This is a genomic window from Microcoleus sp. PH2017_12_PCY_D_A, from assembly GCF_020738565.1.
In the GTDB taxonomy this organism is placed as follows: Bacteria; Cyanobacteriota; Cyanobacteriia; order Cyanobacteriales; family Microcoleaceae; genus Microcoleus.
Genome location: NZ_JAEQCI010000030.1, coordinates 1 through 49889, shown reverse-complemented (window position 1 = coordinate 49889; position 49889 = coordinate 1). Strand labels below are relative to the sequence as shown.

Here is a 49889-nt window from a genome sequence, read left to right as displayed (position 1 = left end):
GCATCATTACAATGCTAATTTACAACTCTAAATGCCTACTTTTCTTTGACGTGAGTTTTATTCTCTCGATCCTTTCCTTCAGGGCACTACCTGAATTTGTGGCTTCCCAATATCGGTGAGATGTTCTTTTGTACTCTCCGCGTTCGTTTGGCTGCGGCAATTCACCTTCTGCATCTGTTTGGGGAATTGACTGTTGTGCGTCGAATTCTGAACTTTGTGTCATGGATTTTAACTCTCTTTTCTTAATAAAAATCAAATCTAATTTGACCGCCAGCCAGCAACCTAACATCCTGTTCAGTCGATCGCCCGCAAACAATGTTAGTAGTGAGGACTTCAGTCCGCATCCATCCGAGGACTTAAGTCCTCACTACAAACCAATCTTTATCAGAAATTACACTCTTATGGCACGTTGTTGCGCTGGGGCGCTACTATATAATATATAAGAGCGCCCAAGCGCAACAACATACCTGGACGGTAAGGTGGTTGGGGGCACACCATACAACCCAAACTCTTACAGCATTTCTCCAGTCAAACTAAAAGCGCGAATATCAGTAATTTTAACACGCACAATCTTACCAGCCAATTGTGCAATATCCCCCTTAAAAAATGTGAGACGATTGCCGCGAGTGCGCCCCATCACCTGAGTTGGATCTTTGAGATTTTGGACTTCCACCAAAACCTCCTCCGTGCGCCCGAAATAGCGCTGCGAGCGATCCATAGCCGTTGTAGTCACGACATGATTGATGCGTTGCAGGCGATCGGCTTTCACCTCCTCACTCAACTGATTTTCCCACAAAGCAGCAGGCGTACCAGGGCGAGGCGAATAAGCAGCAGTGTTTACCAAATCAAAACCAACATCTTCGATCAACTTCAGAGTCTTCTCAAACTGCGCCTCCGTCTCCCCAGGAAACCCGACAATCGCATCAGCCGTAATCGAAGCATCCGGCATATAACGGCGAATCATATCCACAATTCGCAGGTATTTCTCCTGAGTGTAACCACGAGACATCGCCTTCAGAATCTCATTATCCCCAGACTGAAAAGGCACGTGAAAATGTTCGCAAACCTGCGGCAAATCCGCACAAGCCTTAATCAATCGTTCATTAAAATAGCGAGGGTGGCTAGTAGCAAAACGCAGGCGATCGACTCCCGGAACATCCTGCACAAAATAAAGCAAATCAGTCAAAGTATGCAGGTTGCTACCATCCGGTTTCGTCCCCGGCAAATCGCGCCCGTAAGCATCAATATTCTGCCCCAACAAAGTCACCTCCTTGTAACCTTGCCGGCCCAAATCCTCCATTTCAGCCCGAATTGCCTCCGGCATTCGCGACTGTTCAACCCCGCGAACATTCGGCACAACACAATAAGTGCAGCGTTCATTGCAACCATAAATTACATTCACCCAAGCAGTCACCTTGCTATCGCGGCGAGGCTTAGTAATATCCTCCATAATCTCCACAGCTTCAGTCGCCACAACTTGATTACCCTGAAAAACTTCTTCCAGCAAATCTTCAAGTCGGTTAGCGTGTTGCGGGCCCATTACTAAATCCAATTCCGGCACTCTCCGCAGCAGCGCCTCACCTTCCTGCTGCGCCACACATCCAGCTACAACTAAAGTTAAACCAGGTTCTTTGCGCTTGCGATGAGCCTGCCTTCCCAAATTAGAATAAACTCTTTGTTCAGCATTATCGCGAATCGTGCAAGTATTGTAGAGAATCAAACTAGCGTCGTTCGGGTCTTCGGAGAACTCAAAGCCCATATTTTCGAGAATGCCGGCCATCCGTTCCGAGTCGGCTTTATTCATCTGGCATCCGAAAGTGGTAATGTGATAGCGGCGGGGTTTAACGGTCATGGCGAATTGCAGGGAAATAAAAAATCTAGGTTTTCAACCTTAACAAGTTATTATAACACTTCTGCGTTAAATAAGATACGTCTGGGAATTGGGAACTTTAGGAATTGTAGGGTGCGCAATGCGCACCTTATTGGTAGCGGTAAGGTGCCCATTTCGCACCCTACAAATAGTATTAAGGTGCCCATTTCGCACCCTACAAATAGTAATAAATTTTAGATTTCCGACTTCTTCAAAAATTCGGGAATATGAGACGCTTGAAAACTATTATCTAAAAAATATAAAATAGTTTTAGCAATAGCTTGTGCCGCCAGATAAGGAACTCCATTTCCCACGGTTTTAAACATATTAGTTAATGTCATATTTGCGGGCAGGGCAAACTCTTTTGGCAAAGACTGAACTGCCAGGGTTTCTGCAACAGAAAGCCTGCGAACTTTGTAAGGGTGTAAGTGAACTTCATTATTGCCGTAACAAGCAGTTGGGGAATAACGCCAGCGGTGCAAACGCTTGTAAGATTTTTTAGAATCATCTCCCTCATCGACAGCAGCAAACCTTTTAATCCCCGCTCTCGGCTGAAAATAATGTTCGGAATTGGGATGGTTTACAACATCATTTTTTTGGAACCAAAACTGTACTGTTAACTCTTTGGAAATGCCATCGGGGCAAGGCAACCAACTATCGCAGGCAAACGCATCAGTCTCAGGCCAAGGATTAGAAAAAACTTCCGATTTGGGATATAATATCTGACTCGACCAAGGAAATAAACCTTGAGGCAACATTTGGCTGTTTTTATCTAAACAAATGCCCCTATCTTTGACAAGATGTTTGTGGAAACCGATTAAGATAATTCTATCTCTATCCTGCGGTACTCCATATTCGATCGCATTTATTAAACGTTCCACAAAAACATATCCCGCATCAGCCAACTTAAGCTTGAGTTCGTCGTAAAAAGCTTTATGTTTTTTAGTTCTCCACAAACCTTTGACATTTTCAAACAAAAAGAAATCCGGCTGCTGCTGACAAATCAATTCTATGTAGGAAGCTGAAAGTTTGCCTTTATCTCCTTCCCCACCTCGGTTTTTGCCACCTATTGAAAAGTCGGGACAAGGTGGCCCGGCAATAAATCCAATAATATCGTGATGCTGGCGGGCATCTTGCATCAATTCCCGCAGGCGAGAAGCTGGTTTTCCTTCTACAAGCCGAGTTACATCTGCTGCTTCTCCTTCGCAGTGTCCGTATTCTGGTAGCGGTAAATTCAGACACTGGCGAGAATAACGGTATGCTTGCATGAAAGGTGAGAAAATTTCATTGACATAGACTACATGAAACCCATTTAATTCAAAACCGAGGTCAAGGAATCCCGAACCGGAAAAAAATGAGAATATACAGGGAATTGGGCATTGGGAATTGGGCATTGGGAATCGGGAATGGGGAATTGATAATTGGCCGGGGCGGGTTGATGAGATTATTGGTCTTAGACACAGATTGTTTGTAAAACCAGTTCCTACAAGCATCACAAAAATCACACAATATTTTTACAACCATTGGCCGCCTCGGAAACGCCAGTAGGGAAATAAAATTCGCATCAGCGTTTGCGATGCTAGATAAATAGCCAGCCACACTAAACTGTAATGCAAGGCAAAAGCTCCTAAATCAAAATCTTCTCGCGGTATTCCGGGCAAACCGATAGTTTTGATTAAAAATAACACAAAAAGTGCTTCCCAAATGCCGGCGATCAATTGAAATGCGCCGGGCCAATCTCGATCCCAGCGAAATTGCTGGATGTAGATATATAAGACATCCCAGCCGATGCCAAAAATGGCTGCATAGCCTAAAATTAAGAAAAAAATTGCGCCCGATGTGGAGGTGATTAAACCTAAAAAAAATGGCAGGGTTACTAAAACGCCGATGGTTGCAAATAGCAGTAACCGAGTTTGCCAGCGGCCGAATAAGGTGGGGGTCATTCGATTTTAGATTTGGGATTTTGGATTTTAGATTGGGGATTTGAGATTGAATGCGAAGCGCCTTCGATTTGGGATTAAAATTGGGGATTTTAAATTGAAGGAGATGTTATAAGAGTTTGAGGACTAAAGTCCTCACTACGAACTAATTTTATCGCTCTTTCCTTCTTCCTTCTTCCTTCTTACTTCTTCCTTCTTCCTTCTTCTTCAATTTAGCCGGGAGATTTATTTAAAATCCACTTTAACCACTGCACGAACGATCGCCAAACGCTCAATTTCCCAACACCCGGAGCTCCGTTAGCTGCCAGACTTTCAACGGAACGCAGGGCGGCGTATTGCAAGCCCAAAAAGCTGTCTACGGGCGCGTAAGGGCCGCCCAAAGTAATCGCGCCCGCTGCGTACACCCGCCCTTCTGGGTTGTTGGGGGAGGCGTTGCGTAATTCGGGGACTTCAAAATCGTTGTTAACGCTCAAACGCCCCAAATTGTTGAGGGGAAGATTGTATTGAACTACCAAATCCTCTAGCAGGGGACTGGTTTTTACCTTAGCGTCCAAACCCGTCGCGTCAATAATAAAATCAGCTTCTAACTTAATTTGCCCCTTGAGATCCTTCTCCCGAATGTAAGTCACGGTGCGGTTTTGACTGTCGCGCTCGACTCGCTCGACTTCGCCGAAGGTAATTTGATACCATCCTTGACTTAAACCTTCTTTGACAATGCGCCGCCAGTCGCTGCGATTGGCTGTGGTAGTGCCGCCCCAGTCTCCGAGAAACTGCGGGCGAAATTCGGGTTTGGCTTTTTCCAAAAGTACGCGGAGTTCGCCGCCCCAACAGGCTTTGGGCCAGTTGAAAGGTTGAAATTCATAGTGATTTTCGACTTGTCGCACGGCGAGGTTAAATTTGTTACCTTGAGGTTTGGCCGATCGCATCAAATGCAATACTTGAATGTTGGCATTTCGCTGTCGCGCTTCATAAATCCGCTGCACCACCCGCGAAGCGACTATTCCCCGCCCTCGAATTAACACGCTGCCGCCCCGGGCTTCCAACTTTTCGTAAACGCCGTCGTGGCTTTCGTAAGCGTTGACAACCGACTCAAAATCCTGGGTTTTTTCGCGGTATTCTTGCAAGTCGGGCAAAAATTGAATCGCGGGATAGCCGGTGGCTAAGTGTACGTATTTGGCGATTAAAAAAGCACGATCGCGCTCGTTGGCATTCGATCGAGAATAAGCGATCGCGTACCTGCCGTCATCTGTTTTCCGAATCGCCCGCACTCTCCCGTAGCGAAACATCTGATTCCACCCGATACGCGCAGTTTCCCTATCAATCGAATCAAACACATTTCCGGCGCGCGGCGTATAAGTTTCGGCAAAAGTCGGTTCCGCAAACACCTGCCACATCAACTTCAGCGACACCATCAACCGCCCTTTCCGCAATTCCTGCCAAGCTTCCCGCACAGCATAGGGAGGCCAGCCCCAAATGTTGTCTGGACACGAGTCAGAATTCGATCGCAGCCGTTCCCGGAGCGGAATTTGAGAATTCAGGCACAACCGACGGTAACGGGCGTAAGGTTGCTCTTCCATGGCCAAAACTGCAATTCGATCGACCTTCACACCGCAAATTCTCAGCAAATCCACCCAAATCAAGCTGCCCAAACCGCCACCAACAGCAGCCCAATCAATTTCTTCAACCGGGAGTCCCATAGATTGGATCGATCGCATTGTGACTTGATTTGCCTGCAAAAATGCGATCGGCGGAAATTCTCCTTTACTAGGTGTTTGAGGCAGCGGCGACACCGTTTGCGGCCCCAACGCGGGGTCTGGCCTATTGGTCTGCGGGTTAAAGAAAATGTGAGAATTGACAGACTGGGTTTCTGTGGAATTAACAGTAAATGAAATGGCTATCTTGTAGGGCCCGATTTGCAGCATATCGCCATTTGCCAGCACGCACCGGGTTTGGCGGGTGCCGTTGACAAAAGTACCGTTGCGGCTGCCAGTGTCAGTAACTGCGATACTGTCGCCAACGGTTGCAATCACAGCGTGAAACCGAGACACTTGACTGCTTTTGAGGGGAATTCGAGAAACTCGCTCACCGTTGATGGTGGCGGGCATAGCTTCAAAAATACGTCCCAAAGCGATGGGCAATTCGAGTATCGGGGAGCGACAATCCCCCGTAGCTGTATCTTTCCAGGTAAGTCGCAGGTGCAAGGGTTGAGGATTCATTATTATTTTTTTAACATTAGCAGTCGGCTTTGAGCTTTCTGCGAAAAAAGATTTTTGAATTTGAGAGATGTGATTTGATCTCGGGGCTTATCTCAAAAACTTTAATAGTTTTAGGTGCATGGGGGCTATAAACCCAGAATATCTGTAGATTTCTCGTTATTTCGCCCCTGATATTTGAGATTTTCGATTGAATGCAGTCCCAAAAGTGTCAGGAAGTGAAAATTAGGTGTCGTTGCCAGCAAGATCCTAGCATTGGCGATCGCGCGATCGAACAAAAGAGCGATCGGCCCATTTTGGCTTTTTCTCTCCCCTCACTCCGAGAGCACCACACTCGCCGCCGCCGCCAAAGAAGTACCGCACCACGGACACCCCGCACTCAACTGCGCGTAAGGCGAAACGCGGCTGCACTTGGGACACTGCAAACCGTAGGTGGAAGGCTGCGTCGGCGGGGAAGAAATTTGAACCGGAGGCGCCCCAAGCAAAACTGTCAGCGGCGCGGCTAAGTGCACCTCAGTTACATTCACCTCGATTTCCACTTGGCCTAAATGGATGCGGCTGTCGGATTTCAATATTGCTTCGCCCGAGGCGACAATTTTTCCGTCTACCAGGGGCGGATTGCTGGCGCGCAAATTCCGCACTGCATACTCCTGCAATTCTTGATTAAAAAATATTTCGACGTGCAACCCCGATACGCTGGAATCCGAAAATACTATATCGCACTGCGCTGGGTCGCGTCCGAGTCTTACGCTTGGCGGGTTTTTGCTTGGCTGTCCGTTTTGAATCGTCTGAGTTTGACGCACCCCAGCCTCTGTCCATGTTAAATTGAGCTGGTTTGTCATGATTCTATTGTTTCCTGAAAAATATAAAAATCTTACTTATTTATATCAAGACTTCGGACAGTTTCCGGGCCCACGCGCTTGGGCCAAGAAACCCGGTTTCTAAGAGTTTTGGGTTTGGTAACGAGAAATCTACAAAGAAACCGGGTTTCTGGGAGTTTTGGGTTTGGTAACGAGAAATCTACAAAGAAATGGGGTTTCTGAGGTCAAAAAGTGCGATCGCCAACTATATTAGGAATGAGAATTAAATAACTTACAATTTTTATTGTTCTTGTGGGATGGGCGGGAGAGCCCGTCCCACAAATATGTGTAAATTATTTAATTCACGATCCTTAGTTAACCAAATATTTCGTCTCACAAACAAAAAAGCCCCGATTTCGGGGCTTTTTGCGATCGGATTGGCTTTTATTGAGAGACAGACTGGTGTTTGCTTGCCTTGTCTAGCCCGCAAACTTGTTGACCCTCAAGACAGCTTCATAACTTCTTAAGAATCGCACAGTGACGATATTTCAGTCACTGTGTTGAAATTGTCACAGACTCAATTAAGCTTCGCTTTTGCGGCTTTTCCGGCCGCCTTCGCGACCAATTTGAGCCATGTGTTCCCGATTTCTGCTGACAGCTTCGCCACCTTTTTGACCAGCTTCTCTGGCTTCTTCCGAAGTAAATTCGTGGGCAGTTCCTTTCGCGTGTGCAGCTTTTCCGCCTTTGCTAGCAATTGCACGCTGTTTTTCTGCGTCCATAGATGCGAATCCGCGTTTGCTTTTCTCAGCCATGACTGTCTCCTTGTTTGTTTGCTGATTTTTTCGATCGATCCCGCCTCCACCTCCCACCGTAGTTGGGACTCCCAGCCAGCGGTGAGAGGTCAGACGGTAAATTATGAAACGTCATCTGACGAATGTAAACTTTGAGTTTAAGTCGCAGGATGACTGTTTCATCATTTACAAATGTGAACTAAACATAGTTCACACCCGGGGTACTGTTGTTCGAGCCGCCAATGTTTAAGCTGATTACTGTCTTTCAATCATTCTAGAAATCCCCCAACTTTTATACCTCTTTCTCAGGTATAGTCATTCTTTAGTTCGCTGGAAGGATGGAACCGAAAGCTGATTGGCGATACACTCAGAGCATTTTTCGACTGGGCGGCGACACTTCTAAAATTCAAAGTCCAAAGAGGGATGCTTTTTTGTCTTTTGACTTTTTATTTTTTTGATGCCTTCCGGGCGGGTCAGTTATCCCGATGTTAGTTGGTCTGCCGATCGAGTTGTTTCTGGCAAGCGATATCTCGGGGCGCAGTGCAGGACGTACTCGATCGCCTTTATCAAGTTTACCCTATGACCGATCGATACATAAATCGGTTTTATCCCTGTTTGCGTCCTTAAAGCTGCGCCTACCGTCGATCCCTCGTGCAGCAAGGGCTGCCAACTGCCCCTCTCGAATCCTACTTCTGAATGTTCTCCGATAAATCTAGTTTTGGCAACTCCGATCGTCGCAATTCCTGTCAAAACTCCCAAATGGCAGGCCAGGCCGAACCTGCGGGGGTGAGCTAGTCCTTGACCGTCGCACAATATCAAGTCTGGTCTCAAACTGATATTTTGTAAAGCGTCGAGGACTGCCGGCACTTCTCGAAAAGACAGGAAACCGGGAACGTAAGGAAAAGCTGTAGGACTGCGAACCACAGACTGCTGCTGTAATTGCAAGTCTGGAAAGCTCAAAACTGTTACAGCGGCCCGCGATAGGCTTTCTGCGCTGTCGTAGCCGACATCTACGCCTGCGACGTACCGAACTGTGTCCAGTTGATTTTCGGTAATTACCTCTGACCGGAGAACATCTTGAATGACGATCGCCTCTTCAATTGTCTGCGGCCAAGGGTGTCGCTGCAACATTAGATACCTTTATTCAACCGTTCTCATCTAACCTTAGCTTATTTTTTGCCATTTTAAAATTCTAATTTTTAACATTTGTCGCTATAAATTCAAAACTTGCCCAAGGAGTCTTTTTTTTATACTCTGGAGGGTAGGGTAAGTCCCAGCGTGACAGTTAACCGAAGAAGGAAGAAGGAAGAAGGAAGAGGGAAGAGGGAAGAGGGAAGAGGGAAGAGGGAAGAGGGAAGAAGGAAGAAGGACGAAAAGCAGTTCAGTAATTAAAAACGTTCTAACCGCCACGGCGGTTGTTATACAAATAGAGTGTGTACCTCAATGCGATTTAAATGGTATCTTGCACTGGTGCTTGCACCAACCGGCAAAGGTTTCACCTGCGCCCACCTGCAATTTTTCTCTAATAATTCACAAAAAATACCTGTTTTATCCTGATTTTTTAGCTTTCTGAAAAGCTTTTGAGCTGGGCTCGCCATCCTATAGCTTGTAGAAAGAGCGATCGATCTTTGTTCTTCAATTCCCTATCTAAAAATATGCCATTTGTCTAGATATTGAAACAATTATTCATCTATCATCTGGGTCTGGTACAAGTGGGCTCGTTCATGGGCGATCGCCAATCTAACCGGAATTGTATACCTTTTGCAGTTCAGACCCTCTGCCAACCTCAAAATTATATGACTTGTATGAACATAAATCACTGACTTTATGAAATCTTGCACCATTAACATGAATTTATTATCTTAGATAAGACTCGATCAAAACTAACATCCCGCAACACAAATCAACGCGGAATTAACATAGGAGAACCATGCAAAGTGTTCGGTACAACCTAACTCCCTACATCCTTGGTGGCATCGTCTTCATCATTGCCACCTTAATTTTAAAACCTTTTGCCATAGTCGGCGCCGGGGAACGCGGCGTAATTATGCGATTTGGCAAAGTAGATAACGCAATTTTAGATGAAGGCATCCACCCAATTTTTCCGATCGTCACTTCTGTTAAAACCCGCTCGCGTCCGAGTCCAAAAAACAGACATCAAAGCAGATGCAGCATCCAAAGACTAGCAAAAAATTAGTACAGACTTGGCAATTAACTGGAACATATATCCAGCCACAACCAACCAATTTTTCCAGCAAGTAGGAGACGAAGAACAAATTGTCAATAGCATTCTCACTCCGGCAATTTCCGAAGTTATCAAAGCAGCAACTTCTCAAAAAACAGCAGAAGAAATTATTACTCAACGCACAGAACTTAAAACAGAAATTGACAAATTTCTCAAAAATCGCTGAGCGCCTTACGGAGTGATAGTTAGAGATGTATCCTTGGTGAACTTTGGCTTTTCTCCTGAATTGAGTAAAGCGATAGAAGCCAAAAAGATAGCAGAACAAGAAGCCAAACAAGCAGAATTTACAGTTAAAAAAGCAAGCCCGGATGCTCCGGCGCAAATTAACCGGGATCTCATAGCAAGCTGAAGCTCAACGGTTGCAGCGACAAACTTTAACTCCCGAAATTTTACAGCAGCAATCGATCGAAAAATGGAACGGTCAGTTTCCGACAGTAATGGGGAGCAACGGGGCTCTACCCCTGATTAATATTACACCCGGTCAATCTGAGACTCCTGGTAAATAAGCTGCTGCACATCCTGATTGACGGAGTGCGGGGAGAGGGGGAGAGGGGGAGAGGGGGAGAGGAAATGAGGGTTTTTTACTGTGACAGTGAAGATGCGCTTTGTGTAAATACCGACACAGCAAGCGCAGAAAATACAACTAACAACTAACGTGAAATCCCGCTTAGTTAAAGGCAAAGATGCAATCTACGTTCGCTAGTCCTGAAAAACGTTAAAGTAAGAAGCAACTAGGAAATTGCAAAGGTTTGCTTGAAAGTTTGGCTGATGGGAAATCGGGATAACCAGTCAATTTATAATTTAGATGAAGTGGGGGACGCAGCCGATCGCGATACGGGCTCAGAAGCACTGTGGCTGCGCGATCGAGCTTTGGCTGCTACTACCACCGGGATTGTCATTGTTGACGCCAATGCGCCCGACAGTCCCATAATTTATTGCAATCGGGCCTTTGAAAGGATCACAGGCTACTGCGCCGGTGAAATCTTGGGGCGCAACTGCCGATTTTTGCAAGGCCCGGATACCGATCGAACTACAGTAGCTAAGATCCGCGAAGCCTTGCGCGAAGGCATAGCATTGCAGGTGACAATCAAAAATTATCGCAAAGACGGCACTCCTTTTTGGAACAAATTGTCCCTATCTCCCCTGCGAGACGACAGCGGTAATTTGACTCACTTCGTCGGAACTCAGTCCGACTTATCCGAGCGCATCGAAGTCCAGGAAGCTTTGCAGCAAGCAAACGACCAACTGCAAACGATTTTGGAAGCAGTTCCGGGCATAGTATCTTGGATTAGCTCGGATTTGCGCTATTTGGGCGTCAACCACCACTTAGCTAAACTGCACGGTTTGTCGCCGTCGGCCTTTGTCGGCCAGGATATTGGTTTTCTGGGCGCTAGCTTGGATTTTTACTCTTTTGTGGTGGATTTTTTTGCCGGCGACGCTACGGAAGCGGTTAAAGAACTCAGCGCTAAGGTGAAAACTGAGGGCACAGAGTCGGCGGGACATTATTTGATTGTGGCTCAAAAGTACGATCGGGGCAATGCAGCTTGTCTGGTAGGGATTGATATTACCGAGCGCAAGCGGGCAGAAGAAGCTTTGGTGCTGACTCGCAAGGCGGTGGAAAGTTCGAGCGACGCGATCGGCATCAGCGATGTTTCGGGCACTCACATCTATCAAAATCCAGCGTTTTCTCAGCTATTTGAATGGGACACCGCAGAGGAATTTAAACTCGCTGGAGGTATACCGGCAATTTTTGCTGACCCCGCAGTCGCCAGGGAAGTTCTCGATACGATAGCCCGCGGTTATTCTTGGTCTGGTGAAATTACCAACCGCACAAAAAGCGGCAAAATTTTGCAAGTGCTGCTGCGGGCCGATGCTATTAAAGACCCTACAGGGAAAATTGTCGGTCTGATTTACATGAATACCGACATTACCGATCGCAAGCGCACGGAACAAGAACTGCGGGAAAGCGAAAAGCGTTTTCGATCGCTGATTGAAAATGCCAGAGACATTATTGTAATTCTCGACGAGAAAGGCTTTTGCCGCTATGTCTCTCCTTCCGCCGAGCGGATTTTGGGCTACCCGACGGCGGAAGTCCTCGGCCGGTCTGTGTTTGAGTTGATTCACCCCGATGAATTGCCGATGGTGGATCAAGTGTTCAAAGGTGTCATCGAAATGCCGAGAGTAGGGCTGGGATTGGCAGAATACCGAGTGCGGCACAAGGACGGTTTCTGGTGCGTGTTGGAAGCGGTGGCGACGAATTTGCTCTTGGAACCTTCGGTGCGGGGAATTGTCGTCAACTGTCACGATGTGACTGAGCGCAAGGTGGCTGAAGACCAATTGTTGCACGATGCTTTGCACGACGCGCTGACGGAGTTGCCGAACCGCGCTTTGTTGACTGACAGGTTGGGCCAAGCTTTTGCTCGCGTCCAACGGCATCCCAACTATCAATTTGCGGTGCTGTTTCTCGATTTGGACAGGTTTAAGGTGATTAATGACAGTCAGGGACACCGCACGGGCGATCGGCTGTTGGTGGCCGTGGCTCGCCGTCTCTTGACTTGTTTGCGCCCCGGAGATACGGCGGCTCGTCTCGGGGGAGATGAGTTTGTGATTTTGCTGGAGGAAATTCAAGGTGTGGATGAAGCGATCGCCCAAGCAAAGGGAATTCTGAAGGCGATCGAACGACCGCTGTATTTAGAAGGTCATAAAGTTTTAATTACTGCTAGCATCGGCATTGCTATGAGTACCGACAAATATCAGTGGCCTGGAGATATTTTGCGCGATGCTGATATTGCCATGTACCGGGCAAAAGCTCTCGGTAAAGCTCGCTACGAAGTGTTTACGAGTGCAATGCACACTCGGGCTGTGGCTTTGATGCACTTGGAACACGATTTGCGGCAGTCGATTGATGAACTGAATTTGACATATTCGATTGTGGATTTCCCAGGTGGGGAGGCGGGGGAAAACTCGCCGTTGTGCGAAATAGACTGGAAGTTGGAGCGTGCGAAATCACAATTTGCTCCTCCTAAATTGGAATGTCCTTTTACTGTTTATTATCAGCCGATCGTTTGTTTGAAAAGCGGCTCGGTTATCGGATTTGAGGCGCTGGTGCGCTGGCTGCACCCGGAACGCGGTTTGGTTTCCCCGATGGAATTTATTGCGATGGCGGAGGAAACTGGGTTAATTATGCCTTTGGGTTTGTGGGTTTTGAACGAAAGCTGCCGCCAAATTATTCAGTGGCAGAGTTTGAATTTGCCTGTGGGAAATTCCCGGCTGACAGTAGCAGTGAATCTTTCGGGGAGGCAGTTTTCCGAGCCGGAGTCGATCGACCAAATCAAGCAAGTTTTGCAGGAAACTGGTGTAGATGCTCGCTGTTTGAAGTTGGAGATTACTGAGACTGTGGTGATGGAAGATGGGGAAGCTGCAACGGCGATGCTTTCGCAGTTGAGGGAGTTGGGAATCGCGCTGTGCATTGATGATTTCGGTACTGGTTATTCGTCTCTGAGTTATTTGCACAAATTCCCGATTAATATTTTGAAGGTCGATCGCTCTTTTGTCAGTCGCATCGGCGCCGCGGGCGAGAATTTGGAAATCGTGCGGGCGATCGTCATGCTAGCGCGCAGTTTGGGGATGGAGGTAGTCGCAGAAGGTGTCGAAACCGCCGTGCAATTGGCTCAACTGCGGGCGATCGGCTGCGAGTACGGTCAAGGGTACTTTTTCTCTAAACCACTCGACAGCGAGGCTGCTACGACCTTGTTGAGGCGATCGCCCCAATGGTAATCCGATCTACAATAGTAACTATATAAAAGTAAGCTCATACCAAAACCTATGTCTCAATCGATCGCCCCAATTTTAGAAGAAAAGCAAACAGATACTTCCCCAACTTTAACCTTTGAAGAATACCGAGTTTATCAAGGAGATATAGATGTACAATATGAACTGTACAAAGGCAAATTAATCCCGATGCCAGCAGCCACAGTTTTACACATCAAGATTTCCGAATATTTAGTTTACAAATTGCAGCATTACATAGCCGATCGCAATTTCGACTTAGTAGTGAAAACTAGCTTAGGAGTGAGAACAGATGAAAATAAATCCCGGATTCCCGATGTAGTCGTCTGCACTCAAAGTCTTTTAGAACAAGCTGCTGCTAGGCCCGGTGCAGGCATCCTCGATTTTGATGAAAAGCCGTTATTAGTGATAGAAGTAGTCAGCCAAGATCGGCGGGCAGATTATGTGATCAAACGGGGAGAGTACGAACAAGCTAACGTACCAGAATATTGCATTGTTGACCCTAAACTTGGCAAGCAAAAAATTAGGCTTTTTGCATTGACTGAAGGTGAAGATGGTTACACTTACACAGATTTCTTGCCGGGTGAGGAAATTATATCTGTAGTATTTCCAGATTTCGTTTTATCGGTGGATGAAATACTGAATCCACCATTGGTAGACGAGTTAGTGAAGGCAGAACGAGCTCAGTTGCAGGAATCACAGCAACAAGCCGTAATCGAACGTCAACGGGCTGAGGAGCAGCGTCAACTCGCTGAGCAGCAGAGTCAACGCGCTGAGCAGCAGAGTCAACGCGCTGAGCAGCAGAGTCAACTCGCTGAAAGATTAGCAGCGAGGTTGCGGGAATTGGGAGTAGATCCTGATACTGTCGTTTAAATTTAAAATAATCAGAAATACTCGCTGAGGTCACAAAGATATGTCTGAACCTATTGTGCCAGTTAATGAAGAAAATCAAGTTGATGATTCACCCACATTAACTTTTGAAGAGTACCGAGTTTATCAAGGTGAACCTGATGTACAATATGAACTGTATAAAGGCAAACTCTTAGCAAAACATAGGTTTGAATCAATTCCGCCAGTTTTAACAGAACAGCCAGTTGATAATTCACCCACATTAACTTTTGAAGAATACCGAGTTTATCAAGGAGAATCTGATGTAAAATATGAACTGTACAAAGGCAAATTAATACCAATGCCAACAGCAACAGTTCTACACATCAAAATTTGCGAATATTTAGTTTACAAAATCCAGCGTTACCTAGCCACGCACAATCTCGACTTAGTAGTAAAAACTGGTCTAGGAGTCAGAACCAATGAAAATAAGTCTCGAATTCCTGATGTAGTTGTCTGCACTCAAAGTCTTTTGGAACAAGCTGCTGCTAGGCCCGGTGCAGGCATCCTCGATTTTGATGAAAAGCCGCTGTTAGTGATAGAAGTGGTGAGCGAAAATCGCCCTGAATATTACATAATTAAACGAGCGGAGTACAACTTAGCTGATGTGCCGGAATATTGGATAGCCGATCCGAAGCAGAATAAGGGAAAGCTGCGGGTTTTAGCATTTCCAGAAGACGACGATATTTACGAACAGAATGATTATTTGCCGGGGCAACAAATCGAATCTGTACTATTTCCAGATTTGGTTTTGTTGGTGGACGAAATACTGAATCCGCCATTGGTTGAGGAGTTAGTGAAAGCAGAACAAGCTCGATTGCAGCAACTCGAACAGGAAGCTGTAATCGAACGTCAACGCGCTGAAAGATTGGCGGCTAAGTTGCGGGAGTTGGGAGTAGATTCTGATACTGTTTAAGGAATTGAAATAGTGGCACTCGCCTCGATTATGCCTCAATCATCCAGCAGCAAGTCGCGCAGGAAATAAAAGCGATCGCGCCCTAAATTCTCGCCTTTAATTCGCCCTGCATAACCTGTCAGTGGAGAAGAAAGTTCTACTAAAATTTCGTGCAACTCTTCGCGGGACAACCTCTTGGGTGGGTTAGACATTGAATAGGCACCGCTAAGAGCATCGACACTTGCTTGTTCAGAACCTGTAGTTTCTAAATACTTTTTAAGAATAGAAAGAACGTGCGATCGCACTTTAATTTCTTGTTCAACTTGCTCAATATATTTAGCAACTTCATCATCAGATTGTCCCGGTTTTAAGTATTCTTTCAGTTTAAATAAGTCCACCGAGTTAGGATAGTTGCTTTGAAGTTTAACCAATTTTTCAAGCGTCTCAGGGTTCATAATAGCCATACCGTGTAATTGAGCTGCATCCTTAAGTTGAGAAGTAGGTTCGCCCGGGCCAATAATCAACTTAGTTACTCTTCTGAGTAATGCTGGATCTCTCAGGCGTAGGGTTCCTAAATTCAGCAATTGAACTGCTGTATCGTTAGGGATTTTTTTACCCGCTTTGCACTCACCAACCAGAGGATAAGGTTTTGAGCAGAATAAATCTAAGCCGCCAGCACCACCTCTGTGAGCATAATCTATGGTAAATCCCAAAAACTCAAGGCTATCGCGCACTACAATTTCAAAGTCTGTTCCTGCTTGATAGTTGCTTCTGTCTGTATCTAGTTCTTTGGTGCGATTTCCCAAAGCTGCTATGGTATTTATCCAAGATAAATCCGGTTTGATTGGTTTTACAGGCTTATCGCTACTCCAACCTAGAAATATTTTGATTTCTGCGTCTAGTTGTTTGGCTTTTGGGTTGGTGGTGGATAAATGCACTAATGCACTTTGCAACTCTTCCAATTCTGGATAATCGGGAGGCTCTAGTTTTTCCAGCTTTTGACGGCGTTTGGCAAAGATAGACTCGCTCAACACTGGCGTTGAATCAGTAACATTTAGGGATTTTGGCAAAGAGACAAAATTGCCGCTGGGATGCACTGGCATTTCCAGCGGCTGAGGTAGCAAATAAACCCGCAGGTAAGCTACAAAAATAAAAGGACGCTGCTGGATAATTTGCTGTAATGCCTCTGTTTTCCAAATGGTTAACCGCGACAAAGCCTCTAATGATTCCGGCTCATTCACCATTTGGCACAATTCGCACCTAGCCCAAGCTTTGATCGAAACTCGATCTGAATTTAACTGAGCAAGTGCCTTTTGAGCAGCGGGTAAAAAATGCGATCGATAATGTCGATCGCCAGATAGCAAATCAACCGACAAATTGGCTGGATACAAAGCAAATGTCCGCCCCGGATTCAGAAAAATCCGAGGCATAGCTGCAATCATTCGTCCTTGGATTAAAGCCTCAATATCTGGATTTGGTAAAGCCAGAGCAGTTTGAAGCAAAATAGATTTGCTCATGCTTAATTAAATAGGTCGTTGAGATCGGCATCATCAGTATCTTCAATGCTGGGAGGGTTAAAAATGTCTTCTAAAAGTAGGCTTTCATCATCATCGTCAACCGCAGGCATTTCACCAGACGGATCGCTCAAAATTTCCCGCAGTAAAAGATTGTCAAAAGCGAGCTGCTTCTGAGATATGAAATCAAAAATCTGGTCTTCTGTTAAATGGTAATCCCGGCATTTTTTACAAACAGCACGCAAAGCCATCAGCGGTTTTATTTGCTCTTCAATCAAATACACGACCTCACCGCCTTTTTCTACTGATACGAGTTCCTCTAGTAGCTTGTAGGCTTTAGAAGTTTTCTTGATATTTTCTATTTTGGATTGGGAACGCACTAAACAACCGCGCGTCAAATCAAAGGTTTGATAATCAATTAAGCGCTTTAATGCAGCAACTAATTCAGATTGAGAAGATTGGATAATTGCAACACCAATCTTGATAGCTCTTCCGTTTTCGGTACCAATTATCTTGAATCCAATCCAACCCGCATTTTTTGCCTTTGGCTTAATCTCTGCGGTAATATCATCAATTGTTACCTTGTCCACCGTCTGACCTTTCAAGGTTTCAAAGCCAAAGTAAATAGCCTTAGCAATTGTGGAATTATCCTCCATATCCTCTCGGATGTCTGCCTCAAGTTCTTTGGTTCAAGCCAACTCAAACCGCTCAACAGGATCTTCTGGAAGTTCAGGCATTGGAGGCATAAAAACTTTAAAATTCTCCGCACACCATGTCAAAGCTTCGCGTACAGTTGGCTTACCTCTGCCATATTCTCTCAGTTGACTTTCCTCAAATGGGTAGACCGGATGAGGAGGATTTAAGTTTCTGACCTGATAAAAATCTTGCAACCATAATTTGACTAAATCAACTAAAGAATCGCCATTCAAGTATTTTAAATCGATTGGTTTTCGCTGCGTGTATGTTGAAACTCGCTCAAGTATACTGGTAGGCATCAAGTTAACTGTTATCCACGTATCTGGTGCCATTACTGTGATAATAACCAAACCTTGACCGAGATCGGAGTGTTCGAGAGTATCGTACAAACGCTTAACTAGATCAGCAATTACCTGCGGTGTTGTCAAGCCATCATCTCTACAGCTTGTATTTACATCTATTTCATCAAAACAAATGATTACAGGACGGTAGTAACTCACCAAATTTAAAATTTTCTGGACATTGTTAAGAGATTCTACTTCTCTATCCTGATTAGTCTTGCCGGAATTAGTCGGCAATCCTAGTTCCTCAGCTTTAGATTTATCTAACTCTTCACCAGACAACCATTTGATAGCAAAAGGTGTTTCAGTTTCTGATAATGTCCACAAAACAGCTCGAAGAATATAAGGGTCTACATTTGATCTTATCCTAAGGAATTGCTTAGTTAGGGCTTTCATGTAATTTTTATTTTTAGTAGCCCAACTAGCACATACTTGATCAAATTGATCGAGTAGTTTTTGAGGAGAAAGATTTGGTGTAGCAGGATTAATAGCTTTGAAACATTCGTTAGCCATTGCTGCTGCTATTTCCTGGCATTGCATGACACCTTGGCTACTTATTCGACTTAAACTGTTAACTAAAGTTTGCTGAAATTGGTATTTGATAAAGTTCAAGTCTGTGTAATTATTAACACTCGCATAAACGAATAAAGCATTACCATTGCTTTCTAGCCTCTGGCGAGTACGATTCAAAATGTGGCTTTTACCCACTCCCATTGAAGCAGTTAATACCAGTGAACTCACCTTTTCTTGACTAGATTGACTTGTCTTTACTTTTTCAACTGCCTGAAAAATTGCATCGGAAGCATGAGCATTTAGAGTAGGAAGATCGGGGAATCCTTTCCCCCAAACATCTTGCTCTTTGACAATGCCAGCTTTGCTAAATGGATTGTGATTTTGAATTGCAGCATTCAGGGCTTCTATCGGGGAAACTGGTATATTGTTCATGGTTATCGGGTGTGAGGTAACGAACTACAAAAAGATTGAGAACAATTTTATGGATTTAAGCGCTTGGCGTAGTAACGCAATGTACCACCAGGAATGATGATTGAGTCTTCACGTTTATCTGGGGTGATGTCTGGGATTTCCCCTGCCATTAGCTGAAAAATATCATTAGCCTGCATTTCCAACAGCCACTCGTTAAACTCCGATCGCCCTACCCTTTCCCCGATCGCCCGCCGCATCCGATAAATCGGCACTAAATCGTCTAAGTTATAATCCCGGTTCAAGCTGTCGTACACATCGATCGCCACAGCCTTAAAATCGTCATAGGAGGCGATCGCCCCTCCATCCTTCTTCCCCGTCTCCACAGCAACAGCCGCCGCACCATCCTGATGCCGAATCCACTTCAGCAGAGCATTTCCCAGCCGAGTACCGATTTGAGAACCATCAAACTCAAACAGAGAATCCCGACTTTTCAAGCCCTGCGCTAAAACCTCTTTCCCCTTCGCGCTCAACTCCACCCGCGTCACCCGATTTACCAGCGAATACTCGATCGCCCCAGATTCCTGCAACTCGCCGAGCACACCCTGATATTTCACACTCGTCTCATTAGTACGCACAATCCGCTTAGTCAAATCCCCCTTTTTAACCGGAATCTGACCGCCGCCCAAATCCCACAAATTCAGCAATACCCGAACTTTCGCCTTCGCATCCCAAACCGCTTGCTCTTCGGGTGTCAAAGTCTCAGACACCGCAATTTCATTTTGCTCAGACATATGTATACCTTTAAATCCCTATTGTTAGTATCAAATTTTACCAGAAATCTTGGTAAAAAAATCTCAACTTGTCAGCAAAATAGGGCGCGAGGCAGAGTATAACTGATACGAATTTTATTGATAAATAATTAGTCTTGACTAAGATTTCATTATTTGATACAATAACTGGTTGGACGAGCGATCGCACTTCAAAATATCTACAGTCAATAAGAGCCATCGAACATTTCAATAAGAGCGATCGGCATCAGAAACCAGAACAGAACTGATAAACTGTTCTACACTTAAATTGTGTGTGAAAAATTAATCAAACTCTTGTGGGACGTTGCTCCGAGCATCGCCCCAAAAATTAAATGTAAATCCCCCCGACTCTTATCTCCCATCTAAAAATGCCTGAACCTCCCCGAACATAAGGCGGTTCGCATCAAAAGTAATTAACTTAACAGCTTCCTCAGCAGAAACCCAAGCATGATTTTGAACTTCCTCCACTTGCAAAACCACATCCATCGAACTAACAAAGCCTAAAAAATAAGTCACAGCTTTGTCAATTTGCTCGCCATCCTTCACAAAAGAGTAATGTTCCGTAAAACTCGGTTCATCCAGCATTTCAAAATCCGATATCCCAGTTTCCTCCGCAAATTCTCGCCTAGCCGTTTCCGCTGGAGATTCCCCCGGATTCGCGTGACCTTTAGGAAACGCCCAATGTCCTGCTTGATGTTGAATCAACAAAAACAAACGGTCGGCTTCTTTTCCAAAGATTGGGACAATTCCAAAACATTCATCTTTCATTTCTATTCTGTTCCCTATTAACTATCAGGTTCTTTATAAGGTTCGTAGTGAGGACTTCATTCCTGTGATGAAAGATGCGGACTAAAGTCCTCACTACAAACCTATTTAATTGTTCGTAGTGAGGACTTCATTCCTGTGATGAAAGATGCGGACTAAAGTCCTCACTACGAACCTATTTGATTGTGTTTGTTAGCGCCGAGTTGATATTACAACCAAAAACTACAATTCCCACCCCAAACGAGTCGGCTGCTGATAAACCCGCTTCAAAGTATTAACATCCCTCGCAGAAATAGCCGGAGGATTCCGCACCTGAGAAAAATAAAGCACATCAGTTTCCAGCAAACTGTGGCCCCAAATTCCCAAAGCGTGCCCCAACTCGTGCCGCGCCGTCGCCGGAACATACTTACCCACTTGATTCGGATTCAAATAAACCACAAACCGATGAGATAAAACAGTTTTCTCCCCGTCCAGACGATTGTACAACTCATAGGTGGCTTCCCCAGAGCGCGATCGCAAAAGCCCTTGACGCAAAGGCGGAGCCTGACGTAAAATTCTAATATCAGCCACCTCCGAACTATCCACCACTTCCAAAGGCAAATAAACCGCCCATTCCCTCACAACACCCAAGACGGCTGCTATCCATTCTTCAGACTTATTCCCATCAACGGGACGCTCCACATACACCTGAATGGGAAATTTCGACCATAGCAAATGACCGACATTTGGCTGTTTAATGCGATCGAAATAATCACCGCTATTAGTTGAATCTTGCCAATTCGCGAGCATTGGCGGCAAAGGGTGAACCTGTGGAGATGGCCAACTATTCGGGAGAGGAGAAAGAGAAAGACTCGCAGCCCGAGTATTAACCTGAGTCAAAATTATCAGGCTAAAACAACATAAAGCCAATCTCAAATCAGCCAGTAATCTATGTTTTCTCGTAACTTTCCACAACCGCATTTTTGCAACCGCATATAAACGCAAATAAACGCAGATGAACTTCATATTATCTGCGTCTGTCGGCGTTCATCTGCGGTTAAAAATCCGAATCTTATAACTTAGGAGTCAACCAACCAGCGCTCAAAATAATAGTCAAACCCATAAACACAATAGACAAGCCCCAAGTAATCCGGTTGAGAGTTGTTTCCGCACTCTTAGCGCTCGTAAATAATTGAGCTTGTCCGCCAATCCCTCCAATGCCATCGCCTTTAGGACTGTGCAGCAACACAAAAACTACAAGTCCTAAAGCAGACAAAGACCAGATAACTTGTAACACAGAAACAATATTCATAATTTGGGGTAATTGGTAATTAGTAATTGGCAATTCATTATCATATCAAATTTAGTCGATCGCACACAACCTCGCTTAGGGACACGGGACTGCCTCCGCTACGCTTCGCCCAGAGGTGTCGGCTTGACACGCTTTCGGTGCAGTCCGGCAGGGGTTTCAACCCCTGCCTCAAAGCTAAAGTCCTCTGAAGAGGACTGAGATAAGTTCTTCAGTCCTCTTCAGAGGACTTTAGCTATTAGCCAGGGACTTAAGTCCCTGGCGGTCTTTCGGGTTAACTCCATCCACCTCTGGGGACAGCGCCGTATCCCTACCTGTAACCCAGACTTGCTACAGCCGCACCCGCACCGGAGTGCGATTGGCGCGAACTTCAAATTCAGCCGATCGAATCATAGACTTTCCAGTCATCTCCGGGGGCTGAGGCAACCTCAACAGCTCCAGAACCGTCGGCGCCACATCAGCCAAACAACCGTCCGCCCTCAGAGCAACATTCCCTCCGTGACCCGGAATCTTCAGACCTTCGCCTTCTACTAAAATAAACGGCACCGGGTTAGTAGTGTGAGCCGTCCAAGGATTCCCATCCTCGTCAAACATCAACTCAGCATTGCCGTGGTCAGCAATAATAATTGCCGTTCCCCCAGCTTTGGAAATCCCGGTCAACAGTCGCCCCAAACATTTATCCACAGTTTGAATCGCAATTACCGTCGCATCCATCATCCCCGTATGACCGACCATATCCGGGTTAGCGTAGTTAAGCACCACAAAGGAATAAATCCGCTTGGACAAAGCCTCCAGCGCCACATCCGTCACCTCAGCGGCCGACATCTCCGGCGCCTCATCGTAAGTCGCCACCATCGGGCTCTGCACCAACTCGCGGTCTTCCCCCTCAAAAGGCTCTTCCAGACCCCCATTAAAAAAATAAGTCACGTGAGCGTACTTTTCTGTTTCCGCCGTCCGCAACTGCCGCAAACCGTGCTTAGAAATCACCTCGCCCAGAATATTGTTCAAATTCTGCGGTTCAAAAGCTACCAGTACCGACGACAGTTTGGGGTCGTACTGAGTAAAACTCGCAAAGGTCAGCGGCTCAATTAACTGCCGTTCAAAGCCCTTAAAATCTGGCGCTACAAAGACCTGAGTCAACTCTCTAGCCCTGTCGGGGCGAAAATTGAAAAAAATCATCCCATCCCCGGATGCTACCGCGCCTGGGGCAATGCGAGTCGGAACTGCAAACTCGTCGGTTACTCCGACCGCATAGGAGGCCTGCAACACATCAACTGCCGATCGACCGTCAGGCGCGCCCTCAACCGTCATCACCTCGTAAGCGCGGTGCACGCGATCCCAGCGTTTGTCCCTGTCCATGGCGTAATAGCGGCCGCTGACGGTAGCAATCCGACCCACTCCTACCTGTTTGATATAATCTTCTATCTTGCCTAAAGCTTCCACACCCTCTTTCGGAGTAGTATCGCGGCCGTCTGTAATCGCGTGGATGCAAACTTCAGTAATTCCCTGTGCCTTTGCTAGCTTTAGCAAGCCCAAAATGTGACTCAGGTGCGAGTGTACCCCACCTTCGGAACAAAGACCGGTCAGGTGCAACTTGCCGCCCCGGCGGCGCACTTCGGAGCAAAGCTGAACCAGCGCCCGGTTGTCTAGCAAAGATCCGTCTTCGACAGCATCAGAGATTCGCACTAACTCTTGAGGAACCACGCGGCCCGCGCCCAGATTCAAGTGACCGACTTCTGAGTTGCCCATTTGGCCGTCGGGAAGCCCTACCGCCCGACCTGATGTGTTAATCAGAGTTCTGGGATAAGCTGCCCAGAGACTGTCCATCACGGGTGTTTTCGCGGCGGCGATCGCATTTCCGTCTTTTTCTTCACGATAACCCCAGCCGTCTAGAATAATCAGCACTACAGGAGATACAGACGTTTGTGCCATGCGAATACCTTATTTAGAATAATTAATTTCTCGATCGTCATAATTGCCGATTTTGCGGAACATCTTGCGCTCATCTTTTTACAGATTTTTTACGGTCCGGCCCAACAACGCGAACAATAATTCCCTCAGCCACAGCATTTTGGGAACTAATTTCCACCCGATCGGCAAATTGTCTAATTGATTGCCTTGAACTGTGAATCCACCGTTGGAGACTGTTACTCGATCGCGCCAACAGCGGCCGTGCTTTTGCGGCCGGATTTTCCCGGATTGTTCAACGGTCTACTGCTCTGGAAACACTCAAAACAATACCACACTTGGCGGCGTTTTGCAAGTGCCTCAAGAAATAAATTAAACAGCCTTGACCGGGCTGCGAATAACTTTACAGTATGCGAATAAAAATTGGTTTCTGATTCGGCTCACTCTCAGCGAACATAAAATTCTACAACATCTTTTTTGATTTTGACATCGTAATTGCCAAAGAAATCGTGACCGAGCAGACCAATTTCCATTTGTTTGGCGATCGCCACTTCGACATTTTGGATCGCAGCACCCCCAACCCGAATCGATCGCACTACACCGATGGGGAACTCGACAATGCTACCGTCAGCGATCCCCGCTCTCGCGGTGCCCACGCGCCTCACTCCCAGCGCAGCAGCCATCCGCTGAGTAATTAAAGTGCCGCTCGCCCCGGTATCGACAATCATTTCAAAAGTCTTGTTACCGTTAAATACCACATCAATCACAGGTGTGCCACCCGCGCGGCGCTTGATTTTAGCTTGAAATACCTTTTGATTCCCACCAGAGGCTGGTTGATTGGCTGGCGGTTGGACACCAGGATTTGAGGTGCCCCTGCGAAACTGAGAATACACATTGCCACTTGTGGCTTCCGAGGCTGCTGTTAAAGTGCGATCGAGCTGCTGGGAACTCGCAGCGGGCATCAATGCCATCACCTTTGTTTCTGGCTGATGCGAACGAGCATTCACATTGCCGCTTCCCACCGATCCCAGACCTACCAAAACAGCCACAGAAACAATGCCCGATCGCCAAATCCGCTTGAGAATCACTTTTGCCACCATAACCATGCCCTAATTGATTCAATATGTCGAAGAACCACCGCCATTGATATCCTAACCCGATCCCGAAAACCCAGGGCCCGCTTCAACATCAAATCGTCCGGAAAACTTGGCAATTTAAAAGCGATCGCATACCATCAAACCAGGTAAACTGAAAAGCGGCAAATGGCAGCAACTGCAATTGCCATTTGGATCACTTAAAAGTCAGGCGTTTGGGGACGATCGGCAATGCGTAAACTTTTATATTTTGCAACTATAGGAATGCTGGCTTTCTCGATCGGGGGATGTGGCGGCGACGGGGGTGGCGACACAGCCAGTCCCACTCCTACTCCTAGTCTCAGTCCGGGTGCAACACCAGGATCACCAGCAGCCAACGCTCCCGGAACTCCTGGTGCGGCAAGTCCCACACCAGGAGCTCAGACATTCCCCTCCCCAGTAGTAGCGGCCCAGCCCCCCGGCTTGATCCGATCGACAAACCCTGACGATCGCGCCAGACAAGCTCAAGCAGACATTGATGGCAAAAAGACAGCCCCGAGGGCAATTCCACAGACCCCTGTCCCCGGTCAAGCAAATGACCCATTCTCAGTCCTTCCCCCTCAACCACTCAAAACAGACGGTGGCGGGACAGCGGGCAACGAACTCCCCAACCTCCCAGTCAGACAAGTTCCAAATCTGCCCAAGCTACCGGACGAGAAAAACCCGCCTCAGTGGACGCCAGCACCGGGAGCGAACAGGGCACGGGGCGGCGGGACAGTTGCGGAACTTCCTAAACCTCAAAGCCCCGCACAGGTGTCAAGTCTTCCCAACCTGCCGCTAACCCCCATACCCCAATGGCTGCCACCAATTTCAGCGCGTCCCCAAGCAGCCCCCGGACGCCCCGGAGCCAGACCGGCAGGCTCCCCAAACGTCGCAGGAAATCCGGCATCAATACCGGGAGTACCCTCTATACCGGGCATCCCAACAGGCTCGACCGGCGGCACCGGAACCAGACCAGGACGCCCCGGAACCAGACCAGCAGGTTCCCCAAACGTCGCAGGAAATCCGGCATCAATACCGGGAGTGCCATCAATACCGGGCTTCCCAACAGGCACCACCGGCGGCACCGGAACCAGACCAGGACGCCCCGGAACCAGACCAGCAGGTTCCCCAGACATAGCAGGAGCTCCGGCATCATCAATACCGGGAGTTCCCTCTATACCGGGCTTCCCAAGAGGCACGACGGCAAGCCCCCAAGGGACGCGACGACCAGGAGCGACACCGGGACGACCAGGAGCGACACCGGGACGCCCGCCAGCGATCGCCGCTCGCCCGCCGGGCCCGCCGCGCCCTCCCAGCATTCCCAACATCGCCACCAGAGAACTGCCGGGGCTGCCCAAGCTGCCCGAATTAACACCGCCGCCCTCGTGGCAAGACCCGAACCCGCCACCACCGCCCGCACCACCACCGCCACCGCCTTCGACAGACAATGCCAAAGGAGTTGAAGTTAGTGGCGTAGTCAGAGTTGGTAATGACATACTGGTAATTGTGAAAGCACCTAACGAGCCAACAAGTCGATATATCAAAGTAGGACAGCGGATTGCCAGCGGGCAGGTGCTAATCAAACGGGTTGATTTCAAATCAGGAGCCGATCCGATTGTGGTTCTAGAAGAAAACGGTGTAGAGGTTTCTAAAATTGTGGGAGAAAAATCTCCCCGAGTTGCTCAGAACCCAATTTAATGCAAAATTTAGCTCAATCCTTAGAAAGAAAATTGAGAACCGTCATGCTTCGCTCAATTAAACAACTCGGAATACTCATGTTGGTTGGCACGGGGGTAGGATACCTCTCACTGCTAGCCAACACTAAATCGTCATTGGCGGCGCCAGCAGCAGAACAAAAGCGCCCTCCGGTTTGCGAAGGCTCTCCCCCCAACGGTAGAGTCAGGTGCAACTACGAGAATGGCGACAATTATGAAGGAACTTTCGTCAACGGCAGACCTCAGGGACAAGGAATATACGTATACTCCAAGGGCGATCGCTATGAAGGACTGTTTCGTAACGGCGTACCCAACGGTCAAGGCACATTCCTGTTCGCCAACGATGACCGCATGGTGGGAGAGTTCCGCAACGGTCTGATCGTTAGGGGAGAAGCTATTTTTGCCACTGGCGATCGCTACAGGGGAACATTTGAAATTGTTCAAGCAATAGGCGGCGGGGCTGCTAGCAGCCAGCCGCACGGTCAAGGGCAATTTATCTTTGCTAGCGGCGATCGCTACGCCGGACAGTTTTTCGCAGGAAACCCGTTTGGTAGGGGAGTCTTCACCCGTGCGGACGGCACTCGCTGCGACGGTCAGTTTTTCAACGAACAGCTAGACGGTAAAGGTAGTTGCAGCTTCCCCAACGGCGTTCGCTACGAAGGCGAATTTCGCAAGGGACTGCCTCACGGTAGAGGCGTAATTACAGATGCTAAAGGCAGACGCTTTTCTGGAGAGTTTCGCGCAGGCAAGCGCGTTCAACCGTGAATCTCGCTTCTAAAATTTGCGATCGGACATTAGTGGAGGCCTTTTGACATGACGACAAATGCTGCTTCTAGTTCAGGGCACGCCAGTCAAATTCCTTTTGACTTTGCCCCGCAGCGGACTCAAGATGCTGACTTGTTACGACAGCTAGATTTTGTGCCCGGTTTGAAGGAAATCTTGACTTTGCGCCAAGTTCATGCCTTGGAACACGCTACGGTTTGGGTACTGGGCCAATCGGTTGGTACGCCGGCTGCAAGAGCGGATAATCAGTTATTGGGCGGAATGTCCACTGACCAAGGATTTTATCTGTACGGCCGCGTTAACATTGCACAGTTGCGTCATGCAGTGCAATTAGCTTTGCAGCGGATTGCCAGCGGAGAGTGGGATTTAGCCGTACATCCCCGCTGCGGTACCAACTTGTCGGTGGCAATGCTGCTGACTGCTGGACTGGCTGTCGGCATCAATTTAGCCCTGCCGAAGGGGCCCATCCTGCAACTTTTGGGTTTGGGTGCGGCGGCGGCGACAGCAGCTCAGTTAGCTCCCGATGTGGGGGCTCTGGCTCAGCGCTACGTAACAACTGCTATTCCGTTTAATTTGAGTATTGTTGATATTTCTGTCAGTCACGACTTCTGGGGACGGGAAGCTCATTTTGTGCGCGTGCGTTGGGTCCAATAGCTGCTGCCGGAATGTCCGAGTGGGAGATTGGGAGAGGGGAGGAGTGGGAGATTGGGAGATGAGAGAAATCTTATTTCTTCCTTCTTTCTTCCTTCCTTCTTTTTTAATTGTTCCTTCTTACTTCTTCTTTCTTTATTCGTTTAATTAGTGCTTTTAAGTCAGGACAATCCCACTTCATCCAACAAAATAATGTGCAAACTAGCGATCGACAAAACCTGGATAGCAAGCCTGCTGGCTGTTACCTTAGCCGTAGCAGGCAATAGTTTTTGGCTTTTCACCCAGAATGCAAGTTTGGCTGTCTCCATAGCCCAAACTAACGAACCAGAAAGAGTTCCCGACGGCAAGATGGTTCCCGTCAACGGCAAAGCCAATGTTAGATTAACGAATAAAACGAACGATCGACTATTTTATCAAGTAGTGGGACAAACTAACCGCCGCAGCTTAGCCGAAAATACCACAGTCGCGCTGCAAGCATTGACACTACCTGCATCAATTTTATTTAGGCGACAAGATGGCGCATTATTGAAAGTGAATCTGAAACCTGTTGGCGAAGGAACAGTAGAAGTAAGATTAGACGAGACAAATGATTTAGGTTTGGATAGAAAATCTTTAAGCATTCGCAAGGACGGCACGCTTTTTCTCAGATAGGACGGCCGTTGAAACCGCTTCTATAAAAACGAAGTCCGCCGGACGCCAACTCAAGAAGATCGCGTAATTTTAACCGCTCATTCTTCAACCCACGCACCATCTGGGTTTTGTTTGTATAGACGCGGTTTCAACCGCCCCGTCTTCTTATCAATCGCGTATCGATCTAAAAACCGCTCATTCTTCAACCCACGTCGCTGAGTGTATGTTTGACTTTCTGGCGGTTTCAACCGCCCGGTCTTCCGATCGATCGCGCATTGATATAAAATCAATTTGGCGATCGCCCCGGCAACTCGAAATCACCTTCAATACACCATCCGAGTCCCTATGTCAATCAAAAAAATTCTTTCCATAGCGCTGTTAATTTTCATCCCCATTTCCATCGCCGCCGAATATTTGCACTGGGGTTCTCTGGTAGTTTTCATCACCTCCGCCCTAGGCATTATACCTCTGGCTATTTGGTTGAGCACAGCAACAGAAGAAGTGGCGATCGTCACAGGGCCCTCCATCGGCGGCTTATTAAATGCAGTCTTCGGGAATGCTACGGAATTAATTATTGCCATAGTTGCCCTAAGAGCCGGCTTAATTGACATTGTGAAAGCCAGCATCACCGGCACAATTATCAGCAACTTGCTCTTAGTTATGGGATTGTCGATGCTGCTAGGGGGAATCCGCTACAAAGAACAAGAATTTAAGCCAGTTATCGCGCGGGTGAACGGTTCTACCATGACTCTAGCAGTGATTGCGATTCTGCTGCCGACGATGGTAATTTACACCTCGAATGGAGTGGAACCCGCAGCGATTCAGAATCTTTCGTTGATAACTGCGATCGTCCTCATTGCAGTTTACGCGCTAACCCTGCTATTTTCCTTAAAAACTCACAGCTACCTTTACGAAGTCGGCATACTAGAGTTAGAAGATGCTGAAAATACCGATGAATCTACTGCACACAAACCGAATTTGTGGCTGTGGCTGGGAGTGCTAGTCGCCTCAACAGTTGCCGTTGCTTTTGAATCAGAAATTTTCGTGGGGGTTGTCGAAGAAACTACCAAAGGATTGGGATTGACACCGCTGTTTACAGGTGTAATTTTGTTGCCGATTGTGGGCGGCGCGGCGGAATACGTAACGGCGGTGGGAGTGGCGATGAAAAATAATATGGATTTGTCAGTTTCCGTGGCGATGGGTTCGAGTTTGCTAGTTGCTTTGCTGGTAGCGCCGGTGTTGGTGATTATTGGATTAGTGATTCATCAGCCGATGGATTTAAACTTCAACCCGTTTGAAGTGGTTGCAGTTGCGATCGCAGTGACAATCGCTAATCTAATTAGTCTCGACGGGCGATCGAATTGGCTGGAAGGAGTGCTACTTTTAGCAACATATATTGTGTTAGCTGCGGCATTTTACTTTCACCCTGTTACTTGAACTAGGTTGGTAGTGAGGACTTTAGTCCTAATAAAATAGGTTGGTCAGGACTTTAGTCTTTGCTGCTAATTGGTCAAAGAAAGGACTGAAGTCCTCACTACGAACCTTTGGAATAAAGGACTGAAGTCCTCACTACAAACCTTTGGAATAAAGGACTGAAGTCCTCACTACGAACCTGTAGGGTGCGTCAGTTCGGAGTTCCTGAATAATCAATGAAAACAGGCTCTACTGACGCACCCTACTTTAACTAGCTGTTTCCTCGGCGGTTGGTATAACAAAAATTAGGCAGGAATTAGTACGGACAGCGACACTCTTGAACAGTAACACACTCTATTCTGCAACTTTTTCCTTTGCGTCTCCTCTCGCGACAATCAGCAGCATCCTGACATTGTGAGGTGACTTTGTTCTCACAAACTTGCTGGCGGGGAAAAGTACCTAAATTTTGTACAGAAACTTGAGCGGTAAGCGCACCCTGTTCTATAACTTGGTTATTTTCTTTGATTTCATAGGCAAATTTATTTTCGCCCTCTAAAACCGAAAAAGTTCTTGTTTTGTGACTGTTTGCTAATTTAAATCCAAAACTCTCGGAAAACTCACCTTTGTCATAACTTCTATCCGTGTAAGGATAGGGGTTAGTTTCCATGCCATCGGTCACATTTTTAATCAGCACTCTTCTGTTAGGGGCGGGGGGAGTCTTGCTGGAAACAAATCGAGCGCTTTGCGAATCAGGGGAGATGCCACTTCCGGGACACTGACCTACATATTCAACGCGCTTGAATTGAATCATGTTAATATTAAAACTGTTTTCGTTCTTTACCCGAAATTGTGCTTCGCTAGTCTGCTGGGCGCTGACTGTGAAAGCTGCTAGTGTGACTAAAATTGCACCAATCAAAAAAGCTAGGAATTTGATTGGTCGCTGGCCCGTAAAATATCTGGCGCGTTTCATCTCTTTATACCTCCAATATGAAAAAAGTGCATTTTATTTGAATGTAAGTTTAACTAGAAAGCTTAACTGTTGTCAAGATCGATAAAATAGGTTTGTAGTGAGGACTTTAGTCCTTCCTGGTTAGTCTCTCCACCAATGAATGAAGTATTCATGGTGCAGGTTTGTAGTTGCTAGATGATTAATTAATTAAATCACCATAGCTGACGCACCCTACTTTAAAATGTTACTCGATCGCGCCATTTGTCTATAGCCTTGTTTCCTACTCCTGGCAATCTTTCGACATCCTCCCAAGACTCAAAAGGCTGCTTTTCCCGCGCTGCAATAATTTTCTCGGCTAACTTCTGGCCAACCCCTGGCAAAGTTTCTAGTTCTTCTTGAGTCGCGCTATTCAAATTAATTAAGTTTTTACCACCACTTTGCGGTTGAGGATTCGCAGGTTTTGATGTTGCTTGGACTGATTTACACTCTTTTTGCTTAGCGTCAATTTTCTGTTTGATTCGGGCGGGAATTCCTAAGATTGCACCTTTGTAAAGCCGATCGAACTCCCGCTCAAAATGGGCCCCAACCGTCGGGCTGTCGATCGCCAATAATGTCTCATCATTCCCGTGATTTGCAGCCTCACTCCAGTTGTGAGAGCCTGTAAGCACGGTGTTTCCGTCGATAACGCCGAATTTGTGATGCAGGCGATCGCCCGTGGGTAACTGCGGCACTCCCACCGCAGTCAGCGGCTTTTTCCACGGGCGATTGTCCGCTTCTAAGCCGCCGCAATCCTGCATGAAAGTCGCCCCCATCATGTCTAAACCTTCGCTGTAAGGGCGATAAATGAAATTTGAGTCAATCAAAGCTCGCACCGCCACACCGCGCCTAGATTCAAGTTCTAGAGTATTTGACAACCGCTGAGCGGAAAATACAAATAGTGCCAAATTAACAGATTTTTTCGCCTTTGCTAAAGTGCGATTTATCAAACTGTTAACGCTTTGTTCCCAAGGTAAAGTCGCACTTGTTGGTGAAAATTGCACCGCAACTGTCGCATTACCAACTCTCACTTTTTGCACTTGACGAAACGGCTTTTTGATGCCAAACTTGCTATCCGGTTTGCCTCCGGGCCCGTCGCCCCACATAATGTTAAATTCTTGAGTAAATAGTTGAGCTAATTGAGGGCTGGCAATTTGCTGCAAATTGTTGGCATTGCCGCGACTTGCTGCTGTCTTGAAATCGCCGTGGATATCGCTTGTCGTAAAATTAGCCGAAGTTACGATGACTGTTTTGCCGTCAATTACCACAAATTTGTGATGCATCAAACCGCTGCCTTTGCTTCGGTCAGCGGTATCGTCAATTACAGGAATCCCGGCATCCTTGACAATTACCAAAGCATCGTTTTGCTTGATTTCTTCCGGGCTTAATTTGCCGTCTTTATTGGTATCGGCGAGTTGCAGAAATTCGCTGTAGCGATCGCGCTCTCGTTCCGGTAACTTTGCCAACTCTTGGGCTGTATAATCGCTCCAAGGGCGATTGTACATATGTTCGACAATTAATCTGACTTTAATTCCAGTGCGCGCGCGATCGGCCATTTTTCGCGCAATACCGGGCAAGCGAAACTCCTGAACCGCTACATCTACCGTCGATTCAGCACTGGCTACTGCCTCGGCGATTAACTTTTCTAAATCATCTCCAGCCCTAGTTTGTGCGCGGTAGGGTTCTGTATAACTCGAAGTGAGCGACTGATTGAAGTATACTTGCAAAAAGGGGTCTTGAGGCAGCGGAGCGAGAGTGGGAGGTAAATTCTGCACGTCCTGCTTTGCTTGTCCGCAAGCCGCCAGGGCGATCGCCAGCATTCCAACACAACACAAACCTGATAAATTAGAATAAAGTACATTCACAAAATTTAAAATTTTATTGAGGTCATCGGTCTATTCAGAGTGGAAAGATATTGGATCTAGGAAAGTTAAAACTATTAAATTTATGACAGGGAATAGATTTTGCGTCTTGTAGAACTGCCTCGATGCCGGAAGCATCACTGGTAGGGTAGCAGCATTCAGGGGCGTGGGTCAAACCCGATACTGATGCTTTATGGCTAAAAGAAAAACAATTTTTGATTGTGGTCACAGGGGATATGGTAAAGCGTGCCATCGGTGCACGCAAGAGTTGATAGCGCAACAGCAATCAGTTGAACTGCTGGCCGAAAAACAAATCAAAAAACAAGAGAGGGAAGCATCATTTGCTAGAGATATCATCGATCTTAGAGGTCTACCCGACCATGTAGTTACTAAAGCTCGCGCTATTATAGCAGCTTTGGGGGAAAATAAGAATTACAGAGATTTCGGCGGCAAACGCCTGCGTCACAACCGCTGGATTGTGAGTATTCCTGTAACCCGCAACTACAGAATGCTTTGTGAAGATTGCGGCACTTTCTTAATTCCTCAAAAAGTCTTGTCCCACGAAGACTACAATGTCTGTAAACCAGGGAGTCATTAGTCATAGGGCATAGGGCATAGGGCATAGGGCATAGGGCATAGGGCATAGGGCATAGGGCATAGGGCATTAAGTGAATCTACCTTAAACGTAAAATACGAATTGCTAAAAAGAAGGTTGCTGTGTATGTCTTCTTCCTTCTTCCTTCTTCCTTCTTCTTTCTTCCTTCTTCCTTCTTCCTTCTTCCTTCTTTAAAATTATGCAAATTTATCTCGACTATAGTGCTACAACGCCGACACGCCCAGAAGCTATTGATGCTATGCAAAAAGCTCTCACTCAACAATGGGGGAATCCTTCTAGTTTGCACGAATGGGGACAAAGGGCGGCGACTGCTTTAGAATTAGCAAGAATGCAGGTTGCTAGCTTGATTAATGCGCTACCGGAATCGATGATTTTTACTTCGGGCGGCACTGAAGCGGACAATTTAGCAATTATGGGAGTTGCGCGTCTTTATACAAAGCCGCAGCATATCATTATTTCCAGTGTTGAGCATTCCGCAGTCTCAGAACCGGTGCGACAACTCGAACAATTGGGATGGGAAGTAACTCAATTACCAGTCGATAAATATGGGCGAATTCATCCTTTGGATTTGCAAGAATCGCTGCGATCGCACACTGTGCTAATTTCCATCATCTACGGACAAAGCGAAGTTGGTACACTGCAACCAATAGAAGCATTATCGCAAATTGCGCGCGATCGCAATATCCTATTTCACACCGATGCAGTTCAAGTTGCCGGTAAATTGCCAATAGACGTACAGAAACTCCCCGTAGACTTGCTTTCACTCTCCAGTCACAAACTTTACGGGCCGCAAGGTGCAGGGGCGCTGTACGTGCGTCCAGGACTCGAATTGGTGCCAATGTTCGGCGGGGGCGGACAAGAGTTGAAACTGCGTTCAGGGACGCAAGCACTGCCCGCTATCGTCGGTTTTGGAGTGGCGGCGGAGTTGGCTGTGCAGGAAATGGATGTGGAAACGCCGAGGTTAATTGGATTGCGCGATCGACTTTTTGACGGATTAGCTCACATACCCAGTTTAGTCCCAACGGGCGATCGATATTACCGACTGCCGCACCACACCAGTTTTTGCATCGTCTCCCCATCCTGTCGCCCTTACCAAAAGAGAGAAACAGATAGAATCACAGGTAAAACTATGGTGAGACAGCTAAATTTAGCCGGAATTGGCATTAGTTCCGGTGCGGCTTGTAGCAGCGGCAAACTCACGCCCAGTCCGATATTATTGGCAATGGGATATGACGAAAGCGGCGCGGTTGGTGGAATTCGCTTGACACTGGGACGCGAAACCACGGAAGCTGATGTTGATTGGACGGTAATTGCGATCGGACAAATTTTAGATAGATTAATGCCCAAAGTAGCATTGTGCAGGCATTAGAAAACCGGGTGGTTGAAGATTGGGCGGTTGGAAACCGGGCGGTTTCCAACCGCCGTCTTGTCTTAACCCAAGTGTATTGGTATATAATTAAAATAGAACAGAGCGGAGTCAAAGCTATGTCAACTACAGAAAAAGTTCGCTGGACAAGCGCTGATTTAGAATCCTTACCCGATAACGGCAACCGTTACGAAATAATCGAAGGAGAATTGGTTGTGACAAGAGCACCTCGCTGGGAACATCAAAATATTGTTGATAATGTTTGCAGAACCTTGGGTAATTGGTCAATAGAGACAGGTTTAGGTAAGGCTGCAACAACTGCGGGTCTGATTTTCACCGATAGTGATAATGTTATTCCTGATGTAGTTTGGGTAAGCTATGAACTTTTAGCACAGATATTAGATGAAGCCGGACATTTGGCGGGTGCACCGGAGTTGGTGGTAGAAGTGATGTCTCCCGGTGAAGAGAATGAAAAGCGCGATCGCCAATCCAAGTTAAAATTATATTCAGTTCAAGGCGTGCGCGAATATTGGATATTTGACCGCATACAGCAAAAAGTAGAAATTTACCGTCGGGAAAGCGGAGTTTTGAAATTAGCGATGACTTTATTTAAAGAAGATAACTTAACCAGTCCTTTGTTACCGGGTTTTAGCGTGTCAGTAGCCGAATTGTTTGCGTAGAGATTGTGAATAATTGCCACCCACCGACAATCTAAGAAACCAGGTTTTTTCCTATATCTTCGCCTCTCACCAAAAATTGTCACAAAAACCCGGTTTCTGGCTACCCATCGACAATCTCAGAAACCGGGTTTTTTCCGATATCTTCGCATCTCACCAAAAATTGTCACAAAAACCCGGTTTCTCGCCACCCACCAAGCATGGTAAAATAGCTTCCGACATTATTCACAACTCCCCAACAATGGAAGAAAGCCGCGCCCAAGCCTACCTAGAACTAATTCACACCCTGCTGAATTGCCCCAACGGATCGGAACCCCAGATATTACAAGATAACTCAGAATTGTTGGATGTCCAATTTCTGGAAACTTGCGAGTTAGTAGCAGAAAAAATGGCACAGCAAGGAGGACAAAACGGCGCTAATTTCCTGCGAAATCTGATCGGCCAGCTAGCACAATTAATTGATATCAACGATGGCAATAACTCCGCAGGTGAAAATCCCCAAGAGTATGCAAACTTTATTCTAGAATTATTGCAAGCAGAAGATGGTAGCAATAGCAATACAGCAGTAATTTACCCGATGCTAGCCGAACGACAACATCTCCTAAATGCTCGTTTTTCTGAGATTTTAGAGCAAGTAATGGAGAGGTTGGTTGGTGGCGAAAATGCACAAACTATTGACTCAATTATCAGTCTCGTTGAAGACTTGACCGTTAATATTAGTAATTTTCCCGGTGGAAATAGAGCGGATAATATTGAAATTGCCATTGCCGCTTATCAACTTGTTTTAAATAATCGGCAACCGGGAAGCGAAAAATTTGCTCAAACTCAAAACAACTTAGCTGCTGCCTATATTACCAGAATAAAGGGCTCGCGGGCCGAAAATGTGGAAATGGCGATCGCCCTTTATGGCGCTGCTTTAACAGTCTACACGCTTGAGGCTTTCCCGGAAGATTGGGCTATGGCTCAAAATAACCTAGCTGCTGCTTACGCTAACAGAATCAACGGTTCGCGGGCGGAAAATATCGATCGCGCGATCGCATTTTTTGAGGCTGCTTTAACTGTTCGTACCCCCGAACAGTTTCCTGAAGATTGGGCCATGATTCAATATAACCTAGGTAATGCCTATAATGACAGAATCAACGGTTCGCGGGATGAAAATATCGAAAAGGCGCGATCGTTTTATGAGGCGGCTTTAACAGTATATACCCGTGAGGCTTTCCCTGAATATTGGGCAATGATTCAAAATAAGCTAAAGTGAGGCTGCTTTAACAATCTCAGAAACCGGGTTTTTTCCGATATCTTCGCTTGCGATCGAATATCTTCGCAAAAACTCGGTTTCTCGCCACTGACTAACTTGTAGTAAAATTGGTTGGCAGGTTGTTTCGCCCCCTAGAATCGATCGGTTTGTCCTCAAGTCCGCCGGGGATTTAAATCCCCGTCTCATAGCGCAAGTCGGTTGAAACCGACTGAATAAAATCATGAGAATTTTGATTAAAAAATAGATGCTTCAGTCCTCTTTTAGAGGACTTGCGCTATGAGACGGGGGTTTTCAACCCCCGGCGGACTCGTGGGCGATCGTGGGAATTGTGGCGCGGATAATAGCATTGAATTATTGCAGATTTAGCAACGATCGATCGCGCTTGTGGAAAAAATTAAAAAACGGTCGATCGAACTTTTGCAAAATCTCAGAAACCGGGTTTTTTCCGATATCTTCGCCTCCCATCGAATATCTTCGCAAAAACCCGGTTTCTCGGCACCACCCACCATCTCAGAAACCGGGTTTTTTCCGATATCTTCGCCTCCCATCCAATATCTTCGCAAAAACCCGGTTTCTCGCCACCCAGCAAACCAACCCCAACTATGATAAAATAAAATCCCGTGTTATTCACAACTCCCCACAATGGAAGAAAACCGCGATCGAGTCTACTCCGAAGGTGAAGATTCCCAAGAATATGCAAAATTTATCCTAGAATTATTGCAAGCAGGACAAGATAGCAATAGCGATATTAAAGTAATTTACCCGATACTCGATCAACGGCAACATCTCCTCAATGCTGGTTTTTCCGAGACTTTACAGCAAGTAGCCCAGATTTTAATTGCCGAACATCCAGAAGCAATTAGCTCAATTGTCGCCCTCATAGAAGATTTGAGTATTCATATTAATCAATTTCCCCGTGGGAATAGAGCGAATAATCTTGAAATTGCGATTACTGGTTATCAAATAGTTTTAAATTATCGGGAACCGGGAAGCGAAAAGTTTGCTCAAACTCAAAATAACCTAGCTAATGCCTACTTATACAGAATCAACGGTTCGCGGGCGGAAAATCTGGAAGACGCGATCTTTTGTTACCAAGAGGCACTACAAGTTCGTACTCGCGAAGCCTTTCCCCAAGATTGGGCAACGACACAAAGTAATCTGGCGGCTGCCTACTATTCCAGGATCAAGGGAGATAAAGCGGAGAATATCGAATGGGCGATCGCATTTTTCAAGGCCGCACTGGCAATCCGCACCCGCAATGACTTTCCCAAACTATGGGCTGAGACCCAAAATAATCTAGGAGAAGCTTACCGTCACAGAATCAGGGAAAAGCGGGAAGAAAATATCGAGCAGGCGATCGCTTTTTACAACGCCGCACTGGAAGTCTACACCAGTGATGACTTTCCCGAACGATTGGCGGAGACCCGAAATAATCTGGGAGAAGCTTACCGCGAAAGAATCAGCGGAGAGAAAGCAGACAATATCGAACGGGCGATCGCTTTTTACAATGCCGCCTTGGAAGTCTTCACCCGCGAGGCTTTTCCCGAATATTGGGCAACGACGCAAAATAATCTGGCAATTGCCTACTGCCAAAGAATCAGGGGAGAGAAAGCAGACAATATCGAAATGGCGATCGCTACGTACAATTTTGTTTTACAGATAAGCACTCGCGAGCACTTCCCGTTAGAAAACTTAGAAACCTTAAATAATCTGGGCTTCGCTTATCTAGCAAAACTAGACCACATCAACGTAGAAAAACCAGAAGACACAAACCAAAAAGCAGCAACTCTCCAAAGTGCCTATGATACCTTTAAAAATGCTATAACCAGAGCCTCCAAACTACGAGAGTTAGAATCGGGAGATGAAACCAAGCAAAAACACGATTTGAAGTGGGATAGACTCTATCAAGGTATGGTGCAAGTATGCCTCGATCGCCAAAGCAACCAAGAAGCACTCTTATATGCCGAAGCCAACAAAGCCCGCAACCTTGCCGAAGTCATCGCCCAAAAACAGGAAACCCCCCAACTCCTAAAACCCATTACTTTCACCGAAATTACCCAACTCCTCACCCCAGACACCGCCCTAATTGAGTGGTACATCACCGACACAGAAATCATCACCTTTGTCGTCACATACCCCGACGTGCTGACAGTGCATCGCAATCCTCAATGCGCTGAATTAATCGACTTAGTTAATGACTACCGGGCCGACTACAAACAAAGCAAAACCCACTGGCAAACCAAACTCTCCGACTATCTCCAGCGTCTTGCCGAAATCCTCCAAATCACCACAATTCTGCCCACAGAAAGTACCCGCTTAATCCTAATTCCCCACTGGTGGCTGCACCTGTTCCCCCTCCACGCCCTACCCCTAAGTGACGGCGAATTCTTATTAGATAGATACCTCGAAGGCATTCAATACGCCCCCAGTTGCCAACTCCTGCAACAGATTACCATCCACCCAAATTTTGACCAACTCCTCGCCCTGCAAAACCCCACCTCGGATCTTCCCTACACCGATTTAGAAGTGGCCAGCATCGCCCCCAAATTCGCGATTAGTCAAATTCTCCCGGGCCCCGAAGCGAGTAAAACAAATCTGCTAGAAAAGTATCTAGAGCAGTTAGAAAATGCCCACTGCGCGCACTTTTCCTGTCACGGCTCTTTTAATGCGGACGATCCGCTAAAATCGTATTTGATTTTGTCTGGGGGTATCGTAGGTGGAGATCCCGAATCAAGGGCCGGCACGAGGGAGATTGAATCCGATCGCTACGTGGAATGGCGCGCAGGCAAAACAGCCGATATTAACAATTGTCTAACATTAGCAGACATATTGCTGTTGCAATTCAAACATTGCCGCCTAGTCGTGCTTTCCGCCTGCGAAACCGCGCTCATTGACACCAAAACTCGCTCCGATTATATTGGATTGCCGACAGGATTTATCCACGCCGGAGCAATGGGAACCCTAGCCAGTCTTTGGGCAGTCAACGACCTCTCCACCGCCTTAATCATGGTAAAATTTTATGAGTTGCTAAAACCAGGAGTTAGCATTGGTAAAGCCCTCCACGATACCCAGCGCTGGTTTAAGTCTGCCGCGACTTCAGACTTGGTATCATGGGTGCAGGAATCCGATAGTTTTGATGCCGATCGCCAAGAATATACTGAAGAACTGCTAGGACGTTACAATGAGGATGAAAAGCCCTACGGCGATGTTTATCATTGGGCAGCGTTTTGTGCGATCGGATTATAATGTGATTATGGTTGGCGTATCGTATTGGGGTATAATTCAACGAAAGATTGAATGCGATCGATGAAAACCGATAGTATATTTTACAACATCTTCCAAGAATTCCCCTTTGTGTTTTTTGCCCTTCTGGGCATCTCCGCCGATAGTGCCAACCAATACCAATTTACATCCCAAGAAATCAAACAACTAGCCTTTCGCCTAGACGGTTTATTTCTACCGATCGTCCCCGATCCACAACTACCATTCTACATTGTCGAAGTCCAATTTCAACCAGATCCAACACTATACTACCGTCTCTTTGCCGAACTGTTCATTTATCTCAAACAATACCAACCGCCGCACCCTTGGCAATTGGTAGTCATCTACCCAAATCGGCAAACCGAAAGAGAAAGCAACATCCACTTCCAGGAAATGCTGGCACTCCCAAAAATCACCCGTATTTACATCGATGAACTAAGTGCATCAGAAACAGCATCTCTACCGATAAAAGTGCTAAAATTGGTAATCGAACCAGACAACACCGCCGAAAACTTTGCCATAGACTTAGCCAGACAAGCCGAAACCGAAATATCGGATAGCACAGTCAGAGAAAACTTCATCAACTTACTAGAAACCATCATTCTTTACAAGTTACCCCAAAAAACCAGAGAGGAGATTGCCGCCATGCTTAGCCTGAGTGACTTAAAGAAAACCAGAGTTTATCAAGAAATTTTTGAAGAGGTACAAGCTGAAGCAGAAGCCAAAATACAAGTTGAAAAACAGCGACAAAAAGTTGCTATTTTCAGACTGTTTAGTCGGGGATTAGCTACAGAAGATATTGCTAAAGCCTTTGACTTACCCCTAGCTGAAGTAGCAGCGACTATCGCCGAAGCTCAAAAAGAACAAGCTGAACAAGCCGAACAAAATTGATCGACCTACACTAAAATTAGTAGGGTGCGTCAGTTGCGAAAACCCTGATTTTTCGTACTAACCTAAGACTGACGCACCTACAAGTTGAGACAAGTGTAACACTGGGCGAATTTCTAATTCAAACAACATTCATTTGGAAGTAAAATTTATGACGAAAAGCGTGATTTTCTCGGAAATATATGATGCGATTACCACAAGCCCGCAGATTCTTACTCCGCCATTTATTGAAGAATTACTCAATACTGTTTTACCTTTAGCGGAGTCGGAGGCTGATGATAAAGTTGTTAAAGAAGCGATTAACAACCTCTATCGAAATTTTAGAGAGGTGAGAGATAGGATTGGCGATGTGAGAAAAAATCTCGATGATGCAGAAGCAGAAGTCGCCCCCGGTTATGAAGCACTCATCAATACCTATCCCGATATCAAAAAACTAGAAGCAAGCTTGAAAAAACGCATTGACAAAGCTGATGCTAAAAATTGACCATCCCCAAATCTACATCTACAGCTACCAACTCAGCCGCGAAAGCAAAACCGAAACTAATTCTATCTGGAATTGGGCAAATAATATCTGGCAACATTTCAGCCCGGAAAAAGACATAACTTTTTCCCAAGCTAACCTCAGTTATCCCCTCAGTAGAGCCAAGAAATTCTCGCATTCAAATAAAATTGATGGTTCGTTGAAATTTTGCCTCCTGGATGATAGCGAAGGCATTTTAGCAAGAATTGGCAGCCCAGAAACGGATGAAAATAAAGATATAGATATCGCAGCATTAAAAGATTTTAATGTTAACAATCTCATGCTTGCTGAGAGTTATGAAGATTGGCTGGGACAGACTATTTTTATTACCTACAAATTACAAACCTATCAACCTCACACTAAAAAAGACTTCCGCCAAATTGCGGATGAATGTTTAAATAATCTGTTCCCCGAAGAATCTGTGCGTCTACCTTTTTACCGCGATACTGAGTTGCTGGGTTCTCCAATTTTTGAGTACAGTTCGCTCAAAAGTCAACTACAAGTCTTTGTTTATCTGGTTGATGATGAGATTGAGGAAAAACTAGGAAAAATTGTTCAACCTTTGTTTGAACTGTTTTATTATCGCCATAAAATCACTACAGCTTTTCTGGATAGTCGCAGAAATTATAATTTACTCAAGAAACTATATGCAGAAATTGAGGGGATAATCGTTAGCTTAGAAACAAAAATCGCTCAGTTTGAATCGAACAATGATGTTGCTTCCCAGGAAAATGTTAATACAGATGAGTCTTTAACCTCTCTGAAAATCACACTCAAACAGTTACTTCGAGAAAGTTTGGCTTATGAAAGATTATTAGAATCTCTGGAAGATTTTAATAATACGATTAATATTCATATTTACAATTATCAGCAAAAGCTGGATCAAATCTGTGATAAATGGCAAGTATCAACCGAAGAGTTAACAACCTTCAAGTTTTTTGTTGAGAGAAATTGCCCGTATTTTCAAAGACAAATTCAGGGCGATTTAGGCTATTTTAAACAGGGGACTGATTTGATTAAGATTGCGGTGGATTTGGTGGCGGGGATTGTAGATATTGAACAAGCAGAAATCGATCGCTCCCTAGAAAGAACCATTCAAATACTCGGTACTGGATTAGGCGCTGGAGGCATTGTGGTGTCTGCGGTTGCGAATTATGTAGAGAGAGACATAGTGTTCAGAATACCTCAAAATGGCGATCGCATTCATCCGGCTGTAGCTAGTCTGTTGTGGAGTCTCCTGGCTGTAATCGTGGTTTCTGGAGTGGTGGGCTGGATTAATGGTGCGTGGAAAATCAATCAGTACAGATGGTTTCGGCGCAAGTCTGAAACTCCGAGATTGCCCGATTCCCAAAGTCCACCAGTTAATGATATGTTACAGGAAGCGGCAGAAGTGCGCGATGCGAGACAGGGCGATTGAAACCGCGAATTAGAAACCCGGCGGTTAGAAACCGCGTCTACACAAACGATGTCCGCCTCCGCGGACTAAGAGATAAGAAATAAGAGAGAATTTAGAAGTGTTGAAATCCTCGATCGATCTCCAATCTAAAATCAGGACAAATACCGCTGCTATCACTCAACCAAATATCGGTGCTTTCGGTAGTGATTCCGACGATGGCAGCACCATCACCGATTCGTTCCACGAGTAGCTTAGCACGGTCGATCGGCAAAAACAGCACTAACTCAAAATCTTCACCACCGTACAACGCCCAATCCAGAGCCTTTTCAGTAGATACGATTTCGCTTAAACTATGGGGAATTGGTATTTTCGTGCGATCGACTTTTGCACCAACACCGCTAGCCCGACAAACTTGCACAATCGCATCAGCCAAACCATCGCTGCTATCCATTCCAGCAATCGCAAACTCACCCGCAGCATCTAAAATTTCCCAAACCACCGGCAAAACATCCAGCCGCGGTTTAGGCTGCTGATGAGCGAGAATTAAAGAAGTTCGATCGCCCTTTTCCAAATTTTGTCCAAATTCTGGATTCAACAACAATTCTAATCCCGCGCGGGATGCTCCGTGAAAACCAGTCGCCACAATCGCCCAATTCGAGATCGCATTTGACCTGCGAATGGTACGATTTTCCTCAACCTGTCCGAAAGCAGTAATCGAAATTGTCACCACGGGCGATCGCACCACATCCCCACCGGCGATCGGCGCATGATACACTTCCAAACAAGCCGTCATCCCCCGATAAAACTCTTCCACCCAATCCACAGCCGTATCCGCAGTCACAGCCAGGGCTACCGTCACCGCCAGAGGCCTTGCACCCATCGCAGCCAGATCCGACAAATTCGCTGCTGCGGCGCGCCATCCTGCATCATAAGGGCTTGTGGTGCGATCGCTAAAATGCACTCCATCCACCAACATATCCGTCGTCACCGCCAGAGATTGCTGAGGATTTGTCGGAAGTACAGCACAATCATCTCCCACAATTTCGGCTGGGCAGAATTTTTGTAATATTCTTAAAAGACCTTGTTCTCCGATATCTTTAACTTTCATAATTAGCAATTAGTCGAGCAAACTTTCGCGCTTTAAATAAATCCACTTAATTAAACATAAAATATGACTCGTACTCAAGCTTGCTGTCTATCTCTTCCGACTTCACGGCGCTAGATAACTAAACCCTTCTTCCGACTTCCATCGGACGACTTCACGCTTGACTAATGACTAATGACTAATGACTAATGACTAATGACTAATGACTTCTACTTACCATTCCTTACCAGAACTCGGCGGCAAACGCAACCTCGGAAACCGATAAAAAGTATCCCCTTCATCATCCACCTCTAAAATCGCCGAAAAAATCTTAACTTGCCGATTTAAATACTGCTGAGCAACTTCAGCCTCAACCCTAGCGCTAGCCGCCAATTGAATCAGCGACATCTGACTGTTTTGAGTTTCCAACAACTGATAAAAAGCCTCATCCAACTGTCGCTTTTGCTTGCTTTCATTCAGATTGTTGACAATCAACAAGCCTGCGAATCCGCCCAAACCAATTACCAATAAAAATTCTAAAATTGCCATAATATCATTATAATTGCTAGTTGGAATAACGAATCTCAGTAGATCAAAAGAATGATGTTAACTAAACTTCAACTAATCTGATTAACTCTTCCAGCCCGCGCACCATCCGGGCTTTGTTTGACAAGAAGCGATTTCAATCGCCGTCATTATTTGTCATAATTTCTTCCAGCCCGCGCACCATCCGGTCTTTGTTTGACAAGAAGCGATTTCAATCGCCGTCATTATTTGTGATTAACTCTTCCAGCCCGCGCACCATCCGGGCTTTGTTTGACAAGAAGCGATTTCAATCGCCGTCTTTGATTTGTTATTGTTGCTTCCAGCCCGCAGAGGCGGGCTTTGTTCGACAAGAAGCGATTTCAATCGCCGTCATTGTTTGACAAGCAGCGATTTCAATCGCCGTCTTTGTTTGTGTGCTGATTAAACTTGAGGTTGAACCAAATTTTCCTTTCCTTTAATCACCTTAGCAGATATAATCTTATCTCCCTGCCTCAGTTTATCCAAAACCTCTCTTCCTTCAATCATGTAACCAAAAACAGCATATCGGCCGTCCAACAAATTCAGGCCAGCCGGCGTGAGTTCGGGTTCAAACAAGAAAAAGAAAAATTGAGAAGAACCGCTGTCTGGTTCAGCTTCAGCCCGGGCCATCGCCACAGCACCGAAAGCCGAAAAAGGCAAAACAGGCTCGTCGCGATAACGCCCTGCATCTTCTAGAGTAATTCCATAGACAGGTTCCTTGTCCTCTCTAACGAGCACTTCCAGCGGCACATTCCGGTATTTGCCAGTAGCTGGGTCAATAAAGCCCACTTCCTTGCCTTCGGGATCTCCTGTTTGCAAAACGTAGGATTCTTCCGATCGAATAAATGGTAAACCATCATAGAAACCTCGATCGACCAAATCCACAAAATTACCAGCAGTCACAGGCGCGCTGTAACCGTCAACCACAACAGTAATTCTCCCCTTATCCGTTTCCACCGCCACAGTAGCGCGCCCTTTCAGTTGAGGCAGATTAGCATACTTAGCAGGCACTTCAAACGGAAACTTTGTCACCATCAACTCTTCGATTTCGCCTACCGAACCGAGGATTTTCGCCTTCAAGTCAATCACTTTTTCCCTGTCTTTAGCCTCAACAGCCTTTTCCAGTTCAGCAATTCCCTCCTTGACTTGTCCAACTAGCGCCTCAGCTTCCGGCTGTTTCGCCTCAGGAATACTCTTTAAAATGTCGGACTCCCGAATGTTGAGAATCCTCGAAGCCTTGCTGACATCGCTGCTAATAGGCCCCCAACGTTTAGAACGGATGTGGTTGCCAATATCTTCGAGACTGACTTGCAACTCACGCACAGTCTCATTGTCAATAGGTAGCGCGAAACGCAGCAGCGCCCGGCCATCGCTAATCGGATTCCCCGCAGGCATACTCCTGCTGGGGCGTTTCGCATAGGAAACTGCACTGAAACTCAGGGAGAGTGCGAACAGCAGGACTGCTAAAGCGCCGGTCTTCACCCAGCGCTTGCACGTATCGATCGAGAAATTAGGCCAATGCAACATATCTTTAACTTTTATTGCCTCTATTATCTTCCCACAGCGCGCGATCGCCTTCTCTCCATTACATCCCTTGCCTCTGGTTGTCCAACAGACAGAGGTTTTTCGCTTGGAGTACAGCACTTGCTCCCTTTGAAAGGTAAAATAAATTGCCAATTGCTTTTTGATGCCGTCAGCTAGACTGCGGCTTTAAGCTGACCCCGCTCAAAAACGGATACAATCCCCAGACTCCTGTCGTGGAGAGATCAAAATTTTAGACCGAGGTTCAATCTCCCAGATTCAAAGCTGCGAGTGAATCCCAAATCTAAAATCTAAAATCTAAAATCGACTGACTATAGTTCCCCCGTGCCCAATGGCGACGGGATTGCCCGCAAAAATTTATATGCTCTCCAGTAACGACTTTCGACCAGGTGTTTCAATTGAATGGAATAACGGCGTGTGGCGGGTTATCGAATTCCTCCACGTCAAGCCCGGAAAGGGTTCCGCCTTTGTGCGGACAAAACTAAAAAACGTCCAAACCGGCAGCGTAGTCGAACACACATTCCGGGCCGGCGAATCTTTGCCTCAAGCCAACCTCGAAAAGAGCGCGATGCAGCATACCTATAAAGAAGGCGACCAGTTTGTCTTTATGGATATGGAAACTTACGAGGAAAGCCGCCTCACAGCCAAGGAAATAGGCGAGCGTGTCAAGTACCTGAATGAAGGTATGGAAGTCAGCATCCTTCGCTGGAACGACCAAATCATGGAAGTGGAATTACCCAATTCTGTCGTCTTGGAAGTGACACAAACCGATCCCGGAGTCAAAGGAGATACTGCCACTGGCGGCAGTAAACCGGCCATCCTCTCTACCGGAGCTCAGATTATGGTTCCTCTATTTATTTCGATAGGAGAACGCATTCGGATTGATACTCGTGAAGACAAGTACCTCGGCCGAGAGTAGAAACGACGGAGGAAAAGGGAGTTTTTAGTTTTTAGTTTTTAGTTTTTAGTTCTGAGTTATTAGTTATTAGTTAAATAGCTAAAAAATCATCGCTCATCGCTCAAAGATTAAAGACTATCCCTTTTGCCTTCAAAATCGGTGAAGTTTCCTAGCTTCGCCGGCTGCCAATTTTTCAATTTTAAATTCTTAATTACCCTTGAATCTACTGTGCAATTAGACTTAAACCAGCTTTGCGAACTGCTGACTGTTTTAGACAAAACAGGCATTTCGGAACTGACATTAAAAAGTGGGGAGCTTGAACTGACTGTACGCAAAGGCATTCTGGCCAGCGAACCAGCCACGGCTACTGTCCTCTCTACTGCGGCAAGTGTCGCTCCGACGATCGCGCTGGGCTCTGTTTCTAGCCCCGCTGCAGCCCCACCGGATGCTTCACGTCAAAATGCAGGAGCGACTCCGGCCATTGCTGCACCAGCCCCCGCTGCCGCCGCTCCTGCTGCCGTGTCTGCTCCTGTCGATACCAAATGGGTGTCAATTATCTCGCCCATGGTAGGAACGTTTTATCGCGCTGCTGCTCCCGACGAGCCACCTTTTGTCAATGTGGGCGATCGCATCAAAGTCAGCCAGACAGTCTGTATTATCGAAGCAATGAAGCTGATGAACGAGATTGATGCTGATGAAGTCTCCGGTCAAGTCATGGAAATTTTAGTGCAAAATGGCGAACCTGTGGAATACGGTCAAATTTTAATGCGAATTAATCCGGATTGAAGCATTACTTTATTGTTATGGACAGAATAAATGCTAATATTTCCAGATCACTTCTCTCCGGTGAGTTTGATGAAGTCATCCCAGCCTGTCCCGCAAGAGGTTGTGCAACAAGTTGCTGAATATTTCAGTATTCTGAGCGAGCCAATGCGTTTACGAATTTTGAATTTGCTTCGCGACGGCGAAAAATGCGTGCAAGAGTTGGTGGAAGCTACTCAAACGAGTCAAGCCAATGTTTCTAAGCACCTAAAACTCATGCTCCAAGCTGGTATCCTCACTCGCCGGAGTGAAGGGACATCAGCCTATTATAAGGTGCAAGACGAGTTAATTTTTGAGCTGTGTAATATGGTGTGCGATCGACTTGCCACCCGGATCGAACAGCAAGCCATCCACTTTCGGGCATTTAGCCTGACTACCAAGCACTGAAAATTAGTCATTAGTCATCAGTCATTAGTCATCAGTCATTAGTCATTAGTCATCAGTCATTAGTCATTAGTCATTAGTCATCAGTCATCAGTTATATCAAATCCGGTAACTACGGAATTCTACCCTGCTCGCCGTGCGGGACGTTTGGCTCCGCGAGCCTAAGCGAGCCGCAGGCTCGACTTTGCACTCCGAAAATTCTTATTCCGATGCAAATGTTAACGATATCATCAGTAATCAGTTATCAGCTATCAATCCCTATTTTCTGCCTTCAGACTAATAACTCCTAACTCCTAACTCCTAACTCCTAACTCCTAACTAATGACTAATGACTAATGACTAATAACTAATGACTCAAAAGTTAGTTAAGGGGAAAATTTTTGTCAAAACTTTGGCGGGTACTCGGTTGAGCCACCTCCAAACCTTCGCCGCCCAAAAGTTCCAAAGGCTTGCCGTCCACCGAAATCCAAACCTTAGTATTTGGTTTTAAACTGGTAGCTGTATAGATAACTTGCCCTAACCGGCTCGTCATTGAACTGCTGCCTCCTCCCGCAGTAAATTCACGCGACAAATCGACATAAACTTCGTCATTTTTGACACTCAAACTCCGGAGTTTTGTCCCTTTAGGAATTTCGCTAGAAACAGTTGCATCCTTGGGCCCGGCCAACAAACTGTTAAAAGCAGCTTGTAAAGTTGCATCAGGCTTATCAGCTTGTTTGAGAGCTACTTTCGTAGGAACTGCCTCAAATTTTCCGATCGCACCTTTAACCCAGTAGACTTGGACTGTTTGGGCATCAGCCTGCGGCAAAGGCTTCGGCTGCGGCGACTTGGGCGCCAGAGCCTGGGACGCTAGAGGGGTAGGTCTCTGAGCTTGAGGCGTCTGCACCTGCGGCGTCTGAGCTTGCGGCACCTGCACAGCATTTGGAGGAGGTACGGGGATAATGACAGCAGGGGATTCCGCAGGAGTTGGGGACAGCACCGGAGCGGTTGTCGGAGCGGAAGACTGCGTGTCTGCGGTGGGCGATCGGCTCGCCGTCCACCAAGCAATGCCCCCTCCAGTCACTAAAGCCAACCCGCAAACACCGGCAATGACTGCTGTTGTGGAGACGTGGCGTATTTCTTGTCCATCTTTCATAATACAAATCCTTCTTACAGATATAGTGCTTGGGACGGTGAGGAGCAACTCCCGATCGGCTACATTTGTCTGTGGTGATATTCTGGAATTGACACAATTGCACTACTGCTAGCGAACACTCTACGGCAAGTCCAACATATCCTGAATCCGACTATTGGAATCCTAGACCATCATAGGAGATTTCGCGCGTGGAGTATGTCACAGTATCTCGATCGGCCTAGTGGCCATATTCTATAGTAGTCATAAAAATTAACAGATGGCAGGAAGTTGGGCAACGGGTTTTGTAACGAATCTAACCAAATTAACGGATTTAAGCGATCGACATTGATGGAAAAAAGAACAAAGATGAATGTAGCTGATTTAACCTAACGAACGCATAGAAGCAAAAGGGAATCCGATAAAAATATATTTCCCCAAACAAAAAGCGCCCCTATTTCTAGGAGCGCTTTTTATCTATCTCAAGCTAAAACTTAGCCGTTGATAGAAGGAGCAACCAAAGCCACAGGGGTAGTTTCAGCAGCAGCCAAATCGAGCGGGAAGTTGTGAGCATTGCGCTCGTGCATTACTTCCATACCCAAGTTAGCGCGGTTGATAACATCAGCCCAGGTGTTGATGACACGACCTTGTGAGTCGATAATCGATTGGTTG

At 46.3% G+C, this 49889-nt stretch carries 46 protein-coding genes and 2 pseudogenes; 22 read left to right on the top strand and 26 right to left on the bottom strand.

The genetic code is table 11. The features are described from left to right. Positions 1–19 precede the first annotated feature (19 nt). From JGK39_RS09125 to nfi, 8 genes are all read right to left on the bottom strand, one after another. A complete protein-coding gene (locus JGK39_RS09125; RefSeq protein WP_293296763.1) occupies positions 20–223 on the bottom strand; it encodes a hypothetical protein in 204 nt (67 codons plus the stop codon). A gap of 288 nt (positions 224–511) precedes the next feature. Beyond that, positions 512–1852 (bottom strand): tRNA (N6-isopentenyl adenosine(37)-C2)-methylthiotransferase MiaB, encoded by a 1341-nt coding sequence (gene miaB, locus JGK39_RS09120; RefSeq protein ID WP_293248272.1) that lies wholly within the window; start codon positions 1850–1852, stop codon positions 512–514. Between the two features lie 212 nt (positions 1853–2064). Further along, on the bottom strand, positions 2065–3264 hold the full coding sequence (locus JGK39_RS09115; RefSeq protein ID WP_293296761.1) for a DNA cytosine methyltransferase: 1200 nt from the start codon (positions 3262–3264) through the stop codon (positions 2065–2067). Between the two features lie 120 nt (positions 3265–3384). Next, positions 3385–3813, bottom strand: a complete 429-nt coding sequence (locus JGK39_RS09110) for a hypothetical protein (protein ID WP_293248278.1) — start codon at positions 3811–3813, stop codon at positions 3385–3387. Between the two features lie 209 nt (positions 3814–4022). Next, positions 4023–6026 (bottom strand): FHA domain-containing protein, encoded by a 2004-nt coding sequence (locus JGK39_RS09105; protein WP_293248281.1) that lies wholly within the window; start codon positions 6024–6026, stop codon positions 4023–4025. 311 nt (positions 6027–6337) lie between these two features. Further along, entirely contained in the window at positions 6338–6865 is a 528-nt protein-coding gene (locus JGK39_RS09100; protein WP_293296760.1) for an FHA domain-containing protein, read from the bottom strand. Between the two features lie 539 nt (positions 6866–7404). Continuing rightward, complete coding sequence (locus JGK39_RS09095; protein WP_293149797.1) at positions 7405–7635, bottom strand: KGG domain-containing protein; 231 nt, start codon at positions 7633–7635, stop codon at positions 7405–7407. A gap of 456 nt (positions 7636–8091) precedes the next feature. Then, positions 8092–8745, bottom strand: a complete 654-nt coding sequence (gene nfi, locus JGK39_RS09090) for a deoxyribonuclease V (RefSeq protein ID WP_293248287.1) — start codon at positions 8743–8745, stop codon at positions 8092–8094. Positions 8746–9544: 799 nt separating this feature from the next. On the opposite strand from nfi, the gene JGK39_RS09085 reads away from it, so the two are divergent. The 6 genes and pseudogenes from JGK39_RS09085 to JGK39_RS09060 all read left to right on the top strand — a co-directional run bounded on the left by JGK39_RS09085 (position 9545) and on the right by JGK39_RS09060 (position 15452). Further along, positions 9545–9811, top strand: coding sequence for an SPFH domain-containing protein (locus tag JGK39_RS09085; RefSeq protein WP_293248290.1), 267 nt, complete (start codon positions 9545–9547; stop codon positions 9809–9811). Between the two features lie 7 nt (positions 9812–9818). After that, positions 9819–10208: pseudogene (locus JGK39_RS09080) on the top strand (SPFH domain-containing protein). A 10-nt stretch (positions 10209–10218) separates the two neighbouring features. Beyond that, on the top strand, positions 10219–10365 hold the full coding sequence (locus tag JGK39_RS09075) for a hypothetical protein (protein ID WP_293248293.1): 147 nt from the start codon (positions 10219–10221) through the stop codon (positions 10363–10365). A gap of 262 nt (positions 10366–10627) precedes the next feature. Next, the gene (locus JGK39_RS09070) at positions 10628–13636 is read left to right on the top strand and encodes an EAL domain-containing protein (protein WP_293296759.1); all 3009 of its coding nucleotides are present in this window, start codon (positions 10628–10630) and stop codon (positions 13634–13636) included. Positions 13637–13684: 48 nt separating this feature from the next. Then, a complete protein-coding gene (locus tag JGK39_RS09065) occupies positions 13685–14521 on the top strand; it encodes a Uma2 family endonuclease (RefSeq protein WP_293296758.1) in 837 nt (278 codons plus the stop codon). Positions 14522–14561: 40 nt separating this feature from the next. Further along, a complete protein-coding gene (locus JGK39_RS09060; protein ID WP_293296756.1) occupies positions 14562–15452 on the top strand; it encodes a Uma2 family endonuclease in 891 nt (296 codons plus the stop codon). Positions 15453–15487: 35 nt separating this feature from the next. Here JGK39_RS09060 and JGK39_RS09055 read toward each other — a convergent pair whose 3' ends face one another. The 9 genes from JGK39_RS09055 to JGK39_RS09015 form a co-directional block, all read right to left on the bottom strand. Next, complete coding sequence (locus JGK39_RS09055) at positions 15488–16948, bottom strand: DUF1802 family protein (RefSeq protein WP_293296755.1); 1461 nt, start codon at positions 16946–16948, stop codon at positions 15488–15490. A gap of 2 nt (positions 16949–16950) precedes the next feature. Beyond that, positions 16951–17550 carry a hypothetical protein gene (locus JGK39_RS09050; RefSeq protein WP_293296753.1) on the bottom strand — a complete coding sequence of 200 codons (600 nt, stop codon included), beginning with the start codon at positions 17548–17550 and terminating at the stop codon, positions 16951–16953. A gap of 84 nt (positions 17551–17634) precedes the next feature. After that, positions 17635–18927, bottom strand: a complete 1293-nt coding sequence (locus JGK39_RS09045; RefSeq protein ID WP_293296752.1) for a P-loop NTPase fold protein — start codon at positions 18925–18927, stop codon at positions 17635–17637. Between the two features lie 47 nt (positions 18928–18974). Beyond that, positions 18975–19697: a hypothetical protein gene (locus JGK39_RS09040; protein WP_293248305.1), complete on the bottom strand. Its 723-nt coding sequence runs from the start codon at positions 19695–19697 to the stop codon at positions 18975–18977. A 369-nt stretch (positions 19698–20066) separates the two neighbouring features. After that, on the bottom strand, positions 20067–20483 hold the full coding sequence (locus JGK39_RS09035; RefSeq protein ID WP_293248309.1) for an NUDIX domain-containing protein: 417 nt from the start codon (positions 20481–20483) through the stop codon (positions 20067–20069). Positions 20484–20702: 219 nt separating this feature from the next. Continuing rightward, positions 20703–21485, bottom strand: coding sequence for a peptidase (locus tag JGK39_RS09030; RefSeq protein WP_293248323.1), 783 nt, complete (start codon positions 21483–21485; stop codon positions 20703–20705). Positions 21486–21531: 46 nt separating this feature from the next. Further along, positions 21532–21771, bottom strand: a complete 240-nt coding sequence (secG, locus tag JGK39_RS09025) for a preprotein translocase subunit SecG (RefSeq protein WP_293155559.1) — start codon at positions 21769–21771, stop codon at positions 21532–21534. 327 nt (positions 21772–22098) lie between these two features. Next, entirely contained in the window at positions 22099–23700 is a 1602-nt protein-coding gene (gene gpmI / locus JGK39_RS09020; RefSeq protein ID WP_293248326.1) for a 2,3-bisphosphoglycerate-independent phosphoglycerate mutase, read from the bottom strand. Between the two features lie 422 nt (positions 23701–24122). Further along, positions 24123–24776 carry a retropepsin-like aspartic protease gene (locus JGK39_RS09015; RefSeq protein ID WP_293248329.1) on the bottom strand — a complete coding sequence of 218 codons (654 nt, stop codon included), beginning with the start codon at positions 24774–24776 and terminating at the stop codon, positions 24123–24125. 225 nt (positions 24777–25001) lie between these two features. On the opposite strand from JGK39_RS09015, the gene JGK39_RS09010 reads away from it, so the two are divergent. From JGK39_RS09010 to JGK39_RS08995, 4 genes are all read left to right on the top strand, one after another. After that, a complete protein-coding gene (locus tag JGK39_RS09010; protein WP_293248332.1) occupies positions 25002–26489 on the top strand; it encodes a hypothetical protein in 1488 nt (495 codons plus the stop codon). Then, positions 26489–27271 carry an MORN motif-containing protein gene (locus tag JGK39_RS09005; RefSeq protein WP_293248335.1) on the top strand — a complete coding sequence of 261 codons (783 nt, stop codon included), beginning with the start codon at positions 26489–26491 and terminating at the stop codon, positions 27269–27271. The genes JGK39_RS09010 and JGK39_RS09005 overlap by 1 nt, the downstream gene beginning before the upstream one ends. 48 nt (positions 27272–27319) lie before the next feature. Continuing rightward, a complete protein-coding gene (locus JGK39_RS09000) occupies positions 27320–27943 on the top strand; it encodes a DUF6391 domain-containing protein (protein ID WP_293248338.1) in 624 nt (207 codons plus the stop codon). Positions 27944–28132: 189 nt separating this feature from the next. Then, complete coding sequence (locus JGK39_RS08995; protein ID WP_293248341.1) at positions 28133–28591, top strand: hypothetical protein; 459 nt, start codon at positions 28133–28135, stop codon at positions 28589–28591. A gap of 77 nt (positions 28592–28668) precedes the next feature. Here JGK39_RS08995 and JGK39_RS08990 read toward each other — a convergent pair whose 3' ends face one another. Beyond that, positions 28669–28860: a hypothetical protein gene (locus JGK39_RS08990; protein ID WP_293248344.1), complete on the bottom strand. Its 192-nt coding sequence runs from the start codon at positions 28858–28860 to the stop codon at positions 28669–28671. 55 nt (positions 28861–28915) lie between these two features. On the opposite strand from JGK39_RS08990, the gene cax reads away from it, so the two are divergent. Continuing rightward, on the top strand, positions 28916–30007 hold the full coding sequence (cax, locus tag JGK39_RS08985) for a calcium/proton exchanger (protein WP_293296751.1): 1092 nt from the start codon (positions 28916–28918) through the stop codon (positions 30005–30007). Positions 30008–30299: 292 nt separating this feature from the next. On the opposite strand, the gene JGK39_RS08980 is transcribed toward cax, so the two are convergent. Both JGK39_RS08980 and JGK39_RS08975 read right to left on the bottom strand, forming a co-directional pair. Next, positions 30300–30953 (bottom strand): hypothetical protein, encoded by a 654-nt coding sequence (locus tag JGK39_RS08980; RefSeq protein WP_293248350.1) that lies wholly within the window; start codon positions 30951–30953, stop codon positions 30300–30302. Positions 30954–31168: 215 nt separating this feature from the next. Next, complete coding sequence (locus tag JGK39_RS08975; protein WP_293296749.1) at positions 31169–32833, bottom strand: DUF655 domain-containing protein; 1665 nt, start codon at positions 32831–32833, stop codon at positions 31169–31171. Positions 32834–33023: 190 nt separating this feature from the next. Here JGK39_RS08975 and JGK39_RS08970 point away from each other — a divergent pair, with 190 nt between their 5' ends. From JGK39_RS08970 to JGK39_RS08955, 4 genes are all read left to right on the top strand, one after another. Beyond that, positions 33024–33428, top strand: a complete 405-nt coding sequence (locus tag JGK39_RS08970; RefSeq protein ID WP_293248356.1) for a hypothetical protein — start codon at positions 33024–33026, stop codon at positions 33426–33428. Positions 33429–33624: 196 nt separating this feature from the next. Further along, on the top strand, positions 33625–34815 hold the full coding sequence (locus tag JGK39_RS08965) for a cysteine desulfurase family protein (RefSeq protein WP_293248359.1): 1191 nt from the start codon (positions 33625–33627) through the stop codon (positions 34813–34815). Between the two features lie 116 nt (positions 34816–34931). Next, positions 34932–35492 carry a Uma2 family endonuclease gene (locus JGK39_RS08960; RefSeq protein WP_293248444.1) on the top strand — a complete coding sequence of 187 codons (561 nt, stop codon included), beginning with the start codon at positions 34932–34934 and terminating at the stop codon, positions 35490–35492. A gap of 76 nt (positions 35493–35568) precedes the next feature. Continuing rightward, positions 35569–36747 carry a tetratricopeptide repeat protein gene (locus tag JGK39_RS08955; RefSeq protein ID WP_293248363.1) on the top strand — a complete coding sequence of 393 codons (1179 nt, stop codon included), beginning with the start codon at positions 35569–35571 and terminating at the stop codon, positions 36745–36747. 351 nt (positions 36748–37098) lie between these two features. On the opposite strand, the gene JGK39_RS08950 is transcribed toward JGK39_RS08955, so the two are convergent. Then, positions 37099–37227 (bottom strand): hypothetical protein, encoded by a 129-nt coding sequence (locus JGK39_RS08950; protein WP_293296747.1) that lies wholly within the window; start codon positions 37225–37227, stop codon positions 37099–37101. 162 nt (positions 37228–37389) lie between these two features. Here JGK39_RS08950 and JGK39_RS08945 point away from each other — a divergent pair, with 162 nt between their 5' ends. The 4 genes from JGK39_RS08945 to JGK39_RS08930 all read left to right on the top strand — a co-directional run bounded on the left by JGK39_RS08945 (position 37390) and on the right by JGK39_RS08930 (position 42833). Continuing rightward, positions 37390–39993: a CHAT domain-containing protein gene (locus JGK39_RS08945; protein ID WP_293248378.1), complete on the top strand. Its 2604-nt coding sequence runs from the start codon at positions 37390–37392 to the stop codon at positions 39991–39993. Positions 39994–40053: 60 nt separating this feature from the next. Further along, a complete protein-coding gene (locus JGK39_RS08940) occupies positions 40054–40899 on the top strand; it encodes an Rpn family recombination-promoting nuclease/putative transposase (RefSeq protein ID WP_293248381.1) in 846 nt (281 codons plus the stop codon). 148 nt (positions 40900–41047) lie between these two features. Beyond that, positions 41048–41380: a hypothetical protein gene (locus JGK39_RS08935; protein ID WP_293248383.1), complete on the top strand. Its 333-nt coding sequence runs from the start codon at positions 41048–41050 to the stop codon at positions 41378–41380. Continuing rightward, positions 41367–42833, top strand: a complete 1467-nt coding sequence (locus JGK39_RS08930; RefSeq protein ID WP_293248385.1) for a hypothetical protein — start codon at positions 41367–41369, stop codon at positions 42831–42833. Before JGK39_RS08935 ends, JGK39_RS08930 begins: the two co-directional genes overlap by 14 nt. 91 nt (positions 42834–42924) lie before the next feature. Here JGK39_RS08930 and thiL read toward each other — a convergent pair whose 3' ends face one another. The 3 genes from thiL to JGK39_RS08915 form a co-directional block, all read right to left on the bottom strand. After that, positions 42925–43920: a thiamine-phosphate kinase gene (thiL, locus tag JGK39_RS08925; RefSeq protein ID WP_293296745.1), complete on the bottom strand. Its 996-nt coding sequence runs from the start codon at positions 43918–43920 to the stop codon at positions 42925–42927. 210 nt (positions 43921–44130) lie between these two features. After that, the gene (locus JGK39_RS08920; protein ID WP_293186771.1) at positions 44131–44445 is read right to left on the bottom strand and encodes a hypothetical protein; all 315 of its coding nucleotides are present in this window, start codon (positions 44443–44445) and stop codon (positions 44131–44133) included. A 417-nt stretch (positions 44446–44862) separates the two neighbouring features. Next, positions 44863–45987 (bottom strand): peptidylprolyl isomerase, encoded by a 1125-nt coding sequence (locus JGK39_RS08915; RefSeq protein ID WP_293296743.1) that lies wholly within the window; start codon positions 45985–45987, stop codon positions 44863–44865. 376 nt (positions 45988–46363) lie between these two features. Between JGK39_RS08915 and efp the strand changes: the two genes are divergently transcribed. The 3 genes from efp (at position 46364) to JGK39_RS08900 (ending at position 48109) form a co-directional block, all read left to right on the top strand. Further along, complete coding sequence (gene efp, locus JGK39_RS08910) at positions 46364–46921, top strand: elongation factor P (protein WP_293155631.1); 558 nt, start codon at positions 46364–46366, stop codon at positions 46919–46921. 207 nt (positions 46922–47128) lie between these two features. Continuing rightward, on the top strand, positions 47129–47686 hold the full coding sequence (accB, locus tag JGK39_RS08905; RefSeq protein ID WP_293248391.1) for an acetyl-CoA carboxylase biotin carboxyl carrier protein: 558 nt from the start codon (positions 47129–47131) through the stop codon (positions 47684–47686). Between the two features lie 30 nt (positions 47687–47716). Next, positions 47717–48109, top strand: a complete 393-nt coding sequence (locus JGK39_RS08900; protein WP_293248393.1) for a metalloregulator ArsR/SmtB family transcription factor — start codon at positions 47717–47719, stop codon at positions 48107–48109. Between the two features lie 358 nt (positions 48110–48467). Here the strand turns inward: JGK39_RS08900 and JGK39_RS08895 are convergent, their stop codons facing one another. After that, positions 48468–49241, bottom strand: a complete 774-nt coding sequence (locus JGK39_RS08895) for a GerMN domain-containing protein (protein ID WP_293296741.1) — start codon at positions 49239–49241, stop codon at positions 48468–48470. A gap of 470 nt (positions 49242–49711) precedes the next feature. Beyond that, positions 49712–49889 (bottom strand): annotated as a pseudogene (locus JGK39_RS08890) (photosystem II q(b) protein); the annotation flags it as partial.

What these genes read in the sequence shown, in the direction of transcription:
- JGK39_RS09005 (WP_293248335.1), top strand. Translation starts at nt 26,489, where the DNA reads ATGCAAAATTTAGCTCAATCCTTAGAAAGAAAATTGAGAACCGTCATG.
- secG (WP_293155559.1), bottom strand. Translation starts at nt 21,771, where the DNA reads ATGAATATTGTTTCTGTGTTACAAGTTATCTGGTCTTTGTCTGCTTTA.
- JGK39_RS09060 (WP_293296756.1), top strand. Translation starts at nt 14,562, where the DNA reads ATGTCTGAACCTATTGTGCCAGTTAATGAAGAAAATCAAGTTGATGAT.
- JGK39_RS09015 (WP_293248329.1), bottom strand. Translation starts at nt 24,776, where the DNA reads ATGGTGGCAAAAGTGATTCTCAAGCGGATTTGGCGATCGGGCATTGTT.
- JGK39_RS09030 (WP_293248323.1), bottom strand. Translation starts at nt 21,485, where the DNA reads ATGAAGTTCATCTGCGTTTATTTGCGTTTATATGCGGTTGCAAAAATG.
- JGK39_RS09055 (WP_293296755.1), bottom strand. Translation starts at nt 16,948, where the DNA reads ATGAGCAAATCTATTTTGCTTCAAACTGCTCTGGCTTTACCAAATCCA.
- JGK39_RS09105 (WP_293248281.1), bottom strand. Translation starts at nt 6,026, where the DNA reads ATGAATCCTCAACCCTTGCACCTGCGACTTACCTGGAAAGATACAGCT.
- JGK39_RS09070 (WP_293296759.1), top strand. Translation starts at nt 10,628, where the DNA reads ATGGGAAATCGGGATAACCAGTCAATTTATAATTTAGATGAAGTGGGG.
- miaB (WP_293248272.1), bottom strand. Translation starts at nt 1,852, where the DNA reads ATGACCGTTAAACCCCGCCGCTATCACATTACCACTTTCGGATGCCAG.
- JGK39_RS08940 (WP_293248381.1), top strand. Translation starts at nt 40,054, where the DNA reads ATGAAAACCGATAGTATATTTTACAACATCTTCCAAGAATTCCCCTTT.
- JGK39_RS09040 (WP_293248305.1), bottom strand. Translation starts at nt 19,697, where the DNA reads ATGTCTGAGCAAAATGAAATTGCGGTGTCTGAGACTTTGACACCCGAA.
- JGK39_RS08920 (WP_293186771.1), bottom strand. Translation starts at nt 44,445, where the DNA reads ATGGCAATTTTAGAATTTTTATTGGTAATTGGTTTGGGCGGATTCGCA.
- JGK39_RS08960 (WP_293248444.1), top strand. Translation starts at nt 34,932, where the DNA reads ATGTCAACTACAGAAAAAGTTCGCTGGACAAGCGCTGATTTAGAATCC.
- JGK39_RS08895 (WP_293296741.1), bottom strand. Translation starts at nt 49,241, where the DNA reads ATGAAAGATGGACAAGAAATACGCCACGTCTCCACAACAGCAGTCATT.
- JGK39_RS09085 (WP_293248290.1), top strand. Translation starts at nt 9,545, where the DNA reads ATGCAAAGTGTTCGGTACAACCTAACTCCCTACATCCTTGGTGGCATC.
- JGK39_RS08900 (WP_293248393.1), top strand. Translation starts at nt 47,717, where the DNA reads ATGCTAATATTTCCAGATCACTTCTCTCCGGTGAGTTTGATGAAGTCA.
- JGK39_RS09115 (WP_293296761.1), bottom strand. Translation starts at nt 3,264, where the DNA reads ATGCCCAATTCCCAATGCCCAATTCCCTGTATATTCTCATTTTTTTCC.
- JGK39_RS09095 (WP_293149797.1), bottom strand. Translation starts at nt 7,635, where the DNA reads ATGGCTGAGAAAAGCAAACGCGGATTCGCATCTATGGACGCAGAAAAA.
- JGK39_RS08980 (WP_293248350.1), bottom strand. Translation starts at nt 30,953, where the DNA reads ATGAAACGCGCCAGATATTTTACGGGCCAGCGACCAATCAAATTCCTA.
- JGK39_RS09100 (WP_293296760.1), bottom strand. Translation starts at nt 6,865, where the DNA reads ATGACAAACCAGCTCAATTTAACATGGACAGAGGCTGGGGTGCGTCAA.
- JGK39_RS09010 (WP_293248332.1), top strand. Translation starts at nt 25,002, where the DNA reads ATGCGTAAACTTTTATATTTTGCAACTATAGGAATGCTGGCTTTCTCG.
- JGK39_RS09125 (WP_293296763.1), bottom strand. Translation starts at nt 223, where the DNA reads ATGACACAAAGTTCAGAATTCGACGCACAACAGTCAATTCCCCAAACA.
- JGK39_RS08930 (WP_293248385.1), top strand. Translation starts at nt 41,367, where the DNA reads ATGCTAAAAATTGACCATCCCCAAATCTACATCTACAGCTACCAACTC.
- thiL (WP_293296745.1), bottom strand. Translation starts at nt 43,920, where the DNA reads ATGAAAGTTAAAGATATCGGAGAACAAGGTCTTTTAAGAATATTACAA.
- JGK39_RS09000 (WP_293248338.1), top strand. Translation starts at nt 27,320, where the DNA reads ATGACGACAAATGCTGCTTCTAGTTCAGGGCACGCCAGTCAAATTCCT.
- JGK39_RS08965 (WP_293248359.1), top strand. Translation starts at nt 33,625, where the DNA reads ATGCAAATTTATCTCGACTATAGTGCTACAACGCCGACACGCCCAGAA.
- JGK39_RS08970 (WP_293248356.1), top strand. Translation starts at nt 33,024, where the DNA reads ATGGCTAAAAGAAAAACAATTTTTGATTGTGGTCACAGGGGATATGGT.
- JGK39_RS09045 (WP_293296752.1), bottom strand. Translation starts at nt 18,927, where the DNA reads ATGAACAATATACCAGTTTCCCCGATAGAAGCCCTGAATGCTGCAATT.
- JGK39_RS08995 (WP_293248341.1), top strand. Translation starts at nt 28,133, where the DNA reads ATGTGCAAACTAGCGATCGACAAAACCTGGATAGCAAGCCTGCTGGCT.
- nfi (WP_293248287.1), bottom strand. Translation starts at nt 8,745, where the DNA reads ATGTTGCAGCGACACCCTTGGCCGCAGACAATTGAAGAGGCGATCGTC.
- JGK39_RS08945 (WP_293248378.1), top strand. Translation starts at nt 37,390, where the DNA reads ATGGAAGAAAACCGCGATCGAGTCTACTCCGAAGGTGAAGATTCCCAA.
- JGK39_RS09110 (WP_293248278.1), bottom strand. Translation starts at nt 3,813, where the DNA reads ATGACCCCCACCTTATTCGGCCGCTGGCAAACTCGGTTACTGCTATTT.
- JGK39_RS08935 (WP_293248383.1), top strand. Translation starts at nt 41,048, where the DNA reads ATGACGAAAAGCGTGATTTTCTCGGAAATATATGATGCGATTACCACA.
- cax (WP_293296751.1), top strand. Translation starts at nt 28,916, where the DNA reads ATGTCAATCAAAAAAATTCTTTCCATAGCGCTGTTAATTTTCATCCCC.
- JGK39_RS09035 (WP_293248309.1), bottom strand. Translation starts at nt 20,483, where the DNA reads ATGAAAGATGAATGTTTTGGAATTGTCCCAATCTTTGGAAAAGAAGCC.
- efp (WP_293155631.1), top strand. Translation starts at nt 46,364, where the DNA reads ATGCTCTCCAGTAACGACTTTCGACCAGGTGTTTCAATTGAATGGAAT.
- JGK39_RS08915 (WP_293296743.1), bottom strand. Translation starts at nt 45,987, where the DNA reads ATGTTGCATTGGCCTAATTTCTCGATCGATACGTGCAAGCGCTGGGTG.
- JGK39_RS09065 (WP_293296758.1), top strand. Translation starts at nt 13,685, where the DNA reads ATGTCTCAATCGATCGCCCCAATTTTAGAAGAAAAGCAAACAGATACT.
- gpmI (WP_293248326.1), bottom strand. Translation starts at nt 23,700, where the DNA reads ATGGCACAAACGTCTGTATCTCCTGTAGTGCTGATTATTCTAGACGGC.